Source organism: Staphylococcus pragensis, assembly GCF_004785665.1.
In the GTDB taxonomy this organism is placed as follows: Bacteria; Bacillota; Bacilli; order Staphylococcales; family Staphylococcaceae; genus Staphylococcus; species Staphylococcus pragensis.
The window spans coordinates 1-57,671 of the sequence record NZ_SRPJ01000002.1; the positions used below are offsets into that span (position 1 = coordinate 1).

At 34.4% G+C, this 57,671-nt stretch carries 51 protein-coding genes and 5 pseudogenes (1 of these 56 running past the window's edge); 38 read left to right on the forward strand and 18 right to left on the reverse strand.

Translation table 11 applies throughout. The features are described from left to right. The first annotated feature begins 312 nt into the window (after window positions 1–312). Together E2558_RS05775 and E2558_RS05780 are read left to right on the forward strand one after the other, a co-directional pair. Window positions 313–825 (forward strand): DUF3278 domain-containing protein, encoded by a 513-nt coding sequence (locus tag E2558_RS05775; RefSeq protein WP_186805192.1) that lies wholly within the window; start codon window positions 313–315, stop codon window positions 823–825. 128 nt (window positions 826–953) lie between these two features. After that, a pseudogene (locus E2558_RS05780) lies at window positions 954–1,670 on the forward strand (epoxyqueuosine reductase QueH). Window positions 1,671–1,860: 190 nt separating this feature from the next. Here E2558_RS05780 and E2558_RS05785 read toward each other — a convergent pair. Then, window positions 1,861–2,928, reverse strand: coding sequence for a quinone-dependent dihydroorotate dehydrogenase (locus tag E2558_RS05785; RefSeq protein WP_126565448.1), 1,068 nt, complete (start codon window positions 2,926–2,928; stop codon window positions 1,861–1,863). Window positions 2,929–3,171: 243 nt separating this feature from the next. Here E2558_RS05785 and E2558_RS05790 point away from each other — a divergent pair, with 243 nt between their 5' ends. Next, window positions 3,172–4,026 (forward strand): fructosamine kinase family protein, encoded by an 855-nt coding sequence (locus tag E2558_RS05790; protein ID WP_126565449.1) that lies wholly within the window; start codon window positions 3,172–3,174, stop codon window positions 4,024–4,026. A gap of 61 nt (window positions 4,027–4,087) precedes the next feature. On the opposite strand, the gene E2558_RS05795 is transcribed toward E2558_RS05790, so the two are convergent. From E2558_RS05795 to E2558_RS05805, 3 genes and pseudogenes are all read right to left on the reverse strand, one after another. After that, window positions 4,088–5,035 carry an amidohydrolase family protein gene (locus tag E2558_RS05795; protein ID WP_126565658.1) on the reverse strand — a complete coding sequence of 316 codons (948 nt, stop codon included), beginning with the start codon at window positions 5,033–5,035 and terminating at the stop codon, window positions 4,088–4,090. Between the two features lie 30 nt (window positions 5,036–5,065). Next, a pseudogene (locus E2558_RS05800) lies at window positions 5,066–5,668 on the reverse strand (nuclear transport factor 2 family protein); the annotation flags it as partial. Window positions 5,669–5,692: 24 nt separating this feature from the next. Beyond that, window positions 5,693–6,355, reverse strand: coding sequence for an alpha/beta fold hydrolase (locus E2558_RS05805; RefSeq protein WP_229716399.1), 663 nt, complete (start codon window positions 6,353–6,355; stop codon window positions 5,693–5,695). A gap of 149 nt (window positions 6,356–6,504) precedes the next feature. Between E2558_RS05805 and E2558_RS05810 the strand changes: the two genes are divergently transcribed. The 11 genes and pseudogenes from E2558_RS05810 (at window position 6,505) to E2558_RS05860 (ending at window position 20,106) form a co-directional block, all read left to right on the forward strand. Then, complete coding sequence (locus E2558_RS05810) at window positions 6,505–7,908, forward strand: amino acid permease (RefSeq protein WP_126565450.1); 1,404 nt, start codon at window positions 6,505–6,507, stop codon at window positions 7,906–7,908. Window positions 7,909–8,189: 281 nt separating this feature from the next. Then, on the forward strand, window positions 8,190–9,245 hold the full coding sequence (locus E2558_RS05815) for a PTS sugar transporter subunit IIC (RefSeq protein WP_126565451.1): 1,056 nt from the start codon (window positions 8,190–8,192) through the stop codon (window positions 9,243–9,245). A gap of 158 nt (window positions 9,246–9,403) precedes the next feature. Further along, window positions 9,404–10,828, forward strand: coding sequence for a phosphate--AMP phosphotransferase (locus E2558_RS05820; protein WP_126565452.1), 1,425 nt, complete (start codon window positions 9,404–9,406; stop codon window positions 10,826–10,828). A 459-nt stretch (window positions 10,829–11,287) separates the two neighbouring features. Continuing rightward, on the forward strand, window positions 11,288–12,028 hold the full coding sequence (locus E2558_RS05825) for an aggregation-promoting factor C-terminal-like domain-containing protein (protein ID WP_126565453.1): 741 nt from the start codon (window positions 11,288–11,290) through the stop codon (window positions 12,026–12,028). Window positions 12,029–12,254: 226 nt separating this feature from the next. Then, complete coding sequence (locus E2558_RS05830) at window positions 12,255–12,686, forward strand: glycosyl-4,4'-diaponeurosporenoate acyltransferase CrtO family protein (RefSeq protein ID WP_229716397.1); 432 nt, start codon at window positions 12,255–12,257, stop codon at window positions 12,684–12,686. After that, window positions 12,679–14,178, forward strand: a complete 1,500-nt coding sequence (locus E2558_RS05835) for a phytoene desaturase family protein (RefSeq protein ID WP_126565455.1) — start codon at window positions 12,679–12,681, stop codon at window positions 14,176–14,178. Before E2558_RS05830 ends, E2558_RS05835 begins: the two co-directional genes overlap by 8 nt. 18 nt (window positions 14,179–14,196) lie before the next feature. Further along, window positions 14,197–15,327 (forward strand): annotated as a pseudogene (locus E2558_RS05840) (glycosyltransferase family 2 protein). Window positions 15,328–15,348: 21 nt separating this feature from the next. After that, window positions 15,349–16,212, forward strand: a complete 864-nt coding sequence (locus E2558_RS05845; protein WP_126565456.1) for a phytoene/squalene synthase family protein — start codon at window positions 15,349–15,351, stop codon at window positions 16,210–16,212. 11 nt (window positions 16,213–16,223) lie between these two features. Beyond that, complete coding sequence (locus tag E2558_RS05850) at window positions 16,224–17,729, forward strand: phytoene desaturase family protein (protein ID WP_126565457.1); 1,506 nt, start codon at window positions 16,224–16,226, stop codon at window positions 17,727–17,729. 189 nt (window positions 17,730–17,918) lie between these two features. Next, window positions 17,919–19,079 (forward strand): aminotransferase class I/II-fold pyridoxal phosphate-dependent enzyme, encoded by a 1,161-nt coding sequence (locus tag E2558_RS05855; protein ID WP_126565458.1) that lies wholly within the window; start codon window positions 17,919–17,921, stop codon window positions 19,077–19,079. 28 nt (window positions 19,080–19,107) lie between these two features. Next, on the forward strand, window positions 19,108–20,106 hold the full coding sequence (locus E2558_RS05860; RefSeq protein ID WP_126565459.1) for a D-lactate dehydrogenase: 999 nt from the start codon (window positions 19,108–19,110) through the stop codon (window positions 20,104–20,106). Between the two features lie 71 nt (window positions 20,107–20,177). On the opposite strand, the gene copZ is transcribed toward E2558_RS05860, so the two are convergent. The 3 genes from copZ to E2558_RS05875 form a co-directional block, all read right to left on the reverse strand. Beyond that, window positions 20,178–20,384 (reverse strand): copper chaperone CopZ, encoded by a 207-nt coding sequence (copZ, locus tag E2558_RS05865; RefSeq protein WP_126565460.1) that lies wholly within the window; start codon window positions 20,382–20,384, stop codon window positions 20,178–20,180. Between the two features lie 99 nt (window positions 20,385–20,483). Further along, window positions 20,484–22,871, reverse strand: a complete 2,388-nt coding sequence (locus E2558_RS05870; RefSeq protein ID WP_126565461.1) for a heavy metal translocating P-type ATPase — start codon at window positions 22,869–22,871, stop codon at window positions 20,484–20,486. 138 nt (window positions 22,872–23,009) lie between these two features. Continuing rightward, a complete protein-coding gene (locus E2558_RS05875; protein WP_126565462.1) occupies window positions 23,010–23,216 on the reverse strand; it encodes a hypothetical protein in 207 nt (68 codons plus the stop codon). Window positions 23,217–23,530: 314 nt separating this feature from the next. Between E2558_RS05875 and E2558_RS05880 the strand changes: the two genes are divergently transcribed. Beyond that, a complete protein-coding gene (locus E2558_RS05880) occupies window positions 23,531–24,400 on the forward strand; it encodes an SDR family oxidoreductase (RefSeq protein ID WP_126565463.1) in 870 nt (289 codons plus the stop codon). A 149-nt stretch (window positions 24,401–24,549) separates the two neighbouring features. Continuing rightward, window positions 24,550–25,137, forward strand: a complete 588-nt coding sequence (locus E2558_RS05885; protein ID WP_126565464.1) for a sugar O-acetyltransferase — start codon at window positions 24,550–24,552, stop codon at window positions 25,135–25,137. 60 nt (window positions 25,138–25,197) lie between these two features. Here E2558_RS05885 and E2558_RS05890 read toward each other — a convergent pair whose 3' ends face one another. Beyond that, window positions 25,198–26,148 carry an NAD-dependent epimerase/dehydratase family protein gene (locus tag E2558_RS05890; protein WP_126565465.1) on the reverse strand — a complete coding sequence of 317 codons (951 nt, stop codon included), beginning with the start codon at window positions 26,146–26,148 and terminating at the stop codon, window positions 25,198–25,200. 294 nt (window positions 26,149–26,442) lie between these two features. Between E2558_RS05890 and pruA the strand changes: the two genes are divergently transcribed. Further along, entirely contained in the window at window positions 26,443–27,987 is a 1,545-nt protein-coding gene (gene pruA, locus E2558_RS05895) for an L-glutamate gamma-semialdehyde dehydrogenase (protein WP_126565466.1), read from the forward strand. A gap of 54 nt (window positions 27,988–28,041) precedes the next feature. Here pruA and E2558_RS05900 read toward each other — a convergent pair. Continuing rightward, window positions 28,042–28,488 (reverse strand): annotated as a pseudogene (locus E2558_RS05900) (VOC family protein). 78 nt (window positions 28,489–28,566) lie between these two features. Next, window positions 28,567–29,111 (reverse strand): annotated as a pseudogene (locus E2558_RS05905) (TetR/AcrR family transcriptional regulator). A 331-nt stretch (window positions 29,112–29,442) separates the two neighbouring features. Here E2558_RS05905 and E2558_RS05910 point away from each other — a divergent pair. Then, window positions 29,443–29,904, forward strand: a complete 462-nt coding sequence (locus E2558_RS05910) for a hypothetical protein (RefSeq protein WP_126565467.1) — start codon at window positions 29,443–29,445, stop codon at window positions 29,902–29,904. A gap of 54 nt (window positions 29,905–29,958) precedes the next feature. Here E2558_RS05910 and E2558_RS05915 read toward each other — a convergent pair whose 3' ends face one another. After that, entirely contained in the window at window positions 29,959–30,270 is a 312-nt protein-coding gene (locus E2558_RS05915; RefSeq protein ID WP_126565468.1) for a YrhK family protein, read from the reverse strand. A gap of 90 nt (window positions 30,271–30,360) precedes the next feature. Between E2558_RS05915 and E2558_RS05920 the strand changes: the two genes are divergently transcribed. Then, window positions 30,361–30,882 (forward strand): methylated-DNA--[protein]-cysteine S-methyltransferase, encoded by a 522-nt coding sequence (locus tag E2558_RS05920; RefSeq protein ID WP_126565469.1) that lies wholly within the window; start codon window positions 30,361–30,363, stop codon window positions 30,880–30,882. A gap of 482 nt (window positions 30,883–31,364) precedes the next feature. On the opposite strand, the gene E2558_RS05925 is transcribed toward E2558_RS05920, so the two are convergent. Continuing rightward, window positions 31,365–32,531: a hydroxymethylglutaryl-CoA synthase gene (locus E2558_RS05925; protein WP_126565470.1), complete on the reverse strand. Its 1,167-nt coding sequence runs from the start codon at window positions 32,529–32,531 to the stop codon at window positions 31,365–31,367. Between the two features lie 284 nt (window positions 32,532–32,815). Between E2558_RS05925 and E2558_RS05930 the strand changes: the two genes are divergently transcribed. Both E2558_RS05930 and E2558_RS05935 read left to right on the forward strand, forming a co-directional pair. Further along, window positions 32,816–33,970 (forward strand): thiolase family protein, encoded by a 1,155-nt coding sequence (locus tag E2558_RS05930; RefSeq protein ID WP_126565471.1) that lies wholly within the window; start codon window positions 32,816–32,818, stop codon window positions 33,968–33,970. A gap of 1 nt (window position 33,971) precedes the next feature. Further along, on the forward strand, window positions 33,972–35,246 hold the full coding sequence (locus E2558_RS05935) for a hydroxymethylglutaryl-CoA reductase, degradative (RefSeq protein ID WP_126565472.1): 1,275 nt from the start codon (window positions 33,972–33,974) through the stop codon (window positions 35,244–35,246). Between the two features lie 147 nt (window positions 35,247–35,393). Here the strand turns inward: E2558_RS05935 and E2558_RS05940 are convergent, their stop codons facing one another. Then, complete coding sequence (locus E2558_RS05940; RefSeq protein WP_126565473.1) at window positions 35,394–35,828, reverse strand: CHAP domain-containing protein; 435 nt, start codon at window positions 35,826–35,828, stop codon at window positions 35,394–35,396. 265 nt (window positions 35,829–36,093) lie between these two features. Next, entirely contained in the window at window positions 36,094–36,309 is a 216-nt protein-coding gene (locus E2558_RS05945) for a sterile alpha motif-like domain-containing protein (protein WP_126565474.1), read from the reverse strand. A gap of 302 nt (window positions 36,310–36,611) precedes the next feature. On the opposite strand from E2558_RS05945, the gene cidR reads away from it, so the two are divergent. The 5 genes from cidR (at window position 36,612) to ptsG (ending at window position 43,465) form a co-directional block, all read left to right on the forward strand. Continuing rightward, a complete protein-coding gene (gene cidR, locus E2558_RS05950) occupies window positions 36,612–37,496 on the forward strand; it encodes a cidABC operon transcriptional activator CidR (protein WP_126565475.1) in 885 nt (294 codons plus the stop codon). A 275-nt stretch (window positions 37,497–37,771) separates the two neighbouring features. Then, a complete protein-coding gene (locus E2558_RS05955) occupies window positions 37,772–38,164 on the forward strand; it encodes a CidA/LrgA family protein (protein WP_126565476.1) in 393 nt (130 codons plus the stop codon). Beyond that, window positions 38,161–38,844, forward strand: a complete 684-nt coding sequence (locus E2558_RS05960) for an LrgB family protein (protein WP_126565477.1) — start codon at window positions 38,161–38,163, stop codon at window positions 38,842–38,844. The genes E2558_RS05955 and E2558_RS05960 overlap by 4 nt, the downstream gene beginning before the upstream one ends. Before the next feature lie 53 nt (window positions 38,845–38,897). Beyond that, window positions 38,898–40,637 carry a pyruvate oxidase gene (locus E2558_RS05965; RefSeq protein ID WP_126565478.1) on the forward strand — a complete coding sequence of 580 codons (1,740 nt, stop codon included), beginning with the start codon at window positions 38,898–38,900 and terminating at the stop codon, window positions 40,635–40,637. A 761-nt stretch (window positions 40,638–41,398) separates the two neighbouring features. Beyond that, on the forward strand, window positions 41,399–43,465 hold the full coding sequence (ptsG, locus tag E2558_RS05970) for a glucose-specific PTS transporter subunit IIBC (RefSeq protein WP_126565479.1): 2,067 nt from the start codon (window positions 41,399–41,401) through the stop codon (window positions 43,463–43,465). A 60-nt stretch (window positions 43,466–43,525) separates the two neighbouring features. Here ptsG and E2558_RS05975 read toward each other — a convergent pair whose 3' ends face one another. After that, the gene (locus E2558_RS05975) at window positions 43,526–44,083 is read right to left on the reverse strand and encodes a LysE family translocator (protein ID WP_242490302.1); all 558 of its coding nucleotides are present in this window, start codon (window positions 44,081–44,083) and stop codon (window positions 43,526–43,528) included. Window positions 44,084–44,338: 255 nt separating this feature from the next. Here E2558_RS05975 and E2558_RS05980 point away from each other — a divergent pair, with 255 nt between their 5' ends. Then, complete coding sequence (locus E2558_RS05980; protein WP_126565480.1) at window positions 44,339–44,749, forward strand: acyl-CoA thioesterase; 411 nt, start codon at window positions 44,339–44,341, stop codon at window positions 44,747–44,749. 24 nt (window positions 44,750–44,773) lie between these two features. Beyond that, window positions 44,774–45,100 carry a thioredoxin family protein gene (locus tag E2558_RS05985; RefSeq protein ID WP_126565481.1) on the forward strand — a complete coding sequence of 109 codons (327 nt, stop codon included), beginning with the start codon at window positions 44,774–44,776 and terminating at the stop codon, window positions 45,098–45,100. A gap of 282 nt (window positions 45,101–45,382) precedes the next feature. On the opposite strand, the gene E2558_RS05995 is transcribed toward E2558_RS05985, so the two are convergent. Then, window positions 45,383–46,339, reverse strand: a complete 957-nt coding sequence (locus E2558_RS05995) for an L-lactate dehydrogenase (protein ID WP_126565483.1) — start codon at window positions 46,337–46,339, stop codon at window positions 45,383–45,385. A gap of 175 nt (window positions 46,340–46,514) precedes the next feature. Here E2558_RS05995 and E2558_RS06000 point away from each other — a divergent pair, with 175 nt between their 5' ends. Further along, window positions 46,515–47,486: an alpha/beta hydrolase fold domain-containing protein gene (locus tag E2558_RS06000; protein WP_126565484.1), complete on the forward strand. Its 972-nt coding sequence runs from the start codon at window positions 46,515–46,517 to the stop codon at window positions 47,484–47,486. Window positions 47,487–47,721: 235 nt separating this feature from the next. After that, the gene (locus tag E2558_RS06005) at window positions 47,722–47,844 is read left to right on the forward strand and encodes a KGG domain-containing protein (RefSeq protein ID WP_126565485.1); all 123 of its coding nucleotides are present in this window, start codon (window positions 47,722–47,724) and stop codon (window positions 47,842–47,844) included. An 82-nt stretch (window positions 47,845–47,926) separates the two neighbouring features. Here E2558_RS06005 and E2558_RS06010 read toward each other — a convergent pair whose 3' ends face one another. Continuing rightward, the gene (locus E2558_RS06010) at window positions 47,927–48,838 is read right to left on the reverse strand and encodes an EamA family transporter (RefSeq protein ID WP_126565486.1); all 912 of its coding nucleotides are present in this window, start codon (window positions 48,836–48,838) and stop codon (window positions 47,927–47,929) included. A 112-nt stretch (window positions 48,839–48,950) separates the two neighbouring features. Here E2558_RS06010 and E2558_RS06015 point away from each other — a divergent pair, with 112 nt between their 5' ends. Continuing rightward, window positions 48,951–49,799: an AraC family transcriptional regulator gene (locus E2558_RS06015; protein ID WP_126565487.1), complete on the forward strand. Its 849-nt coding sequence runs from the start codon at window positions 48,951–48,953 to the stop codon at window positions 49,797–49,799. Here E2558_RS06015 and E2558_RS06020 read toward each other — a convergent pair. Then, the gene (locus E2558_RS06020) at window positions 49,743–50,099 is read right to left on the reverse strand and encodes a hypothetical protein (RefSeq protein WP_371869272.1); all 357 of its coding nucleotides are present in this window, start codon (window positions 50,097–50,099) and stop codon (window positions 49,743–49,745) included. The two genes, E2558_RS06015 and E2558_RS06020, sit on opposite strands and share 57 nt — an antisense overlap. Window positions 50,100–50,509: 410 nt before the next feature. On the opposite strand from E2558_RS06020, the gene pgsB reads away from it, so the two are divergent. The 7 genes from pgsB to E2558_RS06050 form a co-directional block, all read left to right on the forward strand. Further along, entirely contained in the window at window positions 50,510–51,667 is a 1,158-nt protein-coding gene (gene pgsB, locus E2558_RS06025) for a poly-gamma-glutamate synthase PgsB (protein WP_126565488.1), read from the forward strand. A 1-nt stretch (window position 51,668) separates the two neighbouring features. Further along, a complete protein-coding gene (gene pgsC, locus E2558_RS06030; protein ID WP_126565489.1) occupies window positions 51,669–52,121 on the forward strand; it encodes a poly-gamma-glutamate biosynthesis protein PgsC in 453 nt (150 codons plus the stop codon). A gap of 23 nt (window positions 52,122–52,144) precedes the next feature. Beyond that, window positions 52,145–53,218, forward strand: a complete 1,074-nt coding sequence (locus tag E2558_RS06035) for a CapA family protein (protein WP_126565490.1) — start codon at window positions 52,145–52,147, stop codon at window positions 53,216–53,218. Then, window positions 53,208–53,369, forward strand: a complete 162-nt coding sequence (locus E2558_RS12335) for a hypothetical protein (protein WP_168210221.1) — start codon at window positions 53,208–53,210, stop codon at window positions 53,367–53,369. The genes E2558_RS06035 and E2558_RS12335 overlap by 11 nt, the downstream gene beginning before the upstream one ends. Before the next feature lies 1 nt (window position 53,370). Next, complete coding sequence (locus tag E2558_RS06040; RefSeq protein ID WP_126565491.1) at window positions 53,371–54,972, forward strand: gamma-glutamyltransferase; 1,602 nt, start codon at window positions 53,371–53,373, stop codon at window positions 54,970–54,972. Between the two features lie 268 nt (window positions 54,973–55,240). Then, complete coding sequence (gene xylB / locus E2558_RS06045) at window positions 55,241–56,728, forward strand: xylulokinase (protein WP_126565492.1); 1,488 nt, start codon at window positions 55,241–55,243, stop codon at window positions 56,726–56,728. Window positions 56,729–57,022: 294 nt separating this feature from the next. After that, window positions 57,023–57,671, forward strand: partial view of a hypothetical protein gene (locus E2558_RS06050; RefSeq protein ID WP_126565493.1) — the 5' portion only. The gene runs 386 nt beyond the window's last position; only the first 649 of its 1,035 coding nucleotides appear in the window; the start codon lies at window positions 57,023–57,025; the stop codon falls past the right edge of the window.

Genomic DNA, 57,671 nt, shown 5'->3' on the forward strand with positions numbered 1-57,671 from the left:
GATTTTTATCTTTAATTCTTAATGTATTTAATATAGACTTACACATAGGCGCATTACCTTTCTTTTTTATTTGGTGTGGTAGCTAATAATTATAGAGGTAATTGCGCTATTTTTGTATTCAAAACATAAAAATTGGACTGATGATTTTTAGTCATCAGTCCAATTTATTATAGAGCCGTTTTTTATTACATTTAATTTGGATAACACTTTAAAAGTAATAAATTATTGTTCGTGTCGTCTATATTTGACACAAGTATATATGTCGTTTATATTTGACATAAGAAGTTATCAATAATTAAGAGGTGATTAAAGATGGCCGATTTTAGAGACAAAATGATTAATCGGGTCATTGGTACAACGACTGATCGTGATGAACGAGAGAAAGAGGAGCTTTACTCGCATTTTACAACAACATTTCTTATCACTTATTTTGGGTTACTTATTTTAGCGTTCATTAGTTTGATTAATGATTATGTGACGCAACGAGTTAACATACCTACCATTGGCGTATTTATTTTATTCTTTATTGCTAATATTTCTTTAATGATAGGTATTCGAAAAAATAATTTAGATGAAAATCGTGTTTATTCTAAAGAAGAATACAAACGTTTATTAAAAAAACATAAAGTGAGCTGTTTATTCGCTGGAATTATGTTTGGTGTCATAATGAGCTTACTTAATTTAATACGACTATACTTTTCTGGTGAAACAATTGAATTAGGATTTTTTATAGCAATAAATCTTATTTCAGGTTTAATGTTTGGAGTGTTAAGTTACTTTATAGGTAAAAGTAAAATTGTTAAAGAGTATAATGAAAACGAGTAAAAAGTAATTGAGTACAAATTAGCAATACGATTTGCTTGATATATGATTATATTAAAGAAATAATATTAATATATTAAACTCCTTAAATATTATATAATTAATTTATAAAATATTTAAGGAGCGTTCTTATGTTAAAAGCTGATCCGATTATAGCGAAAATGAAGAATCAAAAAATTAACTATGATAGAGTACTGAAAAAGTTAATTCATCAATGGTAACGCCAAGAATTACGTCCTAAAATTCTACTTCATAGTTGTTGTGCGCCATGTAGTACGTACACTCTAGAATATTTAACGCAGTATGCAGACGTAGCCATCTACTTTGCAAATCCTAATATTCATCCCAAAAATGAATATTTAAGACGCGCAAAAGTACAAGAACAATTCGTTAAAGATTTTAATGATCGAACTGGGAAAAATGTTAAATATATTGAAGCAGAATATAAGCCACACGAATTTATGAAAATGGCTAAATCACGAGGATTAACGGATGAGCCAGAAGGTGGATTGCGTTGTACAGCATGTTTCGAAATGCGTTTAGAATTAGTGGCAGAAGCAGCAGTAAAATATGGATATGACTACTTCGGTAGTGCATTAACGTTATCACCGAAAAAGAATGCACAATTGATTAATCAATTAGGTATGGAAGTTCAAAATCTATATGATGTTAATTATTTACCTAGTGATTTCAAGAAGAATAAAGGTTATGAGCGTTCTATTGAAATGTGTAATGACTATCATATCTTTAGACAATGTTATTGCGGGTGCGTCTTTGCTGCGATGGCACAAGGTATTGATTTTAAACAAATCAATCAAGAAGCTAAAGCATTTCTACAAGAATTTTAATTAAAAATGACTCCTAATTTGAAGTTCAACCTTTCAAATTAGGAGTCATATTTTATAATGTGCGATTGATGAAACGAATAATTGCTAAAACTGCGATAATTCCTGTAGAAAGAAGACCGACTATTTTTAAACCTTTTTATCTTTGGTTTCAGTATATTACTTTTTGTCGGGAAGTAAAGTACATTTATAATTATTTGGCGTCTAAACCAATAATCTCACTTACATTATTATAATTATGTTGTTTTAAATAAGCCGCAATGTCTTTGTTGATTTTTTTAGTTAATCCAGGACCTTCAATGACTAAAGATGAATAAATTTGTACTAATGATGCACCATTTCGCATCATTTGAATTGCATCTTTGGCACTAAAGATACCCCCTGTACCAATAATTAAGAATTCACCGTTTGTTTGTTGGTATGCCCATTTCACTAACTCTAAGTTTCTTTTGAAAAGGGGTCTACCACTTAGTCCGCCATCTTCCACTTTATTAGATGATGTTAAACCATCACGTTTACGTGTCGTATTTGCTAAGATCATACCATCAAATGTTTCAGTAATTGCCGGTAAAATATTTTTAAAACCATCGAGTTCTAAATCGGAAGTTAATTTTAAGAAAATAGGAACATTAACTTCTGTATGAGCTTTAAAATCTTTCAATGCTTGACATAACATTGAAAATTCATCTTTATCATGGAAACTTTGTAAATTCTCAGTATTTGGAGAACTAATGTTAACCGTAAAGAATGAAACATCGGCTTTAAATGTATCAATCACTTTGATGTAGTCTTGATAGCGCTCATTATAAGGTGTTGTTTTATTAACGCCTACATTTAAGCCAACTGGAATATTGTATGCATGACGACGTAAGTTCCATAAAGCTCTATTCATACCAATATTGTTGAAGCCCATGCGATTAATTAAAGCCTCATCTTCAATTAAACGATACATACGTGGTTTTGGGCTACCGTCTTGAGGTTTAGGTGTAATACCGCCTAACTCTAAGGCACCGAATCCAGCATGTTGAAGTGCTTTAGGTACTTCACATGATTTATCGAATCCTGCAGCTAAGCCAATAGGGTTATTAAATGTAATACCTTTGATTGTTTGAGATAGTGAAGGGTTGTCATATGTAAATAATTTGTGGATGATTGGTAATAAGAAAGGTTGTTTTTGTGCAAACTTCAAAGCGTCAATTGTCATGCCGTGTGCTTTTTCAGGATCAAATTTGAATAAAAGTGGTTTAATTAATTTGTACATAATAATGCTCCTATTTCATTGTATTTGAGGCTTACTATCCTCATTTAATATCATTGAAAAACATTCTTATATTAGACTAGCATTTTCACTAGTAATTGCATAGTTAAATTCTTTAGTGTTTGAAAATTTGCCTTAACTTAAATCACAAAATTGAGTAAAGAGATTTTCGTGAAAGATTAACGGAGGCATTTTCAGGAAATATAATAATTAAATACTGATAAACAATTTAAGGAGGATGACGTCATGAAAAAAGAATGGCAAGACCAATTACCGTTAGATCATATACAAGACATTACATCAGTTAGTGGTGGGGACGTGAACGAAGCGTTTAAAGTAACGACACAAGATGACACATATTTCTTGTTAGTCCAACGTAATCGTGATAAATCATTTTATGCAGCAGAAATTGCGGGACTTAACGCGTTTGAAGAAGCAGGTGTGACAGCCCCACGTGTTATTGCGAATGGTGAAATTAACGGCGACGCGTATCTCATCTTAAGTTATTTAGATGAGGGGACAAGTGGAAGCCAACGTGAGTTAGGTCAACTTGTAGCTAAGATGCATAGCCAACAACAGCCAGATGGTATGTTTGGATTTGATTTACCCCATGAGGGTGGAGATTTCTCCTTTGAGAGTGGATGGTCAGAGTCATGGATTAAAATCTTTGTAGAAGATCGTATGGACCATTTACGTGATGAATTGATGCGCAAAGGTCTATGGAACGAAGAAGACAATAAAGTATATGAACAAGTCCGTACTGTAATGATGCACGAATTAGAAGCACATAATAGTAAACCTTCGCTATTGCATGGTGATTTATGGGGTGGCAATTATATGTTCTTAACGGATGGTCGACCAGCGTTATTTGATCCATCGCCATTTTACGGAGACAGAGAGTTTGATTTAGGCATCACCACTGTCTTTGGTGGATTTACCCAAGAATTTTATGATGAATATGAGAAACACTATCCTTTAGGAAAAGGCGCGCGCAAACGTTTAGAATTTTATAGACTGTATCTCTTTATGGTGCACTTACTTAAATTCGGAAATATGTATGCAAGCAGCGTCAATCGCTCAATGGATGAAATATTAGCATAATGACAAAAAATTAAGGAGGCATTAGGTATCAATGTACCTGTGCCTCCTTTATATTTATTCATTATCTATCAGTAACTGTTTTAATTAATTGTTTGCCATTGTCATATAACATTGTCTCAAGTTCGTGACGTGAGATTAACTCAGTCGATTCAAGTTCATCGGCTAACAACGTAACCACTTGATCTGTTGTGTAAGGCGCATCTGAACCATAGACGATTTTGTCCATATCTACACATTGTGCGAGATTTGGAAGTTGGTATGGTAATACTTTCCCAGCTAAATCGAAATAAAGTTCTTTCATCACTTGTTCTAAATCATCAGGTTGACGTTCGCTACCAAACATCTTATTACCCATAGAGACACGTTGTGCGATGACTGGTAATAGTGCGCCACAATGAGGCACAATCCATTTAATATTTGGATACTTACTGAACACGTTGTTTTGACTCATATAAATAATAGTACGTGTTGTATCAAAGATGAATTCCATTAATGGCGCAGGAACGACTTCACTCATTGCCTCAATATTTGGCTTTGGTTCATTAGGATGCAATGCAACGAGTGCATGACGTTCATTCAACTTAGCTAACACGCTGTCTAAGCGGTCATCACCAATATAGACACCGCGTGCGTTAGTAGGTAAAGTGAAGCCTAATGCACCTTGTTGGTCCAACGCTTCATCTATAGTCGCAATACTTTCATCTACTAACGGTAATGGCAATGTTGCAAAGAATCCTAATTGCTCAGGATATTTATGAATGAAAGAAGAGGCATAGTCATTGACTTCTTTCGCTAATTCCACCATCTCATTATCAGGGGCAGCACTGATGTGAGGGCTTGAAATAGATAGTACACCATATTCAATTTCCATACGATTCATTAAATCTAAATATCCTTCAGGAGAGAACGGTGGTGTCGCTACACCGTCACCTTTACCGTTGAAATATTTATCTAGGAATTTTGAGAATCTCGGAGAAATATAGTGTGCGTGTAAATCAATTTTCTTCATATCTATTGACGCTTCCTTTTCTTTAAAAGTTAACCAACTGTCGATGTCTTCATAATATGCGTTGACCTCATCTGGTCGATCGATACCTTGAAGTTCACTGTTTACGTCATAACCAATTTCATTTAAAGCATAGGATAAGCATGCATAACTTTGTCGATACCCTTCAAAATCTTGTTTCGGTAAATTAATTGTCGTTGGTTTGACCGGTGTTAAGCTATCTTTCTCATAAATACATTCAAGACGTGTAATGTACCAAACACCTTGGTCATCTTTTTCAACGCAATAAACTAATTTGGCATCAGATTGTAATTCCATCTCCACATTCTGAATAGGTAAACGAGTTTGAATCGTAGCTTGCATGATGGCTATTGCACGTGTGTCGTTAATCCAAATTTGTGAATTGTGAATTTGATGAGGTGCATAGCGATTCATTTCCCTAGATGATACTACAAATTCATGCCCCGTCCCTTTAAACCATGAAATATTAACGTAAGAATCCTCAGCGAAACATGACTCCATGCTATCCCATAGTGAATTATCACGGCAGAAACGCTCAAATTGAATCAGTTCTAGAATGTCTTCTTTCGCTAATAACGTTTCATTCGTATACGGCTTATTTCTTATGAAAAGCACAGTCCGAACACTCCTTTAGGTTAATTATCCCCAGATTTCAAGTAATACTTTTGCGAAGCCTTCTGGCTCTTGAACATAACCAAGGTGACCACCTGGAATATCAACGATTTCGATGCCAGTTTGTTCAGAAATGTAGAAGTTAACTTCTTGAGGGAATGAATCTCTAGAAGCGGTACCATTTAATAATGTAATGATATCTTTATGTTGGTTTAAGTCTTCAATTGAGATATCTGATTCAGTATATTGACGGATTTCGTATTTAAACCAACCTAACATTTCTTCAAAGCGTTTTTTACTTTCAGCATCATCTTCAGCTTGTGCTGGTTTAGACATATATTGTTGGTCAAGTTGACTAGTATTTAATGTTTCGCCGAATAATTTCATTGCTTGAGGCATACCTTCGTTAACTGCAATATCAATGATTTCAGCGTTTTTATCTTGCCAATATTTAGCGTTTGGTAAGAATGTGTTGATTGGTGGTTCGTGGAATGCAATACGTTTAACAATATCAGCGTGTTCTTTTAATACGTGCATTGCTACGATTGCCCCTGAACTTGAGCCTAATACATACACAGGTTCGTCGCTTAAGTGTTTTGCTAATTCTGCGATATCCTGAGCGTCGCGTTTCACACGGTAGCGACTGTCTGGGTTTGATACTTCGTCAGGTAGATTTGATTTTTCAGACAAATTAAAGTATATTATTAAATTAAGAAGTATAAATATTCAAAAAGTTACTTGTTACTCAGCATTTTAAAAAATAAAGGGGTATGTTGTTTAACTGTACAACTAGAATTGATCAAACTGAATAGCTTACTCCATAGGATGGAGAGAAGACTATGGAAGATAAACTACAAAGAGGATTGTCTAACAGGCATATTCAATTAATTGCAATTGGCGGAGCAATAGGGACGGGTTTATTTTTAGGGGCAGGTCAATCCATTCATTTGGCTGGACCATCGATTTTATTAACCTACATTGTTGTAGGCTTGGTATTATTCTTATTCATGAGAGCAATGGGAGAAATGCTACTTTCGAATTTAGGATTTAAGTCATTTGCTGATATTGCACATACGTATATCGGACCATTAGCAGGATTTATTGTAGGTTGGACGTATTGGTTTACGTGGATTGTAGCAGGTATGGCAGAGGTAACAGCAGTTGCAAAGTATGTTAACTTTTGGTGGCCGACCATTCCAAGTTGGTTAACGGCTTTATTTACAGTATTAGTGTTGATGGCGTTAAATTTAATGAGTGCTAAAATATTTGGGGAGTTAGAGTTTTGGTTCGCATTAATTAAAGTAACAACTATTATCGCATTAATCGTAGTAGGGATTGTCATGATTGTGATGGGGACGCATACAGCAAGTGGCACAGCGAAATTATCTAATATTTGGAGTCACGGTGGTTTCTTCCCAAACGGGATGACAGGGTTTTTACTCTCATTCCAAATGGCTATCTTTTCATTCATTGGAATTGAGCTCATTGGTATTACCGCTGGGGAAACTAAAAACCCTCATAAAACCATTCCACAAGCGATCAATAATGTTCCTTATAGAATTCTCATTTTCTATGTAGGTTCTTTAGCAGTAGTAATGTCAGTAGTTCCATGGGATAAATTGAATCCTGCTGACAGTCCATATGTAAAATTGTTTGGCTTGGTAGGAATTCTATTTGCGGCTGGTGTCATTAACTTTGTTGTATTAACGGCTGCAGCATCTGCTTGTAATAGTGGTATCTTTGCAGATAGTAGAACAATGTATGGCTTAGCTGCACGTAAACAGGCACCTCCATTTTTACAAAGAACGAATAAACACGGCGTGCCATATTACTCAATCTTAATCACATGTGGCTTATTACTTATCGCCGTGGTATTAAACTACGTTATTCCGAACGCTACTGAAGTATTTGTATATATTACAACGGTTTCTACCGTGCTCAACATCATTATTTGGACCATTATTATGATTGCATATCTCGGTTTCTTGAAAAGTAAACCAGAATTACATGAGCAAAGTAAATTTAGACTACCAGGTGGTAAGGTAAGCGCATATCTCATTCTAACGTTCTTCGTCTTTATCTTTATCGTACTTGCACTAGATAAAGACATCAGAATTGGTGTACTAGTTGGACCGGTATGGTTAGCAGTATTATACTTAATGTTCTTACGTTATAAAAAAGAGAAACGCAAAGAAGGTATTGATTTAGACGAACCAAAAAAAGACCCAGCAATAGGCGAATAAAAGTTAGACAATTATATTGACGTGTTTTTACTATTATAATAGTAGAAACGCGTTTCTTTATTATTCTATTTTATTGTTTTCTTCTATTATTAAATTCCATTTAATAAAGTGATAGGGCTAAAAAATTAAATATTTGTACTTCGGTTTCTTCATTTTGTACTTAAATTGTACTATTTAAAAATAAAATTTTAAATAAATATTCTGAAAATTTAGATATTATGTTATAGTAAGATGCATCATCACTTATTTAAGCGTGTATCAACATCTTAGGAGGTTTCAATATGACATCAGAGCTTAGAAATATAGGAGTCAAAGATTTTACATTTAGGGTACTTTCCGGCGTAGCAATTGGAATCGTTGTAGGTTTAGTGCCGAATGCTATTTTAGGTGAAATTTTTAAAGCACTCATGCATCATCATCCCGTGTTTGCGACTTTTCTACATGTCGTACAAGCCATGCAATTTACTGTTCCTGCTTTAATCGGAGCACTTATCGCTTTAAAATTTGAAATGACACCACTTGCAATAGCTGTCGTGGCATGTGCATCATATGTGGGAAGTGGCGCGGCACAATTTAAGAATGGTGTTTGGCTTATCGCAGGTATTGGGGACTTAATTAATACGATGATAACTGCGGCCATTGCAGTATTATTCATCTTATTAGTTGAAAAACGTGTAGGCAGTATGGCGCTCATCGTTTATCCAACTGTAGTGGGTGGAGTGTCCGCGACAATTGGCGTGTTAATCTTACCTTATGTCCATATGATTACCACTGGGATTGGAAATATGGTCAATAGTTTCACTGAATTACAACCAGTGTTAATGTGTATGTTAATTTCAATGGTATTTAGTTTTATTATTATTTCACCATTATCAACAGTAGCAATTGCGATTGCGATTGGAATTACAGGATTAGCTGCAGGATCAGCTTCAATTGGGATTTCAGCTACTGAAGCGGTATTGTTAATCGGTACAAGCCAAGTGAATCGTGTTGCCGTACCAATTTCTATCTTCTTCGGTGGAGTAAAAATGATGATGCCAAATATGGTTAAATATCCAATTATTATGTTACCAATTTTAATTACGGCCGCCGTTTCTGGTATCGCGGGAAGTTTAATTGGTATTGCCGGTACAAAAGAATCAGCAGGTTTTGGATTCATCGGTATGATTGGACCTATCAGTGCGTTTAAGTTTTTACATGTCGATTCAGCGATGATGAGTATTATCTTAATCGTTTTAGGATTCTTCGTTGTACCATTATTAACTGCGTTTATTCTAGATATTGTTTTACGCAAAGTTTTAAAATTATATACTAACGATATTTATAAAAGATTATAAATTTTTGAAATAACAGTTTGTGAGGAATTGATAATGACGTCTTTATGACAAAGTATTGGTTCCTCATTTTTCGAAAAATAAATTAATTATAAAATAGCTTGTGAGTAAATAATGTTACAATAAAATAAATAGTGATTAAACAAAAGGATGGATGGTATATGGCTAATAAAATTGAAACATTAGCACTAAGAACAGCAGAGTTAACAAGACAAACGCATGAGTTAGGCATTCCTGTCATGATATTGTTTGAAGGAGTTCCGGCATCAGGTAAAACGCGTTTATCAAATGAATTACTATTAAATTTTGATGCGAAATATACGCGCTTTATTGCCACGCAATCACCACAACCCGACGACTTAAGATATCAATTCTTACAAAAGTACTGGAACACTTTACCTGCTAAAGGCGATATTAATATTTATTTCCGTAGCTGGTATTCACATTATTTAGATTATCGTGAGAACGAAATTAAACATAATAGATATAAAAATTATGATGTTTTGAAAGAACAGATTGCTTCTTTTGAAAAGATGCTGAAAAAAGATAACTATGAAATTATTAAATTCTTCATTGAAATTAATGAAGAAAAGCGTCAAGAGCACATTAAACAAACAAAAGAGAATCCTTTAATGCGCTGGAAAGTACAAGAATATGGTAATGTACTACCGACTGAAACATACTTAGATGACATGCACCAATTTATTAAAAAGGATAAACAATGGAAGATTATTGATTACACTGAACGTCAAAATGCGATTGAAAAAATGTACAATCATATTATAGAACGTTTAGAACATGCGATTGATAAACATCAACAACAAGAAAACCATGTTGATGGAGAGTTCACACCAGACTTTAAAACGGATTTATTCGATATTAATGTAGATAAAGTATCAAAAGATGAATATAAACAGTTGATTACAGAATTACAACAACGCATGAGAGAAATTCAATTTGCTTTATATGATAGAAAGATTCCACTTATCTTAGTATTTGAAGGTATGGATGCAGCCGGTAAAGGTGGTAATATCAAACGTATTAGAGAAAAGCTTGACCCGACCGGTTATGAAGTAAATGGAATTAGTGCGCCAACAGATGTAGAACTAAAACATCATTATTTATGGCGTTTTGCGAAAGATATGCCAAGAAGTGGACACATTGAACTATTTGACCGCAGTTGGTACGGTCGTGTACTTGTAGAACGAATTGAAGGCTTTGCGACTACAAATGAATGGCAACGTGCGTACGATGAAATTAATTCTTTTGAGAAAATGTGGACAGATGAAGGGGCAATTCTTTTAAAATTCTTCCTTACATTGGATAAAGATGAACAATTGAAACGTTTTAAAGATCGTGAACAAAATGTCGATAAACAATGGAAGATTACTGACGAAGATTGGCGCAATCGTGAAAAATGGGATTTATACGTCGAAGCGAGTCACGATATGATTGAAAAAACGAATACTTCTTATGCACCTTGGCTAGTAGTTCCAGCAGATCATAAAAAAACGTCACGCATCGAAATACTTAAATACATCATTCGTAAATGTGAAAAAGTATTATGGGGCGTTAAAGATTATTAAAAATGAGTAGTTGACTTTACTTTTTTTAACTTGATGAATCAATTCAAGAGACTATTTTATAGAATAGTTTCTTGAATTTTTTATTTTAAATAGAAAAAATCAATGGAAAATAATATGTTAGAAATATTACAGGTATGTAACAAAACAGTAATTTGTAATATTATGAACTATGTAAAACAATTGTAAATTTTTTAAAAGAGTAATGTAATTCCTTATTTCATAATGAAATTTTAAACTTAAAACCTAAAAATGTATTGTTACAACACACTTCAGTAATATTTCAATGTTACAAAATATATTCTCCATTGTAATTTTTTTGTAAGATAAGCGTAATATTATTCGTATTTTTTTGTGTTATAGTAGCTATTGTCAAAAGTTAAACAAAAAACACAAACACATTAACACTAAAGAAATTAACAAATCGAAAAATATAAACTAAATTCTTGGAGGAATTATTTTATGAAAAAGACAGTTATCGCTTCGTCATTAGCAGTAGCATTAGGAGTAACAGGTTACTCATTAACTACAGATTACAGTGCACATGCATCTGAACAAACTTCAAACTACACACAATTAGCTAACTTAGCTCAAAACAACCCATCTGAATTAAATGCTCACCCAGTACAAGCTGGCGCTTACAACATTTCATTCGTTAAAGATGGTTTCAAATACAACTTCACTTCAAACGGTTCAACTTGGTCTTGGAACTACTACTACACTGGTGGTGCTGACACAGTTGCAGCTACAACTCAAGCAGCTACAACTACACAAGTTGCTCCAGTTCAAAAAACTCAAGCAACTAACTACTCAGCATCTTACAACCAAGGTTCAAACCAATCAGTAAGCTCTAACCAACAAGCTAACCAAACTCAAGTTAAAAGAGTATCTGCTCCATCATACAGCAACAACACAACTTCATACTCAGCACCAGCTGCATCATCAACTGGTGGTTCAGTTAAATCACAATTCTTAGCTAACGGTGGTACTGAAGCTGCTTGGAACGCTATCGTAATGCCTGAATCAGGCGGTAACCCTAACGCTGTTAACCCATACGGTTACAGAGGTTTAGGTCAAACTATGGAATCATGGGGTACTGGTTCAGTAGCTCAACAAACTAAAGGTATGATTAACTACGCTAACAACCGTTACGGTTCATTAGATAACGCTATTGCTTTCCGTGCTTCTCACGGTTGGTGGTAAGATTTACTAAGATAACTGGATAGCACATCGAGTTATCGGGAAGAGAGGATGACATTAGTCGTCCTCTTTTTTTATGCCCATTTTTAAATAGTTTAGCTTATTTCCATATAGGGAATAATTTAAAACTATATATAAAGTGAAATAATGGGAAAGTGTTGGGTGAAATAACATTAAAAAATTATTAAAACTTGGAATTATTCATAGTGTATATTGGTTTGCGAGTCAAATGGTTATAGCCTCTTTAGGAACAAAGGTTTCTCAAACTTTCTTTATAAAGTATAGCCAATTTTTTAAGCCATTTTCCTGGGAAAAGGACGGCAAAATGTGGAACACCTTATTTAAAATTAATAAATGGAAACGTTACATACCTGAAGGCAGTCAATTAAATCAAAATATTTACAATAAAAAACAATTAACATCATTTAAACTTAATGACTTACATACAATGATAATAGAAATGAGACGTGCAGAATTAGTCCATTGGCTATCAATGATACCTGTGCTAGCGTTTCTTAAAGCACCCGCTTATATTAAAATAATTAATGTCATATATGTGTTGTTGGCGAATCTTCCAATTATAGTCACCCAACGTTATAATTGTCCGAGATTAGAAAAAGTGTATCAATTAAAATTGAAAAGAGGTGCCCATCGTGACTAAGAAAAAAATAATAGTTATTGGTGGCGGTTTAGGTGGTATATCGGCGGCTATTCGTTTAGCGCAAAGCGGTTTCGAAGTGAATCTTTATGAGAAAAATAATCATATCGGTGGAAAGGTAAATCGTCTTGAAGAACAAGGCTTTGGTTTTGATTTAGGGCCTTCTATTTTAACCATGCCTTATATCTTTGAAAATTTATTTAGGCATAGTCATAAAAGAATGTCAGACTATGTCACGATTGAGCGTTTGCCATTGGAATGGCGAAGTTTCTTTACTAATGGTGAAGTGATTGATTTATACGAAGATTTAACCGCAATGGCGCATTTGAATCCAAGTTTAAATGAAGAAGATGTCCAACAGTTACATCGATTTCTACAATATGCGGAAAGCATTCACCGTTTTACAGAAGAAGGTTATTTTGCGTTAGGCTTAGATACGGTAAGCGAAATTATTAAATATCAAGGTCCTTTCAATTCTTTAAAAGGTGTTGATTACTTTTCAACAATGCAAGAAGCTATTAATCGATATGTTGATAAGCATGAATTGAGAGATATGTTGGGCTACTTTATTAAATATGTAGGCTCTTCTTCTTATGATGCACCAGCTGTATTAACATTGCTTATTCATATGCAATATGAACAGGGTTTATGGTACGTTAAAGGTGGCATTCATCATTTAGCACAAGCTTTAGAACGACTTGCTCGAGAAGAAGGCGTAACCATTCATACAGGTGTGGGTGTGCAAAGTATTGATACATATTTTAATCATGTAACTGGCGTGAGATTAGATAATGGGACACATATTAATGCAGATTACATTGTTTCTAATAGAGAAGTGATTCCAACTTACCGAGACTTGTTGTACTTTTCAGAGAAAAAGCTAGAGAAATTAGAGAAAACATTTGAACCTGCTAGTTCAGGGTACGTTATGCATCTAGGTGTGAATAAAGAATATCCGCACTTAGCACATCATAATTTCCTATTCTCAAGTGATTCTAAGCGTAATTATCATGAAGTGTTCCATGAAAAGGTCTTACCACAAGATCCTGCAATTTATCTCGTAAATAGCAACAAAACGGATGAAACACAAGCACCTGTAGGTTACGAGAATTTGAAAGTATTACCACACATTCCATATATTCAAGATAAACCGTTTACCGAAGCGCAATATAATGAATTTCGTGAACGTGTATTAGATAAATTAGAACGAATGGGCTTAACGAATTTAAGACAACATATCGTTTATGAAGATATATGGACACCGCATGATATTGAGCGTCATTATGCTTCAAATAAAGGTGCCATTTACGGTGTGGTAGCTGATCGTAAGAAGAATAAAGGTTTCAAATTTCCTAAACAAAGTCAGTATTTTGATAATCTTTATTTTGTAGGTGGTTCTGTTAATCCTGGTGGCGGCATGCCAATGGTAACGTTAAGCGGACAACAAGTGGCTGATAAAATTAATGCTAAAGAACAGGCTCATTTACATGAATAATTGAAAGGGGGGACGCTAGTGAAAGTATTAGAACCACTATTGCATGGAGTGATAGGAACCTCTTTATAAAGTGGATATTTAATGTACAATCGACGTCATTTACTTCATTTTCAAAATGATAATACTGCTAGCGCCTCTCAATCTGTCAGTATTATTATACCTGCAAGAGATGAAGCACAACGATTACCGCATTTGCTTGAAAGTTTGAACCGACAAACGATACAAGCGGAAGTCATCGTAATGGATGATGGTTCCCAAGATGATACGGTTCAAGTTGCAAGACAATGGGGTGCGAACGTCTATGCTGTCACTGAAGATGAGAACAATAAAAGATGGTATGGTAAATCCTTTGCCTGTTATCAAGGTGTGAATTATGCGACTGCAGATATCATCATGTTTATAGATGCAGATGTCGTATTATTGGATAATCATGCTTTGGAGACTATTTTACAAAGTTATGAGCAACAACGATATCGTGGGTTATTAAGTATTCAACCGTATCATACCGTTAAGAAGCCATATGAACAGTTATCAGCTTTATTTAATTTGATGACAGTGGTGGGGATGAATCAATTCTCGAGTGTGGCAAAGAAAGAGCCACAATCGTTAGCATTTGGTCCTGTAACGGTGATGAATCAAGCAGATTACGTTTTAACACAAGGACATCACAATGCTCGCAACCATATTATTGAAGGTTTCGCGTTAGGTCAAGCTTTCAAACAACAACAATTGCTTGTCACTTGTTATGAAGGACAAAACTATGTAGGATTTAGAATGTATGAAGAAGGTCCAATTAGTTTAATTGAAGGTTGGACCAAACATTTAGCAGTAGGTGCCTCTCAGACACAGGGACGCATCATGATGTTGGTTATCATATGGATGATTGGACATATGCTTATGCCATTTATCTTAACGCTTAGCTTTTTATCGAAATCTATTTCTTTTAAGCGTATTAGTTTATCCTATGGCTTAGCTACGCTACAATTTATTCAATTACATAAACGTATTGGTTCGTTTTCAGTATTATCTTTATTGTTAAGTCCAATACTATTTTTTGTGTTTATTTTCATTTTTATGAATTCCTATCGTCATATTCATTTTACAAAAACGGTACAATGGAAAGGACGTACTTTTAATATTAATTATTAACGCATAAACAGGGGGCTCTCCATGAGAACTATAGAGGAAAGTTATCAATATTGTCATCAAATTATGAAGGATTATTCTAAAAGTTTTTCATATGCATTTGATATGTTACCAGAACAACAACGCCAAGCGGTTTGGGCAATTTATGCCGTGTGTCGTATTGTTGATGATAGTATCGATATACATCAAGATGTTGAGTATTTACATAAAATCCGCCGTGATGTTCAGTTGATTGAACATCACGCTAGTATACCTGAGGTATTTGAAAGTGATGAACAGATTATGTTGGCCTTTGCCGATACGAGTAAACATTTTCAAATGAATTATCAGGCCCTCTATGACTTGATTGATACGGTTGAAGCGGATCAACACTTTGAAATGTTTGAAACAGACCAAGGGCTACTAGATTACTGTTACGGTGTAGCAGGCACGGTAGGGGTATTACTCATTCCAATCTTATCTACACCACCAACACAAACGGCTTATGATAACGGTAAACAGTTAGGTGAAGCATTACAACTTACAAATATCTTGCGTGACGTAGGAGAAGACTATCGTAATGGTCGCATTTACTTTAGTGTTGAACGCTTGAATGAATTTGACGTTTCGATTGAACAAGAAATTGAGCGTGACAAGCCATCAGAGAATTATCAACGTATTTGGGAATTTTACGCCAAGCTAGCTGATGATAACTATGATGCTGTACTTAACAATTTAGAAGTGTACAATAAAGAATCACGTATGATTATTGAATTAGCTGCTGAAGTGTATCGAGGCATTCTAAATGAAGTGAGAAAAGCAGATTATACACTTGATAAACGTGTCTACGTGTCAACTTGGAAGAAGAACAAAATTTACCGTAGTTTAAAGAAAAAATATAAAGCTTAGGTGGTAATGGTATGAAAATAGCCGTAGTAGGTGCAGGCGTAACAGGATTAGCAGCGGCTGCAAGGTTGGCCGCACATGGCCATCAGGTCACCATATTTGAGAAAAATGAACAAGTTGGCGGACGCATGAGTCAATTCAAAAAAGATGGTTTCACATTTGATATGGGACCAACGATTGTCATGGTTCCCGATGTATATAAAGCAGTATTTGAAGAAAGTGGTAAACGTTACGAAGATTATATAGATATGAGACAGTTAACGCACATCTTTGACATCTATTTCTCAGATAAGGATAAAGTAAGTGTCTCTACTGATTTGCCACAGCTTAGTCAAGCATTAGAAGCGATTGAACCAGGTTCGACACAAGGATTTATGTCATTTCTTACTGATGTATATAAACGCTATGTAGTGGCGCGTAAGTACTTCTTGGAACGTACTTTCCGCAAACCGAGTGAGTTCTATAATCCGCTCTCTTTATATCGAGGCTTGAAATTACGTACCATTAGCAAAGCGGATCAACTCATTGATAATTATGTATCTAATGATAAAATTCGTAAATTGTTAGCTTTTCAAACGTTATACATAGGCATTGATCCAAAACAGGGCCCTTCAATTTATTCGATTATTCCGATGATTGAAATGGTACATGGCGTGTATTACATTAAAGGCGGCATGTATAGTTTGGCTAAAGGATTATTGAAACTAGGTCAAGATCTTGGCGTAGAAGTACGTTTGAATTCAGACGTTCAAGAAATTATTATCGACCCTAAATTTAAACGCGCAGACGGTTTACGCGTGAATGATGAAATTCATCGCTTCGATAAAGTACTTTGTACGGCTGATTTCCCATATGCTGCACAACATTTGATGCCATCTCATTCGCCACTTAAAAAATATTCTTCTGAAAAGGTAGATAACATGGATTATTCATGTTCTGCGTTTCTAATCTATGCCGGCATAAATCGCGACTTACGTGATAAAGTTCATGTACACAATGTGGTGTTCGCTGAAGACTTTAGAGGTAATATTGATGATATATTTAGCGGTAAAATGCCTAACGATCCATCACTATATCTGTATTTCCCGGCTGTAGAAAATGATTCATTAGCACCAGAAGGACAAACAGGAATGTATGTCTTGATGCCTGTCCCTGAATTGAAAACAGGGAATATCGATTGGCGCGACCCAGCGACAATAGAACGAGCTAAAGACGTCGTTTACAATAAAATCCAAACGATTGAAGCATTAAAAGATGTACGAGAAGATGTGATTTCAGAAACCATCTTTACACCATTAGATTTCGAGAGTCGCTATAATGCTAAATTTGGTACAGCATTTGGCTTAATGCCAACATTAGCGCAAAGTAATTATTATCGTCCACCTAATGTATCTAGAGATTATAAAGATTTATATTTCGCTGGCGCAAGTACTCATCCAGGTGCCGGCGTGCCGATTGTCCTTACAAGCGCGAAGATTACAGCAGAAGCAATGTTAGACGATATCGCACGTGGCCATTAATTTTTAATACAAACAATAATTCAGAAAATTATCAATATTGACAATACTTATCGAACTGATAGAATAAAATTAATTCGATAGAACTTATTTAGAGAAACGGTAGTGTCATATATGATTTTTTGGCTATATGTCACTTTTAACTAAGAATGACATATAGCTTTTTTATTTTTAAAAGGGGGATGGACGTAAATGGTAATGTCAAAACGATTAGCAGCGATACCGGAAAGTTACTTTGGTAAAACGATGGGGCGTAAAGTTGAACATGGTCCCCTTCCACTGATAAATATGGCAGTAGGTATTCCAGACGGAGAAACACCTCAAGGCATTGTCGACCACTTCGCAGAGGCTATACGTATACCGGAGAATCATAAATACGGTGCCTTCCATGGTAAAGAATCTTTCAAAGAAGCGATTGTTAATTTTTATCAACGTCAGTACAATGTCACGCTAGATAAAGATGACGAAGTTTGTATTCTTTATGGTACAAAGAATGGATTAGTCGCCTTACCTACATGTATCGTCAATCCTGGAGAGAATGTCTTATTGCCTGATCCAGGTTACACAGATTATTTAGCAGGCGTCATGCTTGCAGATGCTCATCCAGTACCGCTTCATTTAGATCCTCCCGATTATTTGCCAGATTGGGATAAAGTAGACCAAGCCACATTAGAGAATGCTACCCTCATTTATTTAACGTATCCGAACAATCCTACAGGTTCTACAGCGACGAAAGAAGTATTTGACGAAGCAATTCAGAAATTTAAAGGTACACGCACTAAGATTGTTCATGACTTTGCTTATAGTGCTTTCGGATTTGATGCTAAGAATCCGAGTATTCTTGCTTCTGAAAATGGCAAAGACGTTGCTATCGAAATCTTCTCATTATCAAAAGGATATAATATGTCAGGTTTCCGTGTAGGATTTGCAGTTGGCAATAAAGAGATGATTCAAGCCCTTAAAAAATATCAAACGCATACTAATGCAGGAATGTTTGGTGCCTTACAAGATGCCGCAACCTATGCATTAAATCATTATGATGACTTTTTAGATCAACAAAATGAAACATTTAAACGTCGCCGTGATGCCTTTGAACAACGTTTAAGTGAAGCAAAGTTACCACTTGTACATTCTAAAGGTGGTATTTATTCATGGCTTCAAACACCACCTGGTTATGACAGTGAAACGTTCGAACAATATTTATTACAAGAACAATCTATATTAGTAGCACCAGGTATTCCTTTTGGGGAGAATGGACGCCATTACGTCCGTATATCATTAGCACTTGATGATAAACAATTAGCCGAAGCGGCTGATAGATTGGCCTCTTTATCACATTTATATCAAGATTAATAACTAAGAAGAAAAGAGATGAGATATCATGACTAAAATCAAAATAATGAGTGTTCGAGAAGAAGATATTCCATTTATTGAAGAATGGGCAACAGAAAATAAAGTTGAAGTAGAATTGAATAAAGACTTCTTAACGGAAGAAAACGTTGATAGTGTTCAAGGTTTTGATGGATTATCTTTATCACAACAACATCCTCTGTCAGAAGAAGTGTTTGCGAAATTACAACAATATGGTATCAAACAAATCGCACAACGTAGCGCAGGATTTGATACGTACGATTTAACTTTAGCTTCGAAATATAACATCATTGTTTCTAATGTTCCATCGTATTCACCAAGTTCAATTGCTGAATTTGCAGTAACGCAAGCCATTAATATTGTGAGAAATCAAAATGACATTCAGCGTAAAGTACGTGCACATGATTTTAGATGGGAGCCTTCAATATTATCTCGTTCAATTAGCGAATTAACTGTGGCGGTGATTGGTACTGGTCGTATTGGTTCAATTACTGCAAAGATATTTACGAAAGGATATAACAGTCGTGTCGTTGCATATGATCCTTTTCCAAATGAACAGGTCGCACATGATGTAGAATATAAAAATACGTTAGAAGACGCAATAAAAGAAGCTGATATCGTTACGGTACATATACCTGCGACTAAATACAATCATCACTTATTTGATGCGTCCCGCTTCGCACAATTCAAGCAAGGGGCTGTCTTTGTTAATGCAGCAAGAGGTTCAATCGTGGATACTAAAGCATTGCTTAGCGCCATTAACGAAGGTCATATTAAAGGCGCAGCACTAGATACTTATGAACATGAAAGAGGAGTATTCCCTGGAGATTATCGCGAAAAAGCTTATAATGATGCGCTACTAGATGAGCTCATTGCAAGAGAAGATATTATTCTCACACCACACATTGCCTTTTACACTGACGCAGCGGTGAAAAACTTAATTGTAGACGCATTAGACGCTACTATAGATGTATTAACGACAGGCACCACTAAATTAAGAGTGAACTAATAAAAAACTCCTAGAGAGGAACACTATAGCGCTCTCTAGGAGTTTCATACTCAAATGATTGAAGTTATAAATTATTTTACATCATAACCTTGATCTTCGATGGCATCTTTCATTTCTTGCATTGAAACTTTATTGTCATCGTAATCAACTCTAACTTCATTTTTATCTAAATCTACTTCAGCAGTTCTTACACCATTAATTTTGGCTAATGCTGATTCAATAGCATTTCTGCAATGGTCACAACTCATACCATCTACTTTGATTACATCATTAATCATGTCACGTCACCTCCAAGAACTTACTCTATATATACCCACATTTTACTCCTTTTCATTAAATGAAACAAAATAAAATAGAATGATGTTAACGAATTACATTTATAATTTCATGCGTTTCAAACGTAAGGCATTACTTACAACACTCACAGAACTTAACGCCATTGCGGCACCAGCAATCCACGGTGCTAATAAGCCCATAGCTGCAATCGGAATACCTGCGACATTATATCCAAACGCCCAGAATAGATTCTGCTTAATATTACGAATCGTCTTATCACTCGCATGAATCGCTTTAGGAACTAAATGAATGTCGCCACCTAAAATAGTAATGTCAGCCGCTTCAATCGCCACTTCTGTTCCTGTGCCCATCGCTATACCAATATCCGCTTTCACTAATGCAGGCGCATCATTAATACCATCACCAACCATCGCCACTTTATGATGGTCTGCTTGTAAGTTGGCAATGTGTTGCGCTTTATCTTCCGGTAAGACATTCGCGATGACTTGGTCAATACCAACCTCATCAGCAATCGCACGCGCCGTACGTTCATTATCCCCAGTCAGCATCACCGTACGAATATGCATCTCATTTAACTGTTGAATCGCTTCTTTCGCAGAAGCCTTCACCGTATCCGCGACAGCAATCAGGCCTTTCAACTCATTGTCATAAGCAGCTAACATAACCGTTTGACCTCGCGCCTCAAGCGATGCCATCTCAGAACGCACATCACTCATATCAATATTATTGTCTGTCATTAATTTACGATTGCCCACATATAACGTTTTACCTTCAACTTCTGCTTGCACCCCATGACCAGGTAACGTGCGGTAATCAGTAACCTCAGAAGTCACCGCGCCTTGTTCACGCGCATAACTAACAATCGCATAAGCCAACGGGTGCTCTGAATTACTTTCAACAGACGCCATAAATGACAATATGTCTTTTGCTCCTTGAAAATAGGTTACCTCAGGTTTCCCATGTGTTAACGTACCCGTTTTATCAAACACCACTGTATCAACCTGGTGAGTACGTTCTACATATTCGCCACCTTTAAATAAAATACCATGTTCAGCAGTGCGTCCAGTCCCGACCATGATAGACGTAGGTGTAGCAAGACCAAGCGCACATGGGCAAGCAATGACCAACACAGAGATGGCTGCGACTAAGGCATCTTCAAATTGCCCAGGATGAACAAATACAATCCAAATTAAAAATGTAAGGGCAGCAATACCAATAACAATTGGCACAAAATAGCCAGAAATAATATCAGCTAAACGTTGAATAGGGGCTTTAGAACTTTGTGCATCTTCGACAACTTTAATAATGTTAGACAACGCAGTGTCTTTACCCACTTTAGTCGCTTTAATCGTAATAACACCATTTGTATTCATTGTCGAACCGATGACCGTATCATCGACTTGCTTGTCAATTGGCATTGATTCACCAGTTAACATCGATTCGTCTATAGCCGTTTCGCCTTTAATAATTTGACCATCTACCGGTATTTTTTCACCAGGTTTAATCAACAATGTATCGTTCACATTGACTTGATCTAAAGGCACCATCCGCTGTGTACCATCATCATTAACAATACGTGCTTCTTTCGCTTGTAAGTTTAATAACTCACTTAATGCATTGGTTGTTTGTGATTTCGCACGTGCTTCTAAATATTTTCCGAACAGAATTAGCGTAATTAATACGGCACTCGTTTCGAAATATAGATGAGGCGTGGTAGTAGTGCCAACTAGCCACTTAATCATTTCATAAATGCTATAAAAGTAAGCAGCACTTGTACCCAAAGCGACTAACACATCCATATTGGCGCCCCCATTACGCAAGTTCTTATATGCGCCTACATAGAATTGCCAACCGATAATAAATTGGATAGGCGTCGCTAAAATAAATTGAAACCAAGGATTCATTAAAATATCAGGCAAGTACATATTGAATAAATGAACGAACATGGTCATTAAGAGCGGAAAAGAAAGGATTGCAGAAATCATTAATTTGTTACGTTTATGCTTTAATTCTCGTTCTTTACGTGAGGTTTGTTCTTCCTCGGTTTGTTTTGGTTCAGCATCATAACCCAACTTTTGAATACGACCCATCAATGAATCAACATCTGTTTGTCCAGGATAATAATCAATGGATGCTTGTTCAGTTGTTAAATTGACAGTAGCTTGTTTCACACCTGCCGTTTTATTTAGCACCTTTTCAATACGGTTAGAACACGCAACGCAGGTCATCCCAGTAATATCTAATTCTGCTTTATCAGTGGCTACATCATAGCCTAACTTTTGAACAATCTCGACAAAATCATCCACTTTATATTCACTGGAATCATACTTAATGTTGGCTTGTTCAGTCGTTAAATTAACTTGAGCATCAACATGATTCATTTTATTAAGACGTTTCTCTATTCTATTAGAGCATGCAGCACACGTCATACCAGTAATGGCTAACGTGGTTTTACTATCTTGACTCATTTTTTGCACCTCCTCGGATGTTCATGTTTAATATACCCCCTAAGGGTATTTCAGTCAATGACTCTGTTTACACATTAAAAAAGCACACATGTCAGAAGGGAATCTAACATGCGTGCGCTCACTTACACAGTATTCATTTTAGAAAAAATCTGAAGGATTGAAGTGTTCTAAATGTAAATCTTTTAAATTATTGAAATCGTAATTTGAAATTGTTTGCACAAATTGACCATTTCTAACTTCATCGTAATAGTGATTGGCTTCGTTAATAATATCGTGATCTTGGAACGTTTTTACAATGCCCAAGATAATTAGCAAAGTAATAATTCCTTTGAATATACCTTTCATGTGTTATCGCACTCCTTGTCTTTCTCTCTTTTAGGACAAATTACTGAGGATAATTCATTTTCTCTTTAATTTAACTTTATTATATAAGGTTATTGAATAAATTTCATGCGTCCTTAGTACGGATTTACTATCATTCAAAAGTTGTAAATAAATTGAATGAGATGAGACAAATTTCTTATGTTCAAAATTGATGATATCTAACTCAAATTGGATGTGAAAACTAAAATATTTTAATTTCTGTCTTACTCTCGGTAATTGTTTTAAAACTTCAGTAAATGGGAACGGTTAAGTAAATAACAAAGGAGTGAGCATGAATGAATTTATTAGAATTTCATAAAAAAATAAAAGGCTATACTCAATCGAAACAACCTGGCAGTGAGAAGAATATGGATCCAAGACCAGTATCAGAATTAGATGAATATAAAGCTGCAGGTAAATTAAAAGGTAAAGTAGCACTTATTACTGGTGGTGACTCAGGTATTGGTCGCTCAGTAGCAATCTTATTTGCGAAAGAAGGCGCAAATGTTGCTATCGGTTATTATAATGAACATGAAGATGCTGAAGAAACAGTTAATCATCTTAAAGAAATCGGCGTAGAAGCGAAAGCTTACGCACATGATTTAAAAGATGCACAACAATCTAAAGATTTAGTGGAAAATGTAGTTAATGACTTTGGCGGTTTAAATATCTTAGTTAATAACGGTGCAGTTCAATTTCCACAAGATGATTTCTTAGATATTACGCCAGAACAATTCAAAGAAACATTTGATACAAATATCTTTGGTATGTTCTTCTTATCGCAAGCAGCTGTGCCTCACTTATATGAAAATGATACAATCATTAACACAACAAGTGTTACGGCTTATCGTGGTTCAGGTCACTTAATTGATTATTCTTCAACTAAAGGTGCGATTGTATCATTCACTCGTTCATTAGCGACTACATTAATGGAGAAAAATATTCGTGTAAATGGTGTCGCTCCTGGTCCAATTTACACACCACTTATTCCATCTACATTTGATGAAGACAAAGTGGAAAACCAAGGTGGCGACACGCCAATGGGTAGACGTGGTCAACCTGCAGAACTAGCACCTGCATATGTATTCTTAGCTACTAATGCAGATAGCTCTTATATTACAGGTCAAATTATCCATGTAAATGGTGGAGATTATATTACGTCATAATATGACATAACTATAAAGATTAAAGTCCCTGGAAGTGAATTGACTTCTAGGGACTTTTTAATTTTCACAATTAATAAGTAATGGACTTTTCGTGCTAAATAAGTAAAGATTGTTTAAACTTTAACTAAATATAAAAGTAGGTGAGACATATGACTGAAAAAGATAAAATGTTAGCGCATCAATGGTATGATGCTAATTTCGATGAAGCATTAGACGCGGATCGTGTTCGCGCAAAAGATTTATGCTTTGAACTCAATCAAACGCGTCCAAGTAATAAAGAAAAAAGAAAAGAAATACTAACTGAATTATTTGGATACGAAACGGAAAATTTAGCACTGATAAGTCCGTTTGATACGGATTATGGTTGGAATGTGAAACTAGGACGAAATGTATTTGTAAATAGCAATTGCTACTTTATGGATGGCGGAGGTATCACTATTGGTAATGACGTCTTTATTGGTCCTTCATGTGGTTTTTATACCGCGCATCATCCACTTACATACAAAGAACGTAATAAAGGTCTTGAACTAGCACAGCCTATTTCAATTGGTAATAATATTTGGTTTGGCGGAAATGTCGTAGTGACGCCTGGTGTCACTATTGGTGATGGTTCAGTTATTGCAGCTGGGAGTGTAGTAACGAAAGATATACCAGAGAATAGTTTAGTCGCTGGCGTTCCAGCCAAAGTGATACGAACAATTACTGAAGAAGATGCGCCTAAGATAGATAACTTTTGATAACTATAAAACCTCTAAGCGTATGATATAAATACAACTTAGAGGTTTTAAATTTTTAATTTAATTATATATACAATTTTTATTATTATAAGCTAGATAGGCTTTAATACCTTCATCAATAGTATATTGAGGTGCATATCCTAAGGCTTGAAGTGGCGTAATGTCAGCACAAGAATGCTTAATATCGCCAAGTCGTGGTGCTTTAAATGTATATGGAATGCTATATCCGAAGCCCTTTTCAAAAGCACTAAAGACCGCTTTCAAATTGGTTTGTGATCCAGTGCCTACATTGTAAATTTGGCCATTAGTTTCAGAAGATTGAACGGCTAACCATAATGCAGAAATTAAATCATCAATATAAACAAAATCACGCGTTTGTTCGCCATCTCCATAGAAAGTAAACTCGGATTGATGGATGAATTTATTATTCATAATTGATAAAACACCCGAATAATCAGAATTTGGATTTTGTCTAGGTCCATAAACATTGAAGAATCTTAAACAAGCGCAAGGAATTTGATAAAGATTATTATAAATTTTAGCATATTGTTCTCCTGAAAATTTCTGTATCGCGTACGGAGAAAGTGGGAAAACTTTTGATTCAGAAACTGACTTTGGCAAACCAGGTAGATTACCATAAACTGCTGCTGAAGAAGCAAATATTAATTTTTTAATGTTTGGATTCCATTTACGTGTCGCTTCTAATAAATTGACTGTCGCTTCAATGTTTACTTCATTAGAAAGTTGAGGTTTTTCTATCGTTTCAACGACGCTTACCATAGCTGCTAAATGAATAATGTAATCAAATTGTTCTTTTTTGATTAAATGCGCTACAAAGTTGAAATCAGTGATATCTTTTATATAAATATTTTCTTTTTTAACAAAAGGGATATTTTCCAAAAAGCCAGTGCTAAGATTATCTATAACATGAACGTCGATGTTTTCATTAATAAATTTTTCTGCTACATGAGAGCCAATAAAACCTGCTCCCCCTGTAATTAATACTTTCATAAATATACTTCCTTTTCTCTAGATGTCGGTAATTTGTGCTGATTATATTATACTGCATTTTTATAAAATTATGAATTGAATATAAAATAATATTATTTTACAAAATGTAAATGTGGAAGAAAAGTGTCCATTATTTAGACAAGTAAAACTTTTCAGAAAACTGAGTGTAAGCGATTGCAAAATGGAGTAACTACATAGTAAAATGAAGATAATGATACGAATTATCATTTCATGTAAGGCAAGTTTTAAATCAAGTGTTTTAAATTCTTACAAATACATAGGGGGTAATTAAGAATGGTAGTACCTTTCAAAAATGAACCTGGGATTGATTTTTCAGTACAAGAAAATGTGGAAAGATTTCAAAAAAAATTAGAACAAGTAAAAAGTGAGTTAGGTCAAACACTTCCAATTGTTATTGATGGAGAGCATATTACTAAAGATGATACATTCGATTCAATTAATCCAGCGAATACTTCTGAAGTGATTGCTAAAGTTTCAAAATCAACTAAAGAAGACGTGGACAAAGCATTTGAATCTTCAAATAAAGCCTATAAAGAATGGCGTAAATGGTCACACAGAGACCGTGCAGAATTATTATTACGTGTAGCAGCGATTATTCGTCGTCGTAAAGAAGAAATTTCTGCGGTTATGGTATATGAAGCAGGTAAACCATGGGATGAAGCGGTTGGTGACGCTGCAGAAGGTATTGATTTCCTTGAATATTATGCACGTTCAATGATGGATTTAGCTGAAGGTAAACCAGTATTAGACCGTGAAGGTGAACATAATAGATACTTCTATAAACCTATTGGTACTGGTGTAACGATTCCGCCATGGAACTTCCCATTCGCAATTATGGCTGGTACAACAATGGCACCTGTAGTTGTAGGTAACACAGTATTATTAAAACCAGCTGAAGATACAGTTTTAACAGCTTACAAATTAATCGAAATCTTAGAAGAAGCAGGTCTTCCTAAAGGGGTAGTAAACTTTGTACCTGGTGATCCTAAAGAAATCGGTGATTACTTAGTAGATTCAGTGCATACACACTTTGTAACATTTACTGGTTCACGTGCAACTGGTACACGCATCTATGAACGCAGTGCTGTTGTTCAAGAAGGCCAAACATTCTTAAAACGTGTCATCGCTGAAATGGGCGGTAAAGATGCGATTGTTGTAGATGAGAATATTGATACTGACTTAGCAGCACAATCAATCGTAACATCTGCATTTGGCTTCTCAGGTCAAAAATGTTCAGCATGTTCACGTGCCATCGTACACAGCTCTGTATATGATGAAGTATTAGAAAAAGCAATTGAATTAACAAAAGACCTTACAGTAGGTAATACTGTAGATAATACATTTATGGGTCCAGTTATTAATAAAAAACAATTTGATAAAATTAAAAAATATATCGAAATTGGTGGTAAAGAAGGTAAAATTGAAATCGGTGGCGAAGCTGACGATTCAACAGGTTACTTCATTAAACCAACCATTATTTCAGGCTTAAAATCTTCTGACCAAGTGATGCAAGAAGAAATCTTCGGTCCAGTCGTTGGCTTTACTAAATTTGATAACTTTGAAGAAGCAATCGAAATTGCGAATGATACTGATTATGGTTTAACAGGTGCAGTCATCACTAATAACCGTGAAAACTGGATTAAAGCAGTAAATGAATTCGATGTAGGTAACTTATACTTAAATCGTGGTTGTACTGCAGCAGTTGTAGGTTACCATCCATTCGGTGGTTTCAAAATGTCAGGTACAGATGCTAAAACTGGTAGCCCAGACTACTTATTAAACTTCTTAGAACAAAAAGTCGTTTCAGAAATGTTCTAAATTATAAATTTAAATGGGAGCCTCTCGTAGTAGAGTGCTCCCATTTGCTATATGTTATGACATTTTAGAATAATCTTGGCCATTCAACATCCAACGTACACCGTATTTGTCAGTAAATACGCCCATTTTACCACCCCAAAATTGTTCTGCAAATGGTAATTCGATATTAAGTGATTCATGATCTTTAATCTTATTGTAGAATTGTTGAACTTTTTATGCATCTTCTTGATCATTAACGTCGAAATCAATTAATAGAGAAATGCCGTTATTAATATTTGCTACGCGTCCAAATGAGTCAGAACACAGAATTTTAACGCCTAGAACTTCGAATTCAGCATGCATAGTAGAATCTTCAACTTGTTCTTTAGTCATTCCGAAATCTTCTGCTTGGTTTTCTCCTACTTTTAATCGATTGATTTTAGTGGCACCAAACACATTTTCATAATACTCAAGTGCATCTTTAGCTTTTTCAAAAGACAAATATGGATGTAATTCAGTCATTTTACTTCCCCTTTTAAAATTAATGGCTTACAAGTACAATTTTATAAAATTCCAATGTGAAAGTCGATGATTTACTGACTACTTAACTTTTATATTAACGAGCTTGTGAAACATCTCGTCCATCTCTTTAGGACTAAACGTCGAATTTTCATTTCGTTCCCATTCTAGAAAGCTAGTTAATACTGCGCCAAAGACATAAAACACTAAACTTGATGGTATTGAATTATCTATAGCATTCGGTGCATATTATCTTTAAATTCATTTTTTAAAAATTCAATTAAATAATTATTTCGAGCCTTCTCAAATTCTTTATCTTCTTGTTGTTTCACTTCAATACGAGAAATTTCCTCTCTATTGAAAGTAGTGGCTAAGGTATAAAAAGGATTATTTAAGCGCTCTTTAATATCTACAGAAAAATAAGCATTATGCGTTAACTTTAATAAGTAATTTAATAATTCATATTTATCATAAAAATGCTTATAAAACGTCGTACGATGTATTTGTGCATTTTCGCAAATTTTATTAACAGAAATGTTAGAGAACATTTCTTTTTCAAGTAAAAGATACAAGCTTCGAGTTAATGCCTTTTTAGTTTTAATCACTCTTAAATCTATATCGTTCATGTTATATTCCCCCAACATGTACACAATATAAAAAATAGAAGTAATACATATTATATAATTATAAGTTATATTTATACACAAATAAACCAATGATACCAAATATTTTGTGAATTAATAATAAAATATAAATAATTCATTTATTAAAATAATATATAAGTGTGCGAAAGAAACGTGGGTTTCAAAATTGTCACAAAGGGTATATTATTTAAAACAATCATTATAAATATGAAAAATTATTTAACAAATTTTAGTAATATAGTATTTTTTATAAATTTTTTCAATATTATCTATGGTTTTTATAAAAATACTCTATATGGGAGGATTAAGTACGATGAAAGGTAGTAAAAGATTAGATCAAATTAAAGAAGATAACAAAAAACAACTAAAAAAATTATTTAAATATGATAAAAGTAACGCATTATCATTTAGTAAAGAAGACCGTGAAAAAGTTCAAGACAAATACGGTGTATATGTGATTTTCGATAAAAAAACACCAATCTTTGTCGGACAAACTGGTGGTTTTTCTACAGGATACCAACCAATTACTAAAGATTTATTCAATAAATTAGGACAATATAATTTAAAATCTGGCGTTGGAACTACTAAGTTCAAAAAAGCTTTAGCTCAAGAAAAAGGCGTAAGCGAAGATGATATTAAAAATATTACTGCTGAAGAATATGGATTAAAATTCCAATATGTAAACGTCAAAGATGAACCAGCATTTATTAACGTTTTAGAAATTTTAGCTTTAGAATATGCTAAAGACAAAGGTTATGAATTATATAATTTCTAATATAATAAACAAGGGAGTGCACTATATTAAGTTATAGTGCACTCCCTTTTTATGTTAAAGATGTTTAGTTTCTTTTTTAGTATTTCTGTATTTATGTTTATAATAGCTTGAAAGTTTCAAATCGTGAATAAATGAAATCAGCGGTCTAATCATCATTTGGATACTTCCAATTACAAAAAGCACTGTCCCTGCAAATACAGTATTGTCACTAAAAAAACTTCCCACTAAAAAGATTAAACCTAATACAATATCATTAATTTGATATAACGCTTTATAAAAGAATGATATTTGTTTAGCGTGGTCATCTTCATTAAATTTATTCGTATTGAAATGTAAATCAACGTCATCTTTATTCAAACCTGCCATCAGCAATTCCTCCATTACTTTAATAATTGAAGTTTCCCGTTGTACATTCATTCCAAACTTCGTCATAATAACCACAAAGGAGTGAGAGTCATGCCTTATTCAATGCTATATACATCGCCCGTGCAGAATTTAGAAATTATTAGTGATGGTACTGCAATTACACACGTATTGTACAAATATAATTCTTCAGATTTAGAGTATCCGACACATTCGAATTTAGCTATTTTCGGAAAAGTAAAGCAATGGTTGGACGACTATTTCTTAGGAAATAACCCTACAATTGATTTTCCATTAAAACCTCAAGGAACTGAATTTCAACGACTCGTTTGGAAAGTTTTACAAGGTATTGAATACGGTGGGTTTGTAACGTATGGAGATGTTGCTAAACAAGTAGGTAAAACACTAAATAAGCCTAAAATGTCAGCCCAAGCAGTAGGGGGCGCAGTAGGTAAAAATCCAATTTCAATTATCATTCCATGTCACCGTGTAGTAGGAAAAGACGGAAGTTTAACAGGGTATGGAGGTACAATTGATAACAAAATTAAATTATTAGAAATCGAAAAAGCCGATATGACAAACCTATACAGACCATCCCATTCCACAAAACCATAAAAAAGAAGCCGTACTAACACGACTTCCATTTAACATATTATTTTGACTATAAATTAAAACATAAATCATAAAATGACTTTGTTTGAAGCTTAATAAAACATAATCATTATGAGCCTCAGGACTACACCACTTAGGAAAGAAATTCGAGAGATGAACAACAAGTGACGTTGTGTGACGCCCGAGGGAGCAGCGATTTAATGGACTTAAGTGCTTACACACTTAAGTAAGTAGTTCTAAGATAGATTACGAAGTGTAGTTGTGAAGACTCCTGTATTGATTATTAATGAACATAAGTGCTATGCACTTATGTAAGAAATTCTAAAGATGAACTACGAATGACGTTGTGTGACGCCTGAGGGAGCAGGATGAGTGTCGAGACCAAGGCTCGACCCAGCCCCCTAGGCAAGCATCACAACGAAACTAGTGGCTGTCCATCTAAGAATTTCTTAACAACTAGAGCGCAATGAAAATCCATTTATAGATTATTCAGGACGATGATATTGTCTAATATCTTCTTCAATACTTTCTAAATAGAAGATATCCTTGTCGTCTTCAGATTTCTCAGCAACATGATCAAACTCTAACTCATCAAAACGGTTAAAGTATGCTTCATACGTTTCCACTGAAACTTCTTCACGATGATTCAATAATGCTTTATGACCTTCTTTATCTAAATGATTTTCAAAGCCATCAACTAACGTAGCACTAAAGAATTCGCCAACTGAACCAGAACCATAACTGAATAAACCAATCGTTTGTCCAGCTTTTAAGTCTCTATTTTCAAGTAAAGAAATTAAACTTAAATATAAAGAACCAGTATAAATGTTACCTACATAACGGTTATAGTATACAGCATCTTCATAACCAGCAGTTAAACGCTCTTGTGTCGTTTCGTCCGCATCATTAATAATTGAATCTAATGCTTTTTTACCCATCTTAGTGAATGGAACATGGAAACATAATGATTCGAAATCAGATAATGATTTACCTTCACGACGTGCATATTCTCCCCAACTTTCTTGGAAAGATTTAATATAAGCATCTTTAGATAATGCACCAGCTACAAGTGGATATTTATGGCCTGTTGGTCGCCAGAAATCATACACATCTTCAGTGTATGCCACAGCATCATCATTTAATTCTAAAATGCTAGGATTATGAGAAATCACCATTGCAACTGCACCAGCACCTTGAGTGGGTTCACCGCCTGATTGGATACCATAACGTGCTGTATCACTCGCGATAACTAACACTTTCTCGTTAGGACGTTTCTCAAGATAATCTTTTGCAAGTTGAATCGCTGGTGTTGCCGCGTAACATGCTTCTTTCATTTCGAAACAACGAGCAAATGGTTGAATATCTAATAAGTTGTGAATTTGAACAGCAGCTGCTTTCGCATTATCAATTGCTGATTCAGTAGCGACGATAACCATTCCGATATGTTTTTTATCATCTTCTGTTATAATATCCTTAGCAGCATTAGCTCCCATAGATACGATATCTTGTGATACTGGGCTTACAGCCATTTGGGTTTGTCCAATACCTATTAAAAATTTATTTGGATCAACTTGGCGTGCTTCTGCAAGCTTAGCCATGTCTACATAGTATTTAGGGACGTAAAAATTAATTTTATCGATACCTATACTCACGGGCATTACATCCTTTCAAAATAGTAGTATTAATCATATTAATAATAGAAACGTTATATAAATAATCAAAATATTATAAAATTTTGGGAAGCGTTTTCATTCAAAGTGTTGAAATGCATAATTAAATATTGTTTAATGCTATTAAATGTAATAGTAATGCGTGAACCAACATTGAATGAAACGTTTATTTCATTGCTATTATTAACAATCATATTAGTAATCATTTTACCAAAATCAATAACTAAAATACAATTATATATAAACTACATACAAGGAGATAAAGAATGAAAAAAATCGCTATTGTAAGTGCCAAAAGAACACCAATTGGCAGATATAAAGGGAAATTGAGAAATTATTCAGCAGTAGAATTAGGTACGACTGCATTAAAAGGTGCAATCGAGGCCATTGATATCGATCCTAGCACAATCCAACAAGTCATCTTTGGTAATGTGTTACAAAGTGGTGTCGGACAAAACCCAGCGCGTCAAATCGCTATTAAAGCAGGTATTCCAGATGCGACACCAGCAATGACTATCAATGAAGTATGTGGCTCAGGATTAAAAGCCATCATCTTAGGTAAACAATTGATTCAATTAGGTGAAGCAGATGTAGTAGCAGTTGGTGGTGTAGAAAGTATGACAAATGCACCACAACTCATTTTAAAAGAAGACGAAGAACCTGTTGAGAGCTTCATGCATGATGGTTTAACTGATGCTTTTCATTACGTACCAATGGGCGTGACTGCAGAAAATATCGCTGAGAAATATGACATCACGCGTGAAATGCAAGATGAATTTGCGAATAATTCACAACTTAAAGCGGCTAAAGCAACAGAAGCAGGTAAGTTTAACAACGAAATCATTTCGATGAAAGATGCTGAAGGCGAAACGATGACATCAGATGAAGGTGTGCGTCCAAATACAAGTGTAGAGAAACTTGCGACGTTAAAGACCATTTTCAAAGAGGACGGTACCGTGACTGGTGGGAATGCTTCAAGCATCAATGATGGTTCATCTGCGTTAATCTTAATGGAAGAATCATATGCGAAAGAACATGGTTTCGAAATTCTTGGTATTATTGGTGATTACGCAGAAGTTGGTTGTGATCCACAATTCATGGGATATGCACCATTCTATGCAGTTGAAAAGTTATTAGAAAAAACGAATAGCAAGATCGACAACGTTGATATCGTAGAAATGACGGAAGCATTTGCAGCTCAAAGTATTCCCGTTAAAGACAATTTACATATTCCTGATGAGAAGTTGAACATCTACGGTGGAGCGATTGCTTTAGGTCATCCAATTGGCGCAAGTGGTGCACGCTTAGTAACAACATTAGTGAACGCGCTTGAACAAGAAGACAAACAAACAGGTATCGCAACTGCTTGTATCGGTGGCGGTTTAGGTATCGCATTAATGGTTGAAAAAGGGGCACAGTAAAATGAAGAGTTTAGACAAAGCGTTTCGTCATTTATCACGTGAAGATAAGTTGAAACAATTAGTCGAATACGGTTGGTTAAATGACGATAATTATGAGGTATTACGCAACAACCCGATGATTAATGAAGAAGTAGCCAATAGTTTAATCGAAAATGTGATTGGACAAGGCACATTACCAGTAGGGTTATTACCTAAAATTATTGTTGATGACAAAGAATATGTTGTGCCAATGATGGTGGAAGAACCTTCTGTGGTTGCAGCAGCAAGTTATGGTGCGAAACTAGTTAACAATACTGGCGGTTTCAAAACGGTTAAGAGTGAGCGTTTGATGATTGGACAAATCGTCTTTGATGCAGTAGAAGATACAGAGGCCTTAGCGCAGGATATTAAAAATATTGAGCCTCAAATTAAACAAATCGCTGATGAAGCGTATCCATCTATCATTGAACGCGGTGGCGGTTATCGTCGTATTGATATTGATACATTCCCTGAGCAACAGTTGCTATCACTAAAGGTCTTTGTAGATACGAAAGATGCGATGGGCGCCAATATGCTTAACACGATTTTAGAAGCGATTACAGCTCATTTGAAAAATGAGTTCCCCAACCGCGACGTGTTAATGAGTATTTTATCAAATCATGCTACAGCGTCTGTTGTACGTGTACAAGGTGAGATCAAAGTCGAAGATCTAAATAGAGAAGAACGTTCGGGTGAAGAAGTAGCTAAACGTATGGAACGTGCTTCAGTACTTGCACAAGTAGATATTCATCGTGCAGCGACACATAATAAAGGTGTCATGAACGGTATTCATGCAGTAGTATTAGCCACAGGTAATGATACACGTGGTGCAGAAGCAAGTGCACATGCGTATGCGAGTCGTGATGGTCAATACCGAGGTATTGCAACATGGGAATACGATGAAGACCGCGGTCGTCTTGTGGGTACCATTGAAGTACCGATGACTTTAGCGATTGTCGGTGGTGGCACGAAAGTATTGCCAATCGCTAAGGCTTCATTAGATTTATTGAATGTAGAAACGGCACAAGAACTTGGACAAGTCGTTGCTGCCGTAGGATTAGCACAAAACTTTTCAGCGTGTAGAGCCTTAGTGTCTGAAGGTATTCAAAAAGGCCATATGAGCTTACAATATAAATCATTAGCGATTGTTGTAGGTGCGCAAGGTGATGAAATTGCTAAAGTAGCAGACGCTTTAAAACAAGAACCTAAAGCCAATACTGCTGCTGCACAACGTATTTTAGAAGAATTAAGAAAATAATTAAAAAGTTTAAATAGAGAGTAGGTTTAGCATGAGAATGTTAAGCCTACTCTTTTTTGGATTAAAGAAAAAATCCCTTAATGAAGTAAGTAAGACATTGGTACTTACATCATTAAGGGATTCTTATATATTTAAATAGCATTAAATTTAGTAAATGTAGTTATAACTGCGTGCAGCACTTCTGCTTAAGTAACGTGTGCCGTATCCAAGTGGTACATTATAGTTATATTCTGATACTAAAATGCTTCCATTTCTATATACACGCTCTACAACAGCAACATGACCATAATATCCTGCAGTTGATTGCATTACTGCGTAGCGACGAGGAACGTGGCCTGTTCTATATCCTGAACGTTGTGCATTGTAATACCAGTTCTTTGCGTTGCCCCATCTATTTGAAACAGGTTTACCTAATTGAGCGCGACGTTGGTATGCCCACCAAGTACATTGCCCTCTATTGTAATAGTTATATGATGCAGCGTGAGAAACGTGCGTGTGTTCAATATTTTGATATGTGAAAGTTCCAGCGAACATGATTCCAGTAGCTAATAAAAGACGTGATAATAATTTTTTGAATTTCATTTTGTTCTCCCCAAAATATAAAATACTTAAAAACTGTATTTATCATATTCGCTAAAAAGGTGTAATACAATATAAGAAATCAATTATACAAGTAAATGTAATATGTATGAAATATTCCATTAAGTTTTGTAACTAATTTTACAAATTTGTGATTTTAGTAAAGTAAAAGGGGTATGTTGTAAAAAGAAAAAGAAAACGAACGCCCCGAAAGGCGTCCGTCATCTGAGATGATACTTCCATGAATGTATAACTACATTATTAGAAATCATACATTTGTGAATTGGTTAAAAACAGACAAAGCTCTTTTAACAATAGTCACCGGTATGTTTTCTGGACACGGATTATGTCGAAAGTATGTCAATATTTCGATTTGGCTCTTCACGTCTCTAGGGAAATTGTTATCTTGATTAATCCAATTTACCAATTCACCTAATGGTGTGTCATCACCAACAAAATTTTGCATAAATTCGTAAAAGCTCAATGCCTCACCTCGATATTCAATTTGAGCCGTTACGATTATAACATTTTTTGCAAAATAAAAATACCAATGAGTTTAATTTAAATTGAATACAAATATATTATTTTAGATTAATTGAGTATTTTATAGTATTGAAAATATGATTTTGTATAATGTATAGCGTGTGCGTGTATATGTTATCAAAGTCATATTTTTTATATTTATCATTTTATGTAAGCGTACCGTGATGGATTTTAATTTTCCAAAAAATAAAAAATAAATTTGTGTATAATATTAGTAGAAGTAAAAGCAAAGAGGGTGAGCATTTGGATATCAAACATATGAAGTACTTTATGGAAGTTGTAAATCAAGGTGGTATGACAAATGCTTCAAAGTCTTTATATATCGCCCAACCGACAATCAGTAAGGCAATTAAGGATATTGAAAATGAGCTCAATATGACGTTGTTTGACCGTCAAAAACGTTATTTAGTGCTTACTGATGCAGGTAAAGTATTCTATAAAAAGTGCGAAGAAATTATCGCATTATATGACAATATTCCTTATGAAATCAATGGGTTACTTGGACTTGAAACAGGTCATATTAATATTGGTATGTCTGCCGTGATGGACATGCAACACTTTATATATATTCTAGGTGAGTTCCATAAACTCTATCCGAACGTGACATACAATTTGAATGAAAGTGGCGGTAAATCGATTGAAACGCGTTTGATTAACGACCAAATCGATATCGGTATTACGACAATTCCTATTAATGAGAATGTCTTTGACTATTTGTCATTATATAGTGAGGATTTAAGATTAGTAGTCAGCGGTGAACATGAGTTGGCGACGCGCGATTCAGTGACGATGGCTGATTTGAAGAATGAAGATTTCATCATGTTCAATGAAGATTTCTATCTTAACGATAAGATTATTGCGGCTGCTAAGAATTCTGGCTTCATACCCAATACAGTTTCAAATGTGTCGCAATGGAATTTTATAGAGTATCTATTGTTGGCGCAGTTAGGGGTAAGTATTTTACCGGAACATATTGCGAGCATGTTAAAAGATAATATTAAAAGCATCAAGATTGAAGATCCAGGTATGCGTTGGGAACTTGGCGCAATATGGAAGAAAGATAAATTACTAAGTCATGCCACTTCGAAGTGGATTGAATTTATGAGTGAACGCTTAAAATACGACTGATTATTTGAATCATTCGCGGAGAAGCGGGAAAGTGAAATCTTCTAATTACAGTAGATTTCATTGGCCTGCTTTTCTTTTATTTGAAAATGAAAACAATATGGCATAGCGCAAACAAAACTGACTTTTTCTAAAATAAAACGGTTACATAGAAAAAAACTATAGATAACATTTAAAATGAGTATTTTTATAGTTTTTCAACATAAATTACAATTATGAATATAGTTTTAAATTTAGCTGTAACAATTTAGACATATTTTAGTGGAGGTTCAGTCACCTTGAAAAAAGCGCTCATAATTGCACAAATTATCGTTCAAGTTGCCATTATTATAGTCATTAGTTATATAGGAAGTTTGCTGCAAGATCTCTTACACATTCCACTTGCTGGCAGTATTGTAGGTATGATTTTGCTATATCTTTTATTAGAATTTAAAATCCTTCGCATTAACTGGATATCAGAAGGTGCAGAATTTTTATTATCGACGATGGTGTTCTTCTTTATCCCATCAGTTGTCGGTATTATGGATGTTTTTTCTAATATTACTAAGAGCTATATCATCTTCTTCTTATTAATTATAGTAGGTACAAGTTGTGTTGCCCTTGTTTCAGGTTATATCGCTGAAAAAATGGTAAAAGAACCTAATACCAAGAAAGGTAATGAGTTAAGATGATATTAAAAGCAATTTTTATGATATTGTTAACCGTCGTAATGTACCTATTGGCAAAAAGGTTACAATTTAAATATAACAATCCATTGTTAAACCCTGCCTTAATCGGTTCTATTGGTGTGATTATCGTTTTATTAGCTACACATCAAAATTATCATGATTATATGGCTGGTGGTAAATGGATTAATCATTTACTAAACGCGACTGTTGTGTGTTTAGCGTATCCACTTTATAAGAATCGACGTAAAATCATTGAGAATATGAGTATCATATTTTCAAGCGTAATGGCTGGAGTCATTCTTAATTTTGTGTTAGTGTTTAGTTCGTTAAAGTTGTTAGGTTACTCTGAAGAAACGATTGTGACAATCTTACCTCGTTCCATCACAGCTGCTGTAGGCATCGAAGTATCTCATGAATTAGGTGGTACAGATACGATTACCGTATTATTCATTATTACTACAGGGCTAATAGGGAGTATGATGGGTTCAATGTTATTGAAAGTAGGTAATTTCAAAACATCGATCGCAAGAGGCTTAACATACGGTAACGCATCACATGCGTTTGGCACGGCAAAAGCGTTAGAACATGATATTGAATCTGGCGCGTTTAGTTCAATTGGAATGATATTAACAGCTGTAATTAGTTCAATACTTATTCCAATTATGATTATTTTATTTTATTAATGGGAATATGAAATAAGTACTCGTACAAGTTAGGAAAGGAGCTATTTGTTAAAATGGCGAAAATTAAAGCAAATGAAGCATTAGTCAAAGCATTAGAAGCATGGAAAATTGATCACCTATATGGTATCCCAGGGGACTCTGTTGACGCAGTAGTTGATAGCTTACGTACAGTAAGAGATTCATTTAAATTCTATCACGTACGTCACGAAGAAGTAGCAAGTTTAGCAGCTGCTTCATACACTAAAATTACAGGGAAAATTGGTGTAGCATTAAGTATCGGTGGTCCTGGTGTTGTTCACTTATTAAACGGTATGTATGACGCTAAAATGGACCGTGTACCTCAACTTATTATTGCTGGTCAAACTAACAGCACATTATTAGGTACTAAAGCATTCCAAGAAACAAATATTTCTAAAATGGTTGATGACGTAGCAGTATTCCATCACCAAATTCAAAAAGGCGATAACGTATTCGACGTTGTTAATGATGCAATCCGTACTGCTTATGAAAAACGCGGTGTTGCTGTAGTTATCTGTCCTAACGACTTATTAACTCAAAAAATCAAAGATACAACGAATCGCCCAGTAGATACAATCAAACCTAAAGCACCATCACCAACATTCCGTAGTATTAAAAAAGCAACTAAATTAATCGATAAAAGTAAAAAACCAGTTATGCTTATCGGTGTAGGTGCTCAAAATGCTAAAGAAGAATTACGTGAATTTATCGAAGCGGCAAAAATTCCAGTAATTCACACATTACCAGCTAAAACAATTTTACCTGATGACCACCCATACAGCATTGGTAACTTAGGTAAAATCGGTACGAAAACATCTTACCAAACAATTCAAGATGCTGACTTATTAATCATGGCAGGTACAAACTACCCTTACGTAGATTACCTACCTAAGAAAAACATCAAAGCAATCCAAATCGATACTAACCCAGATGTAATTGGTAAACGTTTCAACATTAATGTAGGTATCGTTGGCGACACTAAAGTGGCTTTCCATCAATTAACTGAAAGCATTAAACACGTTCCAAATCGCCCATTCTTAGAGAAAACTTTACAACGTAAAGCTGTTTGGGATAAATGGATGGAACAAGATATGAGCAACGAAAGTTCTCCAATTCGTCCAGAACGCTTAATGAAATCAATTAGTAAATTCAGCACTGACGATGCTGTATTCTCAATTGACGTTGGTACTTCAACAGTTTGGTCAACTCGTTACTTAAACTTATCTGTAAATAATAAATTCATTATTTCATCATGGTTAGGTACAATGGGTTGCGGTCTTCCAGGTGCTATCGCTTCTAAAATTGCTTACCCTAAACGTCAAGCAATTTCAATCACTGGTGACGGTGCCTTCCAAATGGTAATGCAAGACTTTGCAACTGCTGTTCAATATGATTTACCAATGACAATCTTTGTTATGAACAACAAACAATTATCATTCATTAAATATGAACAACAAGCTGCCGGTGAATTAGAATATGCGATTGATTTCTCTGATATGGATCACGCTAAATTCGCTGAAGCTGCAGGCGGTAAAGGTTATGTCTTAAAAGACCCTAACCGTATCGATGAAGTTGTAGAAGCTGCATTAAATGAAAATGTACCAACTATCGTTGACGTACATGTTGATCCAAATGCTGCGCCATTACCAGGTAAAATTGTTAATGAAGAAGCAATCAACTATGGTAAATGGGCTTACAGATCAATCACTGAAGATAAAAAATTAGACTTCGATGAAATTCCACCAATTTCAGTAGCAGCTAAACGTTTCTTATAATATCAATTCTTTAGGGAAGCTTACCTTAACAGGTAAGCTTCTTTTTTATGTGTAAATAATTAAAGTAGTTCTAAGATAGATACTCACTCACTTAAGTTGAGATGCTTGCCTAGGGGGCTGGGTCGAGCCTTGGTCTCGACACTCATCCTGCTCCCTCAGGCGTCACTCAACTACGTTTCATTTTCTATCTTAGAACTACTTACATAAGAAACTTTAGCGTTTAGAGGTATTAAATTAATAATAAACGCAATTTCACAACTTCTGTTCGTAATTTATCGTAAGATTATTTTTTAGTATGTAAGAACTTAATTTTTTAAGACTTCTTTTCTAATGAGGAATTAATATAACGATAGTTTTTATGTAATATTTAAGTTTTATAGAAATAATTTTAAAAAGCGATAAAGAGCAATAAAAAAGTATTGAAAACGTTTTACCCAATGTATATAATTAAAATTAATTACAAAAAGAACTGCGTGTTACTATTAAATTAGGCATAAGCAAATTAGAGATTAAGACATATTAAACGTTTTAATTAGGATACAAAATAGCTATGATGATTACTTTACATATTAGTAATAGGTTAATTATAGGGCTCTGTAATTTGTATCCTTGAAAGTAGAAAAGATGACGGGAGAGATTTACGCTCATTAAAATGAGTATGAATTGCGCTTGCGCTGTCTTAAACATACTTTCCTCTATTTGCTTATGTCTTCTTTGTTGTCATAAAGTTCGTAAAATTAGTTTAGAAGGGAATAGGACTTATGTTTAAGAAGTTTTTCGGTCAATTGCAACGTATTGGTAAAGCGTTAATGTTACCAGTTGCGATTTTACCAGCTGCTGGTATTTTACTTGCGTTCGGTAATGCAATGCATAACGAACAATTAGTTAAACTAGCGCCATGGTTAAAAATGGATGTCTTCGTCGTGATTTCATCTGTCATGGAAGCAGCTGGACAAATTATCTTTGATAACTTGCCGTTGCTATTTGCAGTCGGTACAGCACTTGGACTAGCTGGTGGTGACGGGGTTGCCGCTTTAGCTGCTTTAGTAGGTTACTTAATTATGAATGCGACAATGGGTAAAGTAATGAATATCACAATTGATGATATTTATAGCTACGCAAATGGCGCAAAAGAATTAAGCCAAGCTAATAAATTACCAGCAAACGCTTTAATCTTAGGTATTCCAACACTTCAAACAGGTGTGTTTGGTGGTATCATCATGGGGGCACTTGCAGCATGGTGTTACAATAAATATTACAATATTACGTTACCAGCATTCTTAGGCTTCTTTGCAGGTAAACGTTTCGTACCAATTGTTACGTCAGTAGTAGCAATCATCACAGGTATCGTATTAAGTTTCGTTTGGCCACCAATCCAAGATGGTTTAAACGGTTTATCTAATTTCTTATTAAATAAGAACTTAACATTAACAACATTTATCTTTGGTATTATTGAACGTTCATTAATTCCATTTGGTTTACACCACATCTTTTATGCACCATTCTGGTTTGAATTTGGTCAATATAAAGATCATGCAGGTGACTTAATTCGTGGTGACCAACGTATTTGGATGGCACAATTAAAAGATGGCGTACCATTTACAGCAGGGGCATTCACAACTGGTAAATATCCATTTATGATGTTCGGTCTTCCAGCTGCAGCTTTCGCAATCTACAGAAATGCACGTCCAGAACGTAAAAAAGTTGTTGGTGGTTTAATGTTATCAGCAGCTTTAACATCATTCTTAACTGGTATCACTGAGCCATTAGAATTCTCATTCTTATTTGTGGCACCATTATTATATGTCATTCACGTATTGTTAGCGGGTACATCATTCTTAGTCATGCACCTTCTAGATGTGAAGATTGGTATGACATTCTCTGGTGGATTTATCGATTATATCCTTTATGGTTTATTAAACTGGGATCGAACACACGCATTATTAGTCATTCCAGTAGGTTTAGTTTATGCGGTTGTTTACTACTTCTTATTTAGCTTTGCAATTAAGAAATTTAATCTTAAAACACCAGGTCGTGAAGACCAAGAACAAGAAATCCGTAACTCAAGTGTTGCGAAATTACCATTCGACGTTTTAGACGCAATGGGTGGTAAAGAAAACATCAAACATTTAGACGCATGTATCACACGTTTACGTGTTGAAGTAAATGATAAATCTAAAGTAGATGTTCAAGGATTAAAAGCATTAGGTGCTTCAGGTGTACTTGAAGTTGGAAATAATATGCAAGCTATCTTTGGTCCTAAATCTGACCAGATTAAACACGATATGGCTTTAATCATGAAGGGTGAAATCACTAAACCTAGTGAGACAACTGTGACTGAAGAAGTTTCAGATGAACCAGTTCATCTTGAAGACGTGAAAGAAACAGAAATTTATGCACCAGGTACTGGTCACATTATTCCATTATCAGAAGTGCCTGATAAAGTGTTCTCTGAAAAAATGATGGGTGATGGCGTTGGATTTGTTCCAGAAAAAGGAGAAATCGTAGCACCATTTGATGGTACGGTTAAGACCATTTTCCCAACTAAACATGCCATTGGATTAGAGTCAGATACTGGTGTAGAAGTATTAATTCACATCGGAATTGATACAGTGAAATTAAACGGTGAAGGTTTCGAAAGTTTAGTTAATGCGGATGAGCCTGTAACACAAGGTCAACCGTTAATGAAGATTAACTTAGCGTACTTACAAGAACATGCACCTAGCATCGTAACACCAGTGATTATTACAAATTTAGGCGACAAAACATTAACAGTTGAAGATGTTGAGTCAGTTGATCCTGGTAAAGCAATTATGAAAATTAAATAATATGTAAATAGACCTCTTGTCAGAAATAATGACAGGAGGTTTATTTTTTAGAAAAATGAATTACCAAAGTTCTACAGCACTATAGAGTAATAGAATCGTGATAATTACATTGATCACTTTATAATGTTGTTGATAGATTCGATTCATCATTTGTCCTAAAAGACTCCATACGATTGCACCAGCAATACCGATGATAATAAGTAAAATAGAGCGTATGTATGTAGAATTCCAAGCATTAGGTAATGTGAATGTGGTTAAACCCGTTAAAAAATATAACATCGCTTTGACATTAGTAGCTTGAATAAGTATTCCTTTAAGTACAGGACGATCTAATGCTTCTTTAGCACTGTCTGGCTTAGAGAACAAAACATGATATGCAAGATAAAGTAGATAAAGCGTACCTATTATTTTCATAATAAAAATAAAACTTTGATTATGTTTTAAAGGTTCGGAGAATATTAAAGCAATAGTCAATGTAAATAAAATACCTATAAAAACACCTAAATTAAAAGGTAATGATCGTATAAAACCTTTACGCTGACCTTCAGACATTGCCATGATGGTATTTGGACCAGGTGTGAATGACATTGTAGTAATAAAAAGTAAGTAAGAGAACAATCCGCATTTCTCCTCTCAAAAATAGTGAATAGGACTATTCTAGCACTATTGAATATATAAATGTAACAAAAATTAGATAATTCTGATAATTGAAAGTATATTTTATGACTTATCATTTATCAATACCAAATGCACTGAAATCATATACATCTACATTAGCAGTTGTGCCGCCAACTATTACATCCTGTAAGTTTATTTATTTAAGGGAAATAATATATAATAAGATTGAATAATGACTTAAAGGAGATTATATTTATGGAACATGAAGGCTTATTAGTAGCTGAAACAGAAATAGAAGTGAATAATTATGATATTGATGCGATGGGTATAGTAAGCAATATTGTATATGTGCGTTGGTTCGAGGATTTACGTACAATATTCATTAATGAATATATGACATTCTCTGAAATGATGAAACAGCACATTTCTCCAATATTAATGAGAACTGAAATAGACTATAAAGTGCCTATTACAATTCACGACAAACCTGTAGGACGCTGTTGGTATGTTAAAGGTAGTCGTTTAAAATGGGTCTTTAAATTTGAAATTGCATCTGGAGATAAAGTACACTGTGTAGGTTATCAAACAGGCGGCTTCTTTGATTTAGAACAGCAAAAGATTACTAAAATGCCAGAAGTATTCCAAAATATTCTTAAAAAAGATTAAATACTTGAATCAGAGGTGAACATAATGATAGAACAACTTAACAGTATAGAACAATATCAACAATTTATAGAGACGCATCCGTTAGCTGTCATTCATGTTATGCGTGACCACTGTTCAGTATGTCATGCTGTGCTACCTCAAATTCAAGATATCGTAAACGAATATAATCATGCTGCGTTTGGCGTCATTAATCAATCTGAAGTAGAAGCCATTGCTGGGGAGTTGTCGATATTTACTGTGCCAGTAGATTTAATCTTTTTGGATGGAAAAGAAATGCACCGTCAAGCGCGCTTTATTGATATGCAAAGCTTTGAACATCAACTACAATTGATGAACGATAGTCTACAATAATATTAAGGAGCTGGGACAATAATAAAATGTCTCAGCCTTCGTTAATATTTGGCAGTAGCTGACTGTTTTGAAAATGCGCGTAAATCAAGCTTTTTTCAAACCTAGTCATCCTTGCCTGGCGGGCGGGGCCCTAACATAGAGATTTTCGCAAAGAAAGTCTACAAACAAAGCAAGTTGGGGATCGGGGCCCTAGCACAAAGACTTTCGCAAAGAAAGTCTACAAACAAAGCAAGCTGGGGATACAACGAAATTATTTTAATGTCTGTCCCGCTCCCTTTCTTTTTACATGAGATTATCTATAATTCCATCAGCACGTTGTTGGTATTCTTTAATAATTTCGCCAGATTTTTTTAGTTTTGACAATTCTTCTTTTGATAGTGCTAATTCGATAATTCGATCGGCTCCATTTCCATTTATAATTGTAGGAGTGCCAATATATATATTGTTTAAACCGTATTCTCCTTCAACATAACTTGATACATTCATAATAATATTTTTATTAAAAAGAATTGCTTCTACTATGCGAACTAAACTTAAAGAAATACCAAAATTGGTTGTTCCTTTTCGCACATAAATATCGTAACCTACTTGAGTAGTTTGTGATGAAATTGAATTCTTGAATGATGTGATATCTGTGTCATTGCCAAGCAATTTTAATACTGGTTCACCTGCTATTTGAGCGTGTGACCAAACATGAACTTGCGAATCACCATGTTCACCTATAACCGGAGCATATACGTTATGAGGAGCTACATCAAAAGTACGGCTTAAGAAGAATTCGAAGCGAGCAGTGTCAAGAGATGTACCTGAACCAATGACTCGGTTTTTAGGGAAGTTAGATACATTTTTAATGACATAGCTCATAATATCAACTGGATTTGAAGGTAATACAAAATAACCATCAAAGCCGTTATCGATAATTTGTTGAACCATAGGTACAAAGATATTCACGTTATCTTCAAGAAGTTTAAGGCGTGTTTCTCCTTTGTCTAGTTTAGCGCTAGCACAAATAACTACAATATCAGCATCTGCACAATCAGAGTATGTTCCTAGATGAACATCGACAAAGCTGTCACTAAAAGGTGTAGCATGATTTAAATCCCATACATCAGCTTTGGCTTTATCTTCATCAATATCAATAATGGCGAGTTCGTCAACTAATCCTTTTGCTACTAAAGCGTGTGCAAACGCAGAGCCTACGTATCCACTACCAATAAGCACAATTTTATTTCGTGTCACAATCAAGAACCTACTTTCTTCTTATATTTTGAAAATTCTTATAATTTAGTATAAGAATACCATTTTGTTAACAAAAGAAAAACCCTTGAATCGTTCGTTATTATGAAATGTTTTTTACTAAAATAATGCAATATAAAGATTTATAATTAATTAATGTATAGGAGGGCATTAAAAAATGAAAAAAAGATTATTATCAGTCATGACTTCAGGTGTATTAGGCTGGCTTGCTTATATTAAAATTAAAGAAAAACGCAGTTATCAAAGTTATTTAAGAGAGAAATTCATTCGCCTATCAGGCATGAAAAAAACTTTTGAGAATGTAGAAGATGCGAAAAAAGCACTCGAAGCAACTAAGGAGATGACTGCAGGGAAATATGATGGCACGAGTTATGAGTTTGAACATGATGTTAAAATCAAAGACTGGCATGGTTCTTTAACTTACATCTTAAATGCCAAACGTGATCGTCAACAAAAAGTAGTGCTATACATCCATGGTGGTGCTTGGTTCCAAGATCCATTGGAAGAACATTTCCAATTTATTGATAAATTAGCTGGAGAGTTAAATGCTAAAATCGTAATGCCAATCTATCCTAAGGTGCCTCATCGCGATTATCGTACTACATTCCAATTATTAAAAGAACTTTATGAAAAACAACTTATGTTAGTAGAGAGTGCGAGTCAACTTACAATTATGGGTGATTCTGCTGGTGGACAAATTGCCTTATCATTTGCACAATATTTAAAAGAAACGACTCAGTTACAACAACCTGGTCATCTTGTCTTAGTATCTCCAGTATTAGACGGCACATTTAGTAATCCAGAAACAAAAGAATATGAAAAGATTGATCCAATGCTTGGTATTGATGGTAGTAAATACTTTATTGAATTATGGGCAGGCGACCTACCTATCGAAGACTATAGAATTTCACCAATAAACGGTACGCTTGAAGGATTAGGTCGTATATCAATCTTTATTGGTACTAAAGAAACGTTATATCCTGATGCATTAAAATTATCTAAAATGTTAAGTGAAAAAGGCATAGACCATGATTTTACGCCAGGCTATAATTTGTTCCATATTTATCCAGTCTTTCCATTACCTGAACAACAAAAATTCTTCTCGCAAATTAAAAAAATTATTAAATAAATATTTACATTTAACTGCTCTTTAAAAATTGATAATTAGAGAGCAGTTATTTTTATACCTTTATTTTATGAATTTGAATAGTATTTTCATAACAAATGAAATTAATGTAAATATAAACTGTATGTGTGTATTTATTAAAAGTAAGTAAAAACCGTTTTTTTAATTGTTTAGTGGGAATTTGCTTTATAGATACATAAAGTATCTAAAATTTAATTTAGTGGAGGCATTATTAATCATGGCAGAAGAGAAGAAAATGAGTTATGAAGAAGCGGGTAAAAAGGGCGGAGAAACAACAGCAGAAAATCAAGATAAAGAATTTTATCAAGAAATCGGAGAAAAAGGCGGGAAAAACTCATAATTTTTAAATATACATCATGGAAAAAATAAGGCGTGGGAATGATTTAATATAGGTCATTTCCACGCTTTTATATTTAGCATATTTACATTTCTGGTTGCTTTTTCAATGACAAGATGAGTATGAGTAGCAGTATCAACACGATACCAATAATTTGAATAGACTTAAATGAGACATCAAGCCACAACGCACTTGTAACCACGGCAATAACGGGTTCAATTGTACCCAGTAGTGTCGTTTCTTTAGGAGAAAGGTATTTCAAACTATCGATAAAGAGATAGAATGCTAAAGCTGTTCCAGCGATAATCCCAAAAATGAGATATCCTATCGTAGACGGTGCCATTTGAGTTAAGGGCACTTGCCAAATCGGATGCTTAAAATTCATTGCAATACCTGAAATAATCATTGCCCAACCTACGACTAAGATAGAAGGAAACTTTTCAATTAAGCCAGTAGCATAAATTGTATAAAAGGCTAGCGCAATGCCTGAAATAATCCCCCACATTAGGCTGGTAGGGGAGACAACTAGATGTGAAATAGACCCATTTGTGAGTAATAAAAATGTGCCGATTAATGTCATCGCAATGGCTAAAATATCAAAAGGACGAAACACATCTAACCCGCGAATGACAAACCAAATAATAATGTAAACGGGCGCTATGTATTGTAGTAAAGTAGCGACGGCTACATTCCCCGTAGCAATCGAAGACATGTAGGCGTATTGTACAAATAGCATGCCTAATAAACTATAAATAAGTAAACTGATGAATGTTTTTAAATTTTTAAAAACAACTAATATAGAACGCTTTGGATATAATACTTTGTAAACGCCCAGAAGGAAGATACCGCTAACAATAAGACGTGCAGTCACATACCAATCTACATCTATACCACGTTGGTTAAATAATAAGTCAGAAACGGTGCCACCCAATCCCCATAACGTAGCCCCAATAATAGCGAAGAGCACACCTTTTAATCTATGTTGTGAGTGAGCCATTCAATGCACCTCCATCTATTTTGTTAAATTATAAATCTCATAATATAATGTTTTTAAATAATATAATACTCAAATAGTGTTAAAAACTATCAAGATATTGAGGTGTTTAAGAATGAGTAAATATATGATTATCACTGATGATTTAGAAGAAAAGATTAAATATCCAGATGGACGTTGGCCTCACGTTATTTTACATACTAAATTAAATGAAACTTTACTAGGTTACATACCGCTACATTGGCACTACGCTTTACAGTTTATGTATGTGACCGAAGGAATGATTCAAGTTAAGATAGCAGATAATGAGATAGTGATTGAACAAGGAGAAGGGCTATTTATTAATTCAAATATTGTCCATGAAATTCATGAGGTTCGGTCTAATTCGCGTTTTTATTGCTGGAATGTAGGATTACCTGATGTAACAGACTATATTAATTTTAAATATATGAGTTATATTATTGATCAAGCACCTGTGGTTCCATATATCAAATTAGAACGTCATAATGAAGAAGATGTGTGTTTACTGGATAGTATTGAAAAAGTAGGACAGACTTACATTGCACAAAAAGGATATTATCAACTTGAAGTGCTCAGTGAATTTTATCGATGTCTTAATTATTTATTATTAATTTTTGGAAAATATAATAAATCAAATCATTACTTTTTTGATCCAAGAGTTAAACAATGTATTGAATATTTACAATCGCATTATCATAAAAAAATTACGTTACAAGAGCTCAGTCAATTGATACAGATAAGTGAAGCGGAAACAATTAAATTATTTAAACGATTTGTGGGCGATACGCCGTTCAACTATCTTCAGAATTATCGTTTAGGACAAAGCGCTAAGCAATTAATGTATATGAAGTATAGTGTCACAGAAGTAGCGATGTCGTGTGGTTTCTCAACAACGAGTTATTTTATTCAAATGTTTAAACAAAAGTATGAACTTACGCCCTGATGATTGTGCATTTGCTTTTTTATTATAAATATCTAAATGCTTAGATTGTGTATTAGTAGCTATTTCATCTTTAGGTAGTTCATTAGCTTTGTTCATATTTAATTCACGGATATCTTCATTTGAGGTTTTAGTTACGTTATCAATATGATGAGGATCAGTATCTAATACAGAACGACTCATATCGTTACCTTGTAAACTACCAACAAGAATAAAGATTAAATAACTAGAACACGCTAGCAATATGAATGCTAAATAAATGCTGACAGCGATTTTAACGGGTTTTGTCATGGGTCTGCTCATTAAGTTCCTCCTGAAATCATAGCTTTATTCATGTTTAAGGTAACATCACAATTTTAATTTAGTGTAAATAGAGCGTAAATATTTGTTTACTTGTCAAAATGAAATTATCTCTGTCATAAATTAAAAAAATATATTATCATTAAGTATAAAAATATTTACAAACATCAAAAACTTTTAACAATAAATTTACATTTTTAAAACTGACAAAATATGTACGTGTTAGCATACTTTTATTAGTAGTCATAGCTTATTATCTTTTTTAATAAGCGATTACTAAGAATGAAATTAAAAAGAAACTATTAATTTAATCTATATTAATAAATTTATTTTCTTCATTTTCAAAATACATAAATGTTTAAAATGGTTTAAACACAACTTAATATAAAATCAATCAAAGAGAGGGCATTATTTTGATTCTTATTATAATTTGTATCGTATTAATATTATGGCTAGGTATTAAAGAAAAGAAACGCCATAGTAATCGATTAAAGAAGATTCCTATACGAATCAACATTAACGGTATTCGAGGTAAGTCAACGATTACAAGGATGATTTATAGCGTATTAAGAGAGGATCGTTATCGCGTTATAGGTAAAACTACAGGAACAGACGCTCGAATGTTGTATTGGTTTACAGAGAAGGAATATCCAGTAATTAGGAAACCTCAAGGCGCAAATATTGGTGAGCAACGAGATATTATTCGTAAAGTAGTTAAACAAGATGCAGAGGCTTTAGTTAATGAATGTATGGCAGTTAATCCTGATTATCAGATTGTCTTTCAAGAAGATTTAGTTAAAGCGAATATTGGCGCTATCGTCAATGTAATGGAAGACCATATGGATGTATTAGGGCCAACGCTTCAAGATGTTGCGCAAGCTTTTACTGCAACCATTCCTCGTAAAGGGAAATTGGTTGTCATGAAAGATGATTATACTGATTTTTTTGCGAAAGAAGCTAAAAAACGTAAAACGGAATTAATAGTAGTAGATAAAGATAAGATTCCTGAATCATATTTAAGAAAATTCGACTATTTAGTCTTTCCTGACAATGTGGCTATTGTATTAGGGGTAGCACAAGCAGTAGGTATAGATAAAGATGTGGCTTTAAGAGGTATGTTAAATGCCCCACCTGATCCAGGTGCCGTTGAAATTAAATATTTTAATGCAAATAACACACAAAATGTATTTGTTAATGCATTTGCAGCAAATGAACCACAATCTACGAAAGCCATTTTAGATAAGGTGGAGTCTTATAACTATCCTTATACGAAAAAAGTAGTTATCTTAAATTGTCGTTCAGATAGGGTAGACCGCACACGACAATTTGCTGAAGACTTTATTGAAGAAGTCGACTTTGACACATTGATTTGTACAGGTAAAAGTACGCAGATGGTGACAGAAGTCATGCAACGTTTGCCAGAAAAGAAATATCTTAATTTTGAAAATCATGAATTTCGTGATATCGAAAAAGCTATTATGCAAGAATCACAAAATGCGCTTATTTTCTGCGTAGGTAATATTCATGGTCCAGGTGGAAGAATAGCAGAATTTATAGAAGGGATAGAATAAAATGATAGGTTCAGAATTATACTTCTCCTTATTTGTTGGCATTGTATTAAGTTTAATCTTTGCAGAGAAATTTGGGATAAACCCAGCAGGACTCGTAGTACCTGGTTATTTAGCACTTATATTTGATCAACCCGTTATGTTATTATCTGTGCTCGTTATTAGTTGTTTAACGTTCTTTATTGTTACATATGGTATTAGTAGATGGGTAATTTTATACGGACGACGTAAATTTGCAGCCATGATACTCACAGGAATGGTATTAAAATTTATCTTTGACTTAGTTTATCCATTAACACCATTTGAAACAGTTGAAGTTTCAGGTATTGGTGTCGTTATTCCTGGGATTATTGCTAACACAATTCAAAAACAAGGTGTCGTAATTACATTAGCTTCAACAATGCTATTAACATGTATTACATATGTCATCTTATTCTTATACAGCTTTATTAATTAATCGCGAGCAAGGAGCGTAAAGTAATGAAAAAGAAAAAACGGTTAACAGCGAGCGAATGGTTACTTAAGCAAACTAAACGTCATAAACGTCGTAACTTTATTTATACACTTATTGTTTTAATCATTGCAGTCGTTCTTTTAGTCTTTGCTATTCGTGCTGTAAAGGTTGAGCCAGTAGAAGCAATGCCAAAGTCTAATCCTAATGTCATTCGCAGTACATATTTAGGAAACATCACATTAAATCGACATATTAGAAAGATGAACCTTAACGATGTATTTGCTAGCTTGAATGAACCACTTCGTAATAGTGATTTTTCGACCGCATCACTTATTGTTAGTCCCTTTTCAAAAAATGCCACAGATAATCTAAATAAAAATTTAGACAATATTATGTTTTTGAAAAAGCAGAATATTAAGAGTGTGAATTTAATTAACAATACGATTGATAATGTGCAAGCACAAGATTTGAGTAAAAAAGTAGAAGCACAAACAGATTATAACTTCTTAACTGGAAATGGCTCTAATTTAATCAATAGTAAAACGGTGCAACAAAATGTTAAAGGGAAAAAGATAGCTAACGTTTCCTTTACAGATGTGGAGTCAAATTATGAAAATCCATTAAAAAATACGACATCAATTAGTTTAGATCCTAAAATCTTTGTTCCGTTGATTAAAAATTTAAAGGAAAGCAATGATTTAGTCATCGTCAATGTGGACTGGGGTATTCCAAATGAACGAAATGTAACTGACCGTCAAAAGGTCTATGGACATGCTTTAGTCGATGCAGGAGCAGACGTCATTGTTGGTCATAATACAGTAGTACAAAAAGTAGAAAAATATAAAAATGCAAGTATCTTTTATAGCCTAGGAAACCTAACATCAGATTCATTCTTGTCAAAAAATCAAAAAGGTATGGTTGTTCAACATGATTGGGATGGACAACATAATAAGTTCCATCTTACACCTGTTCGAGGCGCAGACGGTAAAATTACTAAAGATAAGATGAATAGAATAGAAGAACAACGTTATTACAACAACATCAAGGATAAAACAATTCAACTGAAACAGGAGAATGGAGGATATACCTATGAATATTAAAAAGCATTGGGTAGGTATCTTAACGACCATCATCATCGTAGTGATCTTATTGATGGTTACTTTTGCGAAAGCGAATGAAGGCCTTGATCAATTTGAGAAGAATGATTTAAAAAATATAACGGAGCAATATTTATCTAAAGGGGCCAGTTAGTATGAATATCTATAATAAAGTGATGCTCACTATTATTTTAATAGTGACAATTCTGATTTCATTTACATTTTATTATTTTAAAAAAGAAGATAAGCCTGATAAAGACACTTTATTTGAGAATAAAATTGCAAATCATAAATCCTCTGGCGATAATAAGACTTATGGCGTAGCATCTAATAATGCCATTGCAACAAGTGTAGGTAATAAGATTATTGAAGACGGAGGTAACGCTGTTGACGCTGCCATAGGTGTTTCATATGCACTTGCTGTGACAGAACCCCATTCATCAGGTTTAGGTGGTGGTGGTGCTACTTTAACCTATAATGGTAATGACGGCGAAGAACCAAGAATGTATGAATATAAGACCATGTCTTCATTTAATTATAAAAAGGGTGATCAAATAGGAACACCTGGCTTTGTGCAAGGGTTACATGATATGCATGAACGCGAAGGTAAAATGGATGAAAAGAAAATCCTTAATTATGTCATCCCATTAGCAGAAGATGGTTTTGAAGTTGATGCGGAATTAGAACGTAGTTTAAAATTGTTTGGTTCTGATATTGATCGCGACTCTCCCTTCTTTAAAGGTAAACGTACTGTACGAGAAGGTGATGTCGTAAAACAAGATGCCTTAGCTAAAACGTTAAGAAAAATTCGAGATAAAGGCACTGGCTATTTCTATAAAGATATCGGGAAAAGCATTTCGAAGCAAATTGATGGTGAACTAAATGAAGATGACTTCAAAGCATTTAAAACAGAAGAAAAGAAACCAGTCAGTACGAAATATTTAAATAATACTGTGTACTCAGCATCAAATCCACTTGGTGGGACATTGATGTTGCAAGGACTTAAAATTGATGAAAGTTTAGATACTCAAAATGATCGTGCTAACTTTATTTCAGGTATTATCAAATCACGTGATGTGATGTATCGTAATAGGGATATTGTTAACGGTCAAGAAGCAAGTAGTGATACACATCTATCTGATGATTATCTATTGAGTCGCTTGAATAGTATTAATTCTAGTTCAAATGTTAACAATGGAAGTGACTTCAATACACAACAAATCAATAACACGAGTACGACGCACTTTGTAGTCATCGATAAGAGCGGTAAACTCGCAAGTACGACGAATACATTATCTAGTTTCTTTGGTTCAGGTAAGTTTGTTAAAGAAGGATTCTACATGAACAACTCATTAACCAACTTTTCTAATGATCCTAATAGTCCTAACGTCGGTGATAAGCATAAAGCACCACGTTCTTATACAGCACCAACCATCGTAGTCGGTCCTGACTTCTACATGGGTATTGGTACGCCAGGAGGAAATAAAATTCCGACGTTGATTAATGAAGTCCTTATTGATTATTTAAGAGGAAATGGCACGTTACAAGAATCCATTGATAAACCACGTTTCTATAATGATGGTGGTACTATCTTTTATGAAAATGCCATGGAAGAACAAGATATCAATGAATTTAAAAATCTTGGTTACGGCGTTGAAGAAAAACGTAATGACCCTAACTTTGGTAGTGTCCAAGGGGCGATTTACAATAAAAATGATCACACTGTAGAAATTGGTCACGACGTAGGTAACCGATAATTTTAAAAATTTAATGTAGAATCAGTACATGAGGCTGGGACAAACTAAATTGTCTCAGCCTTTATTTACGTACGTTAGGTATTAATTTTTTAGGATTAAAAAGTAATCAATATAGTAGCAACTATTGAAATTATAGATAAAACCGATATGATAAAAGGGTAGGTTTAAGGAATTAATTTTATTTTTATAAAAAATGAAAACAAAATGTATTGATTGAATAGAAGTATATAACGAATTGATAAACAAAGTAAGTAAAGGGTGGGCAGTCATGAAAGAAGTTGTGTTAGGTATAGATTTAGGTACAAGTGCAGTAAAAATTATTGCAGTGACTCGACAAGGAGAGGTGGTTGCATCAACAAGTGAACCACTTACATTGATTCAAACGCGTCCAGGGTACAGTGAACAGGACCCTAATGAATGGTTTGAAGCGGTTAAACAAGGTATTAAGCACCTCAATGAAGCATCAAAAATGTCAGATTATGTGGTGAAAGGTATTTCATTCTCAGGCCAAATGCATGGGCTAGTCGCACTGGATGCCAATCATGCGCCAGTACGCCATGCTATATTGTGGAATGATACACGTAACTCTGAACAATGTCGACAAATCAAAGAAGTCTACGGAGAACGTTTAAACGGTAATCCTATTCTTGAAGGCTTCACTTTGCCTAAAATGTTATGGGTGAAACAACACGAACCTGATATTTGGAAGCAAGTAGATGTCTTTGTATTACCGAAAGATTATGTGCGCTATTGTTTAACTGGCCAAGTGCACATGGAATATTCAGATGCAGCAAGCACATCACTACTTAGTCCGCAAACGCATGATTGGACACGCGACGTTGGAGATCATTTCGGTCTTGGGGACATTTATCCTCCTTTAGTACGTTCAACAGGCTATGTTGGAGATGTGCGTACTGAGTTAGCGCAAGAGCTTGGTTTCACTGAACAAGTGAAAGTCTTTGCAGGCGGGGGAGATAATGCATGTGGTGCTATCGGTGCTGGTATTATTAATGATAACGATACACTATGCAGTATTGGAACTTCTGGTGTCGTTCTTAATGTTGAAAAAGATAGCTACACCGAATATCGTAATAATATTCATTTCTTCGACCATAGTGTGCCTCAAACTTTTTATGCGATGGGTGTAACGTTAGCAGCAGGTTATAGCCTTAGTTGGTTGAAGAAGACATTCTTCGAAGATGAGTCATTCGATGATATTGTGGCACAAGCGAGCACTTCATCTGTTGGGGCGAACCGTCTCTTATTTGCTCCTTACTTAGCTGGAGAGCGTACACCTCATGGCGATGCATTTATTCGTGGCAGTTTCATTGGAATTAGTGGTAGCCACACAAAAGCTGACTTTGCGCGTGCCGTACTTGAAGGTATTACGTATTCATTATATGACTCTATTCAGTTGATACGAGAAGCGGGTAAAGAAATTACACACGTAACCTCTATTGGTGGCGGCGCGAAGAGTGCATTTTGGTTACAAATGCAGGCTGATATATTTAATGCTACTATTCGAAAATTAAAACATGAAGAAGGACCGAGCATGGGAGCTGCAATGATTGCAGCATACGGTTTAGAGTGGTTTAACTCATTTGATGAATGTGTCGAACAATTTATCGATATCGAGCGTACCTTCGAACCAAACGAAGAACGTCACCGTCAATACGAAGCATATTATCAAATCTACCAACAAATTTATCAACAAACGCATCAATTAACAGAAGACTTATTAAAAATTGAAGAATAAAATCTAAATTAATATCAAAAGAGAAACGAGCTTGATGATAAAGTTCGTTTCTCTTTTTTGATACTTGAAAGTCCGCTATTCAAAATATTAAATTTAGAATGATTTTATCTACAGAAAATAAATATTTGTAAAATAAATTTTTGAGGCAAATGGATAGGAATAATTTATAAATAAAAATTTCTATTTTAAACGGAATTATATTGACAAAAATATAAAATAAGCGTTTAATATCACTATAAAATATAATCCTTTAAGACATCATGAATATGTTCCAACTACGAAAGGATGAATGATATGTTAATCAATAAGCAAGAACTTTATGAAAGTGTTTGGCGTAATCATTTAAGAACGTTTGCCTACATTAATGAATTAGATTATGAGGCATTACAGACAACCTTACACAAGCATGGCATTCCACTACCAAACAATGACCAATTAGAACAACACATTTTATCTCCTACGCAGAAATTATTTTCATTAGATGATCCTTCCTTACTCGTTTCTTTGAAAGAAGAACCACCACTTAATCACACACTCGACGATTTATACTTTCTTAATGTGTATCCTCAAACAATACATGATCAGATCATTACTTCTTATTATTATCTTCAAAGTATTAACTTAAAATCTAAGACACTGCAAAAACGCAACTTTTCATTTACAGATTCCCAAATTAAACCACTTCTAGCAAATTTAAATATCAGTGCGTCATTGTATTCAAATTATCTTCTTTTATTTAAAATACTTTGTACACATCTTCAAAAAGCAAAATTTAAAATAAAGATTAAAAATGATATTTTATATTGTGAATTAGAAGATTATAAAATAGAGCTTTCGTTAAGTACATTAACTTCGACACATAATAATGAAAGTGTATTAGAAGCACATCTTAGCGCTTACTGTAAATATGCCCCTACAATAGAAATAGGTAAATCTTTAAATC

Bases quoted from the DNA above. Each gene is read 5' to 3' on its own strand.
- E2558_RS05775 (WP_186805192.1), top strand. From the start codon at position 313: ATGGCCGATTTTAGAGACAAAATGATTAATCGGGTCATTGGTACAACG.
- E2558_RS05785 (WP_126565448.1), bottom strand. From the start codon at position 2,928: ATGTACAAATTAATTAAACCACTTTTATTCAAATTTGATCCTGAAAAA.
- E2558_RS05790 (WP_126565449.1), top strand. From the start codon at position 3,172: ATGAAAAAAGAATGGCAAGACCAATTACCGTTAGATCATATACAAGAC.
- E2558_RS05795 (WP_126565658.1), bottom strand. From the start codon at position 5,035: ATGAAGAAAATTGATTTACACGCACACTATATTTCTCCGAGATTCTCA.
- E2558_RS05810 (WP_126565450.1), top strand. From the start codon at position 6,505: ATGGAAGATAAACTACAAAGAGGATTGTCTAACAGGCATATTCAATTA.
- E2558_RS05815 (WP_126565451.1), top strand. From the start codon at position 8,190: ATGACATCAGAGCTTAGAAATATAGGAGTCAAAGATTTTACATTTAGG.
- E2558_RS05820 (WP_126565452.1), top strand. From the start codon at position 9,404: ATGGCTAATAAAATTGAAACATTAGCACTAAGAACAGCAGAGTTAACA.
- E2558_RS05825 (WP_126565453.1), top strand. From the start codon at position 11,288: ATGAAAAAGACAGTTATCGCTTCGTCATTAGCAGTAGCATTAGGAGTA.
- E2558_RS05830 (WP_229716397.1), top strand. From the start codon at position 12,255: ATGGTTATAGCCTCTTTAGGAACAAAGGTTTCTCAAACTTTCTTTATA.
- E2558_RS05845 (WP_126565456.1), top strand. From the start codon at position 15,349: ATGAGAACTATAGAGGAAAGTTATCAATATTGTCATCAAATTATGAAG.
- E2558_RS05850 (WP_126565457.1), top strand. From the start codon at position 16,224: ATGAAAATAGCCGTAGTAGGTGCAGGCGTAACAGGATTAGCAGCGGCT.
- E2558_RS05855 (WP_126565458.1), top strand. From the start codon at position 17,919: ATGGTAATGTCAAAACGATTAGCAGCGATACCGGAAAGTTACTTTGGT.
- E2558_RS05860 (WP_126565459.1), top strand. From the start codon at position 19,108: ATGACTAAAATCAAAATAATGAGTGTTCGAGAAGAAGATATTCCATTT.
- copZ (WP_126565460.1), bottom strand. From the start codon at position 20,384: ATGATTAATGATGTAATCAAAGTAGATGGTATGAGTTGTGACCATTGC.
- E2558_RS05870 (WP_126565461.1), bottom strand. From the start codon at position 22,871: ATGAGTCAAGATAGTAAAACCACGTTAGCCATTACTGGTATGACGTGT.
- E2558_RS05875 (WP_126565462.1), bottom strand. From the start codon at position 23,216: ATGAAAGGTATATTCAAAGGAATTATTACTTTGCTAATTATCTTGGGC.
- E2558_RS05880 (WP_126565463.1), top strand. From the start codon at position 23,531: ATGAATTTATTAGAATTTCATAAAAAAATAAAAGGCTATACTCAATCG.
- E2558_RS05885 (WP_126565464.1), top strand. From the start codon at position 24,550: ATGACTGAAAAAGATAAAATGTTAGCGCATCAATGGTATGATGCTAAT.
- E2558_RS05890 (WP_126565465.1), bottom strand. From the start codon at position 26,148: ATGAAAGTATTAATTACAGGGGGAGCAGGTTTTATTGGCTCTCATGTA.
- pruA (WP_126565466.1), top strand. From the start codon at position 26,443: ATGGTAGTACCTTTCAAAAATGAACCTGGGATTGATTTTTCAGTACAA.
- E2558_RS05910 (WP_126565467.1), top strand. From the start codon at position 29,443: ATGAAAGGTAGTAAAAGATTAGATCAAATTAAAGAAGATAACAAAAAA.
- E2558_RS05915 (WP_126565468.1), bottom strand. From the start codon at position 30,270: ATGGCAGGTTTGAATAAAGATGACGTTGATTTACATTTCAATACGAAT.
- E2558_RS05920 (WP_126565469.1), top strand. From the start codon at position 30,361: ATGCCTTATTCAATGCTATATACATCGCCCGTGCAGAATTTAGAAATT.
- E2558_RS05930 (WP_126565471.1), top strand. From the start codon at position 32,816: ATGAAAAAAATCGCTATTGTAAGTGCCAAAAGAACACCAATTGGCAGA.
- E2558_RS05935 (WP_126565472.1), top strand. From the start codon at position 33,972: ATGAAGAGTTTAGACAAAGCGTTTCGTCATTTATCACGTGAAGATAAG.
- E2558_RS05940 (WP_126565473.1), bottom strand. From the start codon at position 35,828: ATGAAATTCAAAAAATTATTATCACGTCTTTTATTAGCTACTGGAATC.
- E2558_RS05960 (WP_126565477.1), top strand. From the start codon at position 38,161: ATGATATTAAAAGCAATTTTTATGATATTGTTAACCGTCGTAATGTAC.
- E2558_RS05965 (WP_126565478.1), top strand. From the start codon at position 38,898: ATGGCGAAAATTAAAGCAAATGAAGCATTAGTCAAAGCATTAGAAGCA.
- ptsG (WP_126565479.1), top strand. From the start codon at position 41,399: ATGTTTAAGAAGTTTTTCGGTCAATTGCAACGTATTGGTAAAGCGTTA.
- E2558_RS05980 (WP_126565480.1), top strand. From the start codon at position 44,339: ATGGAACATGAAGGCTTATTAGTAGCTGAAACAGAAATAGAAGTGAAT.
- E2558_RS05985 (WP_126565481.1), top strand. From the start codon at position 44,774: ATGATAGAACAACTTAACAGTATAGAACAATATCAACAATTTATAGAG.
- E2558_RS06000 (WP_126565484.1), top strand. From the start codon at position 46,515: ATGAAAAAAAGATTATTATCAGTCATGACTTCAGGTGTATTAGGCTGG.
- E2558_RS06005 (WP_126565485.1), top strand. From the start codon at position 47,722: ATGGCAGAAGAGAAGAAAATGAGTTATGAAGAAGCGGGTAAAAAGGGC.
- E2558_RS06010 (WP_126565486.1), bottom strand. From the start codon at position 48,838: ATGGCTCACTCACAACATAGATTAAAAGGTGTGCTCTTCGCTATTATT.
- E2558_RS06015 (WP_126565487.1), top strand. From the start codon at position 48,951: ATGAGTAAATATATGATTATCACTGATGATTTAGAAGAAAAGATTAAA.
- E2558_RS06020 (WP_371869272.1), bottom strand. From the start codon at position 50,099: ATGAGCAGACCCATGACAAAACCCGTTAAAATCGCTGTCAGCATTTAT.
- pgsC (WP_126565489.1), top strand. From the start codon at position 51,669: ATGATAGGTTCAGAATTATACTTCTCCTTATTTGTTGGCATTGTATTA.
- E2558_RS06035 (WP_126565490.1), top strand. From the start codon at position 52,145: ATGAAAAAGAAAAAACGGTTAACAGCGAGCGAATGGTTACTTAAGCAA.
- E2558_RS12335 (WP_168210221.1), top strand. From the start codon at position 53,208: ATGAATATTAAAAAGCATTGGGTAGGTATCTTAACGACCATCATCATC.
- E2558_RS06040 (WP_126565491.1), top strand. From the start codon at position 53,371: ATGAATATCTATAATAAAGTGATGCTCACTATTATTTTAATAGTGACA.
- xylB (WP_126565492.1), top strand. From the start codon at position 55,241: ATGAAAGAAGTTGTGTTAGGTATAGATTTAGGTACAAGTGCAGTAAAA.